At 69.2% G+C, this 56457-nt stretch carries 53 protein-coding genes (1 of these 53 running past the window's edge); 19 read left to right on the top strand and 34 right to left on the bottom strand.

Going from position 1 to position 56457, the window contains the following annotated elements; translation table 11 throughout:
• The first annotated feature begins 171 nt into the window (after positions 1 to 171).
• Genes BLU08_RS10610 through BLU08_RS10590 form a run of 5 tightly spaced genes read left to right on the top strand, consistent with a single transcriptional unit; the run spans position 172 to position 4648 of the window.
• Positions 172 to 1905, top strand: a complete 1734-nt coding sequence (locus BLU08_RS10610) for a M23 family metallopeptidase (protein ID WP_233995940.1) — start codon at positions 172 to 174, stop codon at positions 1903 to 1905.
• A gap of 51 nt (positions 1906 to 1956) precedes the next feature.
• Positions 1957 to 2952, top strand: a complete 996-nt coding sequence (hemB, locus tag BLU08_RS10605) for a porphobilinogen synthase (protein WP_090199322.1) — start codon at positions 1957 to 1959, stop codon at positions 2950 to 2952.
• Complete coding sequence (locus tag BLU08_RS10600) at positions 2945 to 3514, top strand: GNAT family N-acetyltransferase (protein WP_090199320.1); 570 nt, start codon at positions 2945 to 2947, stop codon at positions 3512 to 3514. Before hemB ends, BLU08_RS10600 begins: the two co-directional genes overlap by 8 nt.
• Positions 3507 to 4076, top strand: coding sequence for a GNAT family N-acetyltransferase (locus tag BLU08_RS10595; protein ID WP_233995939.1), 570 nt, complete (start codon positions 3507 to 3509; stop codon positions 4074 to 4076). Before BLU08_RS10600 ends, BLU08_RS10595 begins: the two co-directional genes overlap by 8 nt.
• Positions 4073 to 4648 (top strand): gamma carbonic anhydrase family protein, encoded by a 576-nt coding sequence (locus BLU08_RS10590; protein WP_090199318.1) that lies wholly within the window; start codon positions 4073 to 4075, stop codon positions 4646 to 4648. The genes BLU08_RS10595 and BLU08_RS10590 overlap by 4 nt, the downstream gene beginning before the upstream one ends.
• Positions 4649 to 4680: 32 nt before the next feature.
• On the opposite strand, the gene BLU08_RS10585 is transcribed toward BLU08_RS10590, so the two are convergent.
• The 6 genes from BLU08_RS10585 to BLU08_RS10555 form a co-directional block, all read right to left on the bottom strand.
• On the bottom strand, positions 4681 to 4980 hold the full coding sequence (locus BLU08_RS10585; RefSeq protein WP_090199316.1) for a hypothetical protein: 300 nt from the start codon (positions 4978 to 4980) through the stop codon (positions 4681 to 4683).
• A 4-nt stretch (positions 4981 to 4984) separates the two neighbouring features.
• Positions 4985 to 6595 (bottom strand): cisplatin damage response ATP-dependent DNA ligase, encoded by a 1611-nt coding sequence (locus BLU08_RS10580; RefSeq protein ID WP_090199314.1) that lies wholly within the window; start codon positions 6593 to 6595, stop codon positions 4985 to 4987.
• Between the two features lie 195 nt (positions 6596 to 6790).
• Complete coding sequence (locus tag BLU08_RS10570) at positions 6791 to 7822, bottom strand: ligase-associated DNA damage response exonuclease (RefSeq protein ID WP_090199311.1); 1032 nt, start codon at positions 7820 to 7822, stop codon at positions 6791 to 6793.
• A 37-nt stretch (positions 7823 to 7859) separates the two neighbouring features.
• A complete protein-coding gene (locus BLU08_RS10565; RefSeq protein WP_090199310.1) occupies positions 7860 to 9932 on the bottom strand; it encodes a S9 family peptidase in 2073 nt (690 codons plus the stop codon).
• Between the two features lie 91 nt (positions 9933 to 10023).
• A complete protein-coding gene (clpA, locus tag BLU08_RS10560) occupies positions 10024 to 12399 on the bottom strand; it encodes an ATP-dependent Clp protease ATP-binding subunit ClpA (protein ID WP_090199308.1) in 2376 nt (791 codons plus the stop codon).
• A 151-nt stretch (positions 12400 to 12550) separates the two neighbouring features.
• The gene (locus BLU08_RS10555) at positions 12551 to 12754 is read right to left on the bottom strand and encodes a DUF1192 domain-containing protein (protein ID WP_090201269.1); all 204 of its coding nucleotides are present in this window, start codon (positions 12752 to 12754) and stop codon (positions 12551 to 12553) included.
• Positions 12755 to 12872: 118 nt separating this feature from the next.
• Between BLU08_RS10555 and BLU08_RS10550 the strand changes: the two genes are divergently transcribed.
• The 5 genes from BLU08_RS10550 (at position 12873) to BLU08_RS10530 (ending at position 19009) form a co-directional block, all read left to right on the top strand.
• Entirely contained in the window at positions 12873 to 13898 is a 1026-nt protein-coding gene (locus tag BLU08_RS10550) for an NAD(P)H-quinone oxidoreductase (RefSeq protein WP_233995938.1), read from the top strand.
• A gap of 198 nt (positions 13899 to 14096) precedes the next feature.
• Positions 14097 to 15029 carry a UDP-2,3-diacylglucosamine diphosphatase gene (locus BLU08_RS10545; protein ID WP_090199306.1) on the top strand — a complete coding sequence of 311 codons (933 nt, stop codon included), beginning with the start codon at positions 14097 to 14099 and terminating at the stop codon, positions 15027 to 15029.
• 26 nt (positions 15030 to 15055) lie between these two features.
• Complete coding sequence (locus tag BLU08_RS10540) at positions 15056 to 16144, top strand: glycosyltransferase family 1 protein (protein WP_172801065.1); 1089 nt, start codon at positions 15056 to 15058, stop codon at positions 16142 to 16144.
• Between the two features lie 161 nt (positions 16145 to 16305).
• Positions 16306 to 17133, top strand: coding sequence for a DUF1013 domain-containing protein (locus BLU08_RS10535; RefSeq protein ID WP_233995937.1), 828 nt, complete (start codon positions 16306 to 16308; stop codon positions 17131 to 17133).
• 190 nt (positions 17134 to 17323) lie between these two features.
• On the top strand, positions 17324 to 19009 hold the full coding sequence (locus BLU08_RS10530) for an AMP-binding protein (RefSeq protein WP_369816781.1): 1686 nt from the start codon (positions 17324 to 17326) through the stop codon (positions 19007 to 19009).
• Between the two features lie 51 nt (positions 19010 to 19060).
• Here the strand turns inward: BLU08_RS10530 and BLU08_RS10525 are convergent, their stop codons facing one another.
• Positions 19061 to 19471, bottom strand: coding sequence for a polymer-forming cytoskeletal protein (locus tag BLU08_RS10525; RefSeq protein WP_090199303.1), 411 nt, complete (start codon positions 19469 to 19471; stop codon positions 19061 to 19063).
• Between the two features lie 4 nt (positions 19472 to 19475).
• Positions 19476 to 20591: a M23 family metallopeptidase gene (locus BLU08_RS10520; protein WP_090199301.1), complete on the bottom strand. Its 1116-nt coding sequence runs from the start codon at positions 20589 to 20591 to the stop codon at positions 19476 to 19478.
• A 365-nt stretch (positions 20592 to 20956) separates the two neighbouring features.
• Between BLU08_RS10520 and BLU08_RS10515 the strand changes: the two genes are divergently transcribed.
• From BLU08_RS10515 to BLU08_RS10480, 8 genes are all read left to right on the top strand, one after another.
• Complete coding sequence (locus BLU08_RS10515) at positions 20957 to 21724, top strand: nicotinate-nucleotide adenylyltransferase (RefSeq protein WP_233995936.1); 768 nt, start codon at positions 20957 to 20959, stop codon at positions 21722 to 21724.
• Between the two features lie 78 nt (positions 21725 to 21802).
• A complete protein-coding gene (rsfS, locus tag BLU08_RS10510; protein WP_090199298.1) occupies positions 21803 to 22222 on the top strand; it encodes a ribosome silencing factor in 420 nt (139 codons plus the stop codon).
• Between the two features lie 257 nt (positions 22223 to 22479).
• The gene (locus tag BLU08_RS10505) at positions 22480 to 22902 is read left to right on the top strand and encodes a 23S rRNA (pseudouridine(1915)-N(3))-methyltransferase RlmH (RefSeq protein WP_090201262.1); all 423 of its coding nucleotides are present in this window, start codon (positions 22480 to 22482) and stop codon (positions 22900 to 22902) included.
• 4 nt (positions 22903 to 22906) lie between these two features.
• Positions 22907 to 24163: a murein hydrolase activator EnvC gene (locus tag BLU08_RS10500; protein ID WP_090199296.1), complete on the top strand. Its 1257-nt coding sequence runs from the start codon at positions 22907 to 22909 to the stop codon at positions 24161 to 24163.
• Between the two features lie 157 nt (positions 24164 to 24320).
• Complete coding sequence (locus tag BLU08_RS10495; protein WP_090199294.1) at positions 24321 to 25658, top strand: S41 family peptidase; 1338 nt, start codon at positions 24321 to 24323, stop codon at positions 25656 to 25658.
• Between the two features lie 19 nt (positions 25659 to 25677).
• Positions 25678 to 26136, top strand: coding sequence for a disulfide bond formation protein B (locus BLU08_RS10490; protein ID WP_090199292.1), 459 nt, complete (start codon positions 25678 to 25680; stop codon positions 26134 to 26136).
• Complete coding sequence (locus BLU08_RS10485) at positions 26133 to 26654, top strand: demethoxyubiquinone hydroxylase family protein (RefSeq protein ID WP_090199290.1); 522 nt, start codon at positions 26133 to 26135, stop codon at positions 26652 to 26654. Before BLU08_RS10490 ends, BLU08_RS10485 begins: the two co-directional genes overlap by 4 nt.
• Positions 26655 to 26771: 117 nt before the next feature.
• Complete coding sequence (locus tag BLU08_RS10480) at positions 26772 to 27473, top strand: hypothetical protein (protein WP_233995935.1); 702 nt, start codon at positions 26772 to 26774, stop codon at positions 27471 to 27473.
• 11 nt (positions 27474 to 27484) lie between these two features.
• Here the strand turns inward: BLU08_RS10480 and BLU08_RS10475 are convergent, their stop codons facing one another.
• Positions 27485 to 28498, bottom strand: coding sequence for an NAD-dependent epimerase/dehydratase family protein (locus tag BLU08_RS10475; protein WP_199797294.1), 1014 nt, complete (start codon positions 28496 to 28498; stop codon positions 27485 to 27487).
• A 129-nt stretch (positions 28499 to 28627) separates the two neighbouring features.
• Between BLU08_RS10475 and BLU08_RS10470 the strand changes: the two genes are divergently transcribed.
• Complete coding sequence (locus BLU08_RS10470) at positions 28628 to 29086, top strand: hypothetical protein (RefSeq protein WP_090199286.1); 459 nt, start codon at positions 28628 to 28630, stop codon at positions 29084 to 29086.
• A 9-nt stretch (positions 29087 to 29095) separates the two neighbouring features.
• On the opposite strand, the gene BLU08_RS10465 is transcribed toward BLU08_RS10470, so the two are convergent.
• The 25 genes from BLU08_RS10465 to pseC form a co-directional block, all read right to left on the bottom strand.
• A complete protein-coding gene (locus BLU08_RS10465) occupies positions 29096 to 30448 on the bottom strand; it encodes a hypothetical protein (RefSeq protein WP_090199284.1) in 1353 nt (450 codons plus the stop codon).
• Positions 30448 to 32706 carry a polysaccharide biosynthesis tyrosine autokinase gene (locus BLU08_RS10460; protein ID WP_090199282.1) on the bottom strand — a complete coding sequence of 753 codons (2259 nt, stop codon included), beginning with the start codon at positions 32704 to 32706 and terminating at the stop codon, positions 30448 to 30450. Before BLU08_RS10460 ends, BLU08_RS10465 begins: the two co-directional genes overlap by 1 nt.
• A 23-nt stretch (positions 32707 to 32729) precedes the next feature.
• A complete protein-coding gene (locus BLU08_RS10455) occupies positions 32730 to 33458 on the bottom strand; it encodes a polysaccharide biosynthesis/export family protein (RefSeq protein ID WP_090199280.1) in 729 nt (242 codons plus the stop codon).
• Positions 33455 to 34930 (bottom strand): O-antigen ligase, encoded by a 1476-nt coding sequence (locus BLU08_RS10450; protein ID WP_090199278.1) that lies wholly within the window; start codon positions 34928 to 34930, stop codon positions 33455 to 33457. Before BLU08_RS10450 ends, BLU08_RS10455 begins: the two co-directional genes overlap by 4 nt.
• Positions 34927 to 36057, bottom strand: coding sequence for an NAD-dependent epimerase/dehydratase family protein (locus BLU08_RS10445; protein WP_090199276.1), 1131 nt, complete (start codon positions 36055 to 36057; stop codon positions 34927 to 34929). Before BLU08_RS10445 ends, BLU08_RS10450 begins: the two co-directional genes overlap by 4 nt.
• Complete coding sequence (locus BLU08_RS10440) at positions 36054 to 36983, bottom strand: hypothetical protein (protein ID WP_172801026.1); 930 nt, start codon at positions 36981 to 36983, stop codon at positions 36054 to 36056. The genes BLU08_RS10445 and BLU08_RS10440 overlap by 4 nt, the downstream gene beginning before the upstream one ends.
• Positions 36980 to 38056, bottom strand: a complete 1077-nt coding sequence (locus BLU08_RS10435) for a Gfo/Idh/MocA family protein (protein ID WP_090199274.1) — start codon at positions 38054 to 38056, stop codon at positions 36980 to 36982. Before BLU08_RS10435 ends, BLU08_RS10440 begins: the two co-directional genes overlap by 4 nt.
• A complete protein-coding gene (locus BLU08_RS10430; protein WP_090199272.1) occupies positions 38049 to 38891 on the bottom strand; it encodes a WecB/TagA/CpsF family glycosyltransferase in 843 nt (280 codons plus the stop codon). The genes BLU08_RS10435 and BLU08_RS10430 overlap by 8 nt, the downstream gene beginning before the upstream one ends.
• Positions 38884 to 39615: an FkbM family methyltransferase gene (locus tag BLU08_RS10425; protein WP_090199270.1), complete on the bottom strand. Its 732-nt coding sequence runs from the start codon at positions 39613 to 39615 to the stop codon at positions 38884 to 38886. Before BLU08_RS10425 ends, BLU08_RS10430 begins: the two co-directional genes overlap by 8 nt.
• Before the next feature lie 509 nt (positions 39616 to 40124).
• Positions 40125 to 40547, bottom strand: coding sequence for a DapH/DapD/GlmU-related protein (locus BLU08_RS10420; RefSeq protein ID WP_090199268.1), 423 nt, complete (start codon positions 40545 to 40547; stop codon positions 40125 to 40127).
• Positions 40544 to 41509 (bottom strand): hypothetical protein, encoded by a 966-nt coding sequence (locus tag BLU08_RS10415; protein WP_090199266.1) that lies wholly within the window; start codon positions 41507 to 41509, stop codon positions 40544 to 40546. Before BLU08_RS10415 ends, BLU08_RS10420 begins: the two co-directional genes overlap by 4 nt.
• 11 nt (positions 41510 to 41520) lie before the next feature.
• Positions 41521 to 42816 (bottom strand): hypothetical protein, encoded by a 1296-nt coding sequence (locus BLU08_RS10410; protein ID WP_090199264.1) that lies wholly within the window; start codon positions 42814 to 42816, stop codon positions 41521 to 41523.
• The gene (locus BLU08_RS10405; protein ID WP_090199263.1) at positions 42813 to 43406 is read right to left on the bottom strand and encodes a DapH/DapD/GlmU-related protein; all 594 of its coding nucleotides are present in this window, start codon (positions 43404 to 43406) and stop codon (positions 42813 to 42815) included. Before BLU08_RS10405 ends, BLU08_RS10410 begins: the two co-directional genes overlap by 4 nt.
• A gap of 63 nt (positions 43407 to 43469) precedes the next feature.
• Positions 43470 to 44729 carry a hypothetical protein gene (locus BLU08_RS10400; protein WP_090199262.1) on the bottom strand — a complete coding sequence of 420 codons (1260 nt, stop codon included), beginning with the start codon at positions 44727 to 44729 and terminating at the stop codon, positions 43470 to 43472.
• A 61-nt stretch (positions 44730 to 44790) separates the two neighbouring features.
• Positions 44791 to 45879: a zinc-binding alcohol dehydrogenase gene (locus BLU08_RS15335; RefSeq protein ID WP_090199261.1), complete on the bottom strand. Its 1089-nt coding sequence runs from the start codon at positions 45877 to 45879 to the stop codon at positions 44791 to 44793.
• A gap of 31 nt (positions 45880 to 45910) precedes the next feature.
• Positions 45911 to 46939: a hypothetical protein gene (locus BLU08_RS10390; protein ID WP_090199260.1), complete on the bottom strand. Its 1029-nt coding sequence runs from the start codon at positions 46937 to 46939 to the stop codon at positions 45911 to 45913.
• The gene (locus BLU08_RS10385; RefSeq protein ID WP_090199259.1) at positions 46914 to 48374 is read right to left on the bottom strand and encodes an MBOAT family protein; all 1461 of its coding nucleotides are present in this window, start codon (positions 48372 to 48374) and stop codon (positions 46914 to 46916) included. The genes BLU08_RS10390 and BLU08_RS10385 overlap by 26 nt, the downstream gene beginning before the upstream one ends.
• 60 nt (positions 48375 to 48434) lie before the next feature.
• On the bottom strand, positions 48435 to 49844 hold the full coding sequence (locus BLU08_RS10380) for a hypothetical protein (protein ID WP_090199258.1): 1410 nt from the start codon (positions 49842 to 49844) through the stop codon (positions 48435 to 48437).
• Positions 49841 to 50929 carry a Gfo/Idh/MocA family protein gene (locus BLU08_RS10375; RefSeq protein WP_090199257.1) on the bottom strand — a complete coding sequence of 363 codons (1089 nt, stop codon included), beginning with the start codon at positions 50927 to 50929 and terminating at the stop codon, positions 49841 to 49843. Before BLU08_RS10375 ends, BLU08_RS10380 begins: the two co-directional genes overlap by 4 nt.
• Positions 50926 to 51984: a pseudaminic acid synthase gene (gene pseI / locus BLU08_RS10370; RefSeq protein ID WP_090199256.1), complete on the bottom strand. Its 1059-nt coding sequence runs from the start codon at positions 51982 to 51984 to the stop codon at positions 50926 to 50928. The genes BLU08_RS10375 and pseI overlap by 4 nt, the downstream gene beginning before the upstream one ends.
• A gap of 11 nt (positions 51985 to 51995) precedes the next feature.
• The gene (locus BLU08_RS10365; RefSeq protein WP_090199254.1) at positions 51996 to 52679 is read right to left on the bottom strand and encodes a PIG-L deacetylase family protein; all 684 of its coding nucleotides are present in this window, start codon (positions 52677 to 52679) and stop codon (positions 51996 to 51998) included.
• Positions 52676 to 53371, bottom strand: coding sequence for a methionyl-tRNA formyltransferase (locus tag BLU08_RS10360; protein ID WP_090199252.1), 696 nt, complete (start codon positions 53369 to 53371; stop codon positions 52676 to 52678). The genes BLU08_RS10365 and BLU08_RS10360 overlap by 4 nt, the downstream gene beginning before the upstream one ends.
• Positions 53368 to 54888, bottom strand: a complete 1521-nt coding sequence (gene pseG / locus BLU08_RS10355; RefSeq protein WP_090199250.1) for a UDP-2,4-diacetamido-2,4,6-trideoxy-beta-L-altropyranose hydrolase — start codon at positions 54886 to 54888, stop codon at positions 53368 to 53370. The genes BLU08_RS10360 and pseG overlap by 4 nt, the downstream gene beginning before the upstream one ends.
• A 3-nt stretch (positions 54889 to 54891) precedes the next feature.
• Positions 54892 to 55596, bottom strand: a complete 705-nt coding sequence (gene pseF, locus BLU08_RS10350) for a pseudaminic acid cytidylyltransferase (RefSeq protein ID WP_090199248.1) — start codon at positions 55594 to 55596, stop codon at positions 54892 to 54894.
• A 13-nt stretch (positions 55597 to 55609) separates the two neighbouring features.
• A protein-coding gene (gene pseC / locus BLU08_RS10345; protein WP_090199246.1) for a UDP-4-amino-4,6-dideoxy-N-acetyl-beta-L-altrosamine transaminase crosses the window boundary here: on the bottom strand, positions 55610 to 56457 show its 3' portion. Its footprint extends 340 nt past the window's final position; 848 of the gene's 1188 nt are visible here — the last part of the coding sequence; its start codon lies beyond the right edge, outside the window; the stop codon is at positions 55610 to 55612.

Below are 56457 nucleotides of genomic sequence, written 5' to 3'. Positions count from 1 at the left end.
GGGTCGCATCCGTCCGTCGCAGGCCAGACTCGTCCGGTCGCTGGTTAAGCCGGCATTTACTTTGATCGGGCAGGGAATACGGGCAAAGGGGACGCGCCGGGAAGGGCGCAGGGCCGTGCGCTCCGTCGGTACCGCCGCCGGGCCGGGCCACCTCGAGACCGGACGAGATGCTTGAATTACGCACGCGACATTGATGGCGCAGCCTGGGGCCGGGAGGGCTGGCCCGCTGACGCCGACGCCGACGCCGCCGCCGACGCCGCCCGCTCGCGCGAAGGTGGCCGCGATCCGGCCGTTCCGGTGCTGCCCGATGCCGGGAACCTCGTCTCCTACCTTCGCCGCGGCAAGGCGGCCGCGCCCCCCAGCCCGCAGCAAAAGGTCCGGCGCCAGGTCGTCACCCGCGTGCGCGGCTTCGGCGATCGCTACGACGAATGGAAGCTGTCGGCCGGGCGGTGGTTCGACCGGCTCGACCTTGCCCCCGACCTCGCCGAGAATATCGGTAGCCGCCGCTGGTTCCGCGGGCTCGGCACGCTGATCGCGCTGGGCGCGGCGGCATTCGCCTTCTGGCCCGATTTCACCACGCTCGAAGCGCGCGCCGCCATGCCGCAGGATCCCGGGATCCGCGAGGAGATGCGCAGCCGGATGATCCTGCCGCTCGGCCTCGGCGGGGAAACCGGGCGGCGCATGGCGCCGGGCGGGCGGGTCATCCCGCTCAGGGACGCGCCGGAACGCCCGCGGATCGAACTGGTCGCGACGCTCGCCCCCGGCGACAGCTTCGGTTCCATGCTGCGCCGTGCGGGCCTTGCGGGCGGGGATGTCGCGCGGGTCACCGGGCTGATCGGCGAGGCCATGCCGCTGACCGAACTGAAACCCGGCACGCAGATCGACATCGTGCTCGGCCGCCGTCCCGCCCCGGGCGCGCCGCGCCCGCTCGATGCGCTGTCCTTCCGCGCGCGGTTCGACCTCGAGCTCGCGATCGAGCGCGCCGGCGAAGCGGGGACGGGGCCGCTCGCGCTCAGGCGCAACGTCATCCGGGTCGACGACACGCCGCTGCGGGTGCGCGGCCCGGTCGGGCAGAGCCTCTACCGCTCGATGCGCGCCGCCGGCGTCCCGGCCAGCGCGGTGCAGGAATACCTGCGCGCGCTCGACAACCAGATCGACCTCGACCGCGACGTGCGCGCCTCGGACGAATTCGACATCATCCTCGCCTATCGCCGCGCCGCCACGGGGGAACGGCAGGCGGGGCAATTGCTCTATGCCGGGATCGACCGCGGCGGGCAGCCGAAGACCCAGCTCATGCGCTGGGGCGAGGATGGCCAGTTCTACGAAGCCTCGGGCGTGGGCGAGCAGCGCCGCGGGCTGGTGCAACCGGTGCCCGGCCCGGTTTCCTCGCGGTACGGAATGCGGCGCCACCCGATCCTCGGTTATCGCCGGATGCACGCCGGGCTCGATTTCCGCGCCCGCCACGGCACGCCGATCGCCGCCGTGACCGACGGGCGGGTGACGTCGGCGGGCCGCGCGGGCGGGTGCGGGATCGCGGTGCGGATCGACCACGGCGAAGGGCTTTCGACGCGCTATTGCCACATGAGCCGGATGGCGGTGAGCCGCGGCCAGCGGGTCGAACGCGGGCAGATCATCGGCTATGTCGGCTCGACCGGGCTGTCGACCGGCCCGCACCTCCATTACGAGATGTATCGCGGCGGGCGTTCGATCAATCCCGAAAGCGTCGCCTTCGTCTCCCGCGCGCAGCTGTCCGGCACGGAGCTGATCGATTTCCGCCGCCGCCTGATCGAGTTGAAGCAGGTCGAGGTGGGCGCCGCGCTCGCCGATCTCGAGCCGCTGCCGAGCGAGATCGACGAGCCCGAGCGCGAGATCGAGAAGATCGACCTCGCCCGAAGCATGAACTGACGCCGCGCGCCCGATTGCGCGCAGGCGATCTTTGCGGCAACACGTCGCTCCATGAGAGGACATTACCCCAACACCCGCCTGCGCCGGACGCGCGCTTCCGCCTGGAGCCGGACGCTCCACCGTGAAACGCTGCTCACGCCCGCCGACCTCATCTGGCCGCTTTTCGTCACTTCGGGCGAGGGCGTGGAGGACCCGGTGGCGAGCCTGCCCGGCGTTTCGCGCTGGTCGGTCGATCTCATCGCCGAACGCGCGCGCGAAGCGGTCAGGCTCGGCATCCCGGTGGTCGCGCTGTTCCCCAACACGCCCCCGGACCGGCGCAGCGACGCGGGCGAGGAGGCGCACAACCCCGACAACCTGATGTGCCGCGCGATCCGGGCGATCAAGGATGCCTGCGGCGAGGAGATCGGCGTGCTGACCGATGTCGCGCTCGATCCCTATACCAGCCACGGGCAGGACGGCCTCCTCGACGAACGCGGCTACGTCACCAATGACGACACGGTCGCGGTGCTGGTCGACCAGGCGATCAACCAGGCCGAGGCCGGGGCCGACATCATCGCCCCTTCCGACATGATGGACGGGCGCGTCGGCGCGATCCGCCGCGCGCTCGAGATGGGCGGGCACCACAACGTCCAGATCATGAGCTACGCCGCCAAGTATGCGAGCGCCTTCTACGGCCCGTTCCGCGACGCGGTCGGATCGGGCGGGCTGCTGAAGGGCGACAAGAAAAGCTACCAGATGGACCCGGCCAATGGCGACGAGGCGCTGCGCGAGGTCGAATTCGACATTGCCGAGGGCGCGGACAGCGTGATGGTGAAGCCGGGGCTGGCCTATCTCGACATCATCTACCGCGTCAAACAGGCCTTCGGCGTGCCCGTCTTCGCCTACCAGGTGTCCGGCGAATACGCGATGATCGAGGCGGCCGAAAGCGTCGGGGCGGGCGATCGCGACGCGCTGCTGATGGAAAAGCTCATCGCCTTCAAGCGCGCCGGATGCAGCGGCATCCTGACCTATCACGCGCCCGTCGCCGCGCGCCTGCTGAATGGCTGACCAGCGGTCTGACTTCCGGCTGGAAACGCCTCGCCTCGCCTTGCGCGACTGGCGCGAGGCGGACTGGGAGCCGTTCTTCGCCGCCACCAACACGCCTGCGGTGATGCGCTGGCTGGGCGGGGTGATGGACGACGCCAAGATGGCCGCCACGCGCGAGCGGCTGGAGCGCTACCGGGCCGAGCACGGGCACACCTTCTGGGTGGTCGAGCGCCGCGAGGATGGCGCGATCCTCGGCTTTTGCGGGCTCAAGAGGTGCAACGCGCCGGGCGGGCCGGTCGGCGAATTCGAGATCGGCTGGCGGCTGCGCGAGGAGGCGTGGGGCCACGGCTATGCGCGCGAGGCGGCTGAGGCCTCGCTCGATGTGGCCTTCAACCGGTTTGCCGCGCCGCTGGTGATCGCGCTCACCGTCCGCAACAACCGGGCGAGCTGGGGGCTGATGGAGCGGCTCGGCATGGTCCGGCGCTCGGACCTGGATTTCGAGGAAGCCGGCTTCGACCCCGACGACCCGCACGTGATCGTCTACGCGATCGACCGCGCGGGCTGGGAAAGCCGCGATGGCTGACGCGATCGACGACACGGTAATCGAAACCGACCGGCTGATCCTGCGCCGCGTGCGGCCGGGCGATGCCGCGCTCCAGCACCGATTGCTCAGCGCGCCCGAAATGATGCGCCACCTGGGCGGGCCGAAGTCGCTCGAGGAAATCGAGATCAGGCATGGCCGGATCATGGAGAGCTACGCGAACCACGGTTTCGGCTTCATGATGCTGATCGAGCAGGCGAACGGGGAACTGGTCGGCCATGCGGGCATGAAGCGGGTCGACAACGCGCTCGCGCCCAATCCGGGCGATCACGAGATCGGCTGGGTGGTGCGGCAGGATCGCTGGCGCAGGGGATACGCACACGAAGCCATGCGCGGTGTGATCGGCTGGGCGTTCCAAACCCTCGGCGCGCCGCATCTCGTGGCGCTGACGAGCGACGCCAATGTCGCAAGCTGGAAGCTGATCGAAAAGCTTGGCATGAAGCGGCGGCGCGACCTCGATTTCGATGACCCGGCCTTTCGCCCGGAGGAAAATCCGACGATCCAGTATTCGCTGACCAGACAAGAATGGGAGCAGCAGCAATGACACTCCACGACCCGCGATTTCCGGGCGTCACCATCATCGCCATCCACGGCAAGGCCCCGAAGATCCACGAAACCGCCTTCATCGCGCCCGGCTGCGCGATCATCGGCGATGTCGAGATCGGGGCGGGCTCCTCGATCTGGTACAATTGCGTGCTGCGCGCGGATGTCTCCTCGATCCGCATCGGCGAGCGCACCAATGTCCAGGATGGCAGCGTGCTGCATTGCGACGGCCCCTCGCCGATGGACCCGGAAGGGTGCCCGCTGGTAATCGGCGATGATGTGCTGATCGGCCACATGGCGATGGTGCATGGCTGCACGATCCACGATCGCGGTTTCGTGGGCCTCGGCGCGATCGCGATGAACAAGGCGGTGATCGCCAGCGATGCGATGCTGGCCGCGGGCGCGATGCTGACCGAGCGCAAGGTGATGGGCCCGCGCGAGCTGTGGGCGGGCCGTCCGGCAAAGAAGCTCAAGGAATTGAACGACGCCGCCATCGCCGGCATGAAGCTGGGCGTCGCGCATTACGCCGAGAACGCAAAGCACCATGCAAAGGCGGTGCGCGAGACGCCTTGAGCCGTCGCACGGCGCTGCCCGCCGGGGCGGGTTCAGCGCAATGGCTCGATCTGCTCTTCGAAATCCGCATCGGGCGTGATGATCCGCCAGCTGCCCGGCGCGCGGCTGTCGATCACCACTACGCCGTTCTTGGGGCAGATATCGAGGCACGCGACCTCGATCACCCCGACCGCCGCCTTGCGCCCCTTGCCCGCGCCCAGCTCCCGCCTCAGCGCCGCCGCGAGGCGCTTGCGCTGCGGGCCGAAGCCGCGGCCCTTCTTCGCCTGCTTCTTCGAGCACTTCCTGCACACGAGCAGCGCGTGCGACCAGTTGGAGCGAACCTGCGTCTTCATCGTCTCAATCCTTCACCAGCGCCCGCAGCGTCTCGATGCGGTCGGCCTCGTGCACCGGCTTGTCCCAGCGGATGCGGTGGATGCGCGGGAAGCGCATGGCGAGGCCCGATTTGTGGCGTTTGGAGGTGTGGACGCTGTCGAAGGCGACTTCGAAGACGAGGCTGCGTTCGACCTCGCGCACCGGGCCGAAACGGTTGAGCGTGGTCTGGCGCACCAGCCGGTCAAGCTTTTTCAATTCGGCATCGGTGAAGCCCGAATAGGCCTTGCCCACCGGGAGCAGTTCCGCGCCCGCGTCCGGATCGCCGTCCCAGCAGCCGAAGGTGTAGTCCGAATAGAAGCTGGAGCGCTTGCCGCTGCCGCGCTGGGCATACATCAGCACGCAGTCGATCAGCAGCGGGTCGCGCTTCCACTTGTACCACAGGCCGACCTTGCGCCCGGCGATATAGGCGGCGTCGCGGCGCTTGAGCATCAGCCCCTCGATCGCATCGTCGCGCGCGCCTTCGCGGATTTGGGCGAGGTGGGCGAAATCGCGCGCCTCGACCACCGGCGAAAGATCGAACCGGCCCGGCGGGAGGTGCTCCATCAGCGCTTCGAGCCGCGCGCGCCGCTGCGTCCAGGGGAGGTCCCGCAAGTCCCGACCCTCGAGCAGCAGCGCGTCATAGAGCCGCACGAAAGCGGGCGCTTCGGCGAGCAGCTTCCTCGACACGGTCTTGCGCCCCAAGCGCTGCTGGAGCGCGTTGAAGCTCGCCGCGCCGCCTTCGGCGCCGCCCTGCGCCTCGCCCTGGACCAGCAATTCCCCGTCGAGCACGGCATCGAGAGGCAAGGCATCGAGCATTTCGGGGAAGCTCGCGGAGATATCGTCGCCGCTGCGCGAATAGAGCCGGGTGGAAGGCACGCCGTCCTTCGTCACCCGGACCAGCTGGACCCGGATCCCGTCCCATTTCCATTCCGCCGCGTAATCGGCAAGGTCCACCACCGCCTCCTCGAGCGGGTGGGCGAGCATGAAGGGGCGAAAGCGCGGGTGGTGGGCGACGTCGGGCGGATCGCCGCCCCCTGCCGCCCAGCGGAACAGGTCGGCATAGGGCGGTTCGAGCGCGTGCCAGTATTCCTCGACCTCTTCCACCGGAACGCCGAAGGCCTGCGCGAAGGCGGTCTTGGCGAGCCGGGCCGACACCCCGATCCGCATCCCGCCCGTCGCCAGCTTGATCAGCGCGAACCGGCCATTGGCATCGAGCCCGTCGAGCAGGCCGGGCAGCACCTTGGGTGCGCTGGCGCGGGTGAGGCTGGCGAGCACCGCCACCGTTTCGTCCAGCGTGGGCGGAGCGGATGCGGCAGCGCCTTGCGGATCGGGCCACATCAGGCTCGCGGTTTCCGCCGTGTCGCCGACGAAGTCCCGCGCGAGCGTCCACAGGACGGGATCGACCCGGTCCTTCATCAGGTTGCGAATGGTCGAGGACTTGACCCCCGGAAAGTCCAGCTCCCCCGTCAGCGCCGCCAGCGCCCAGCCGCGATCGGGATCGGGCGTCGCGCGCAGGTAGTCGGCGATCAGCGCGAGCTTGCGGTTTCGGCTGGTGGTGTAGACCAGCGTGTCGAGCAGGGTCGCGAACGCCTTCACGCGCGCGCCGTCCCGCTTTCACGGCGGCGCACCATCCGCCCGATAGCGCCGCGGTGGCGGTTCCTTCCGTTCGCCCCGCTCTTGAAGGAAGGCAGGAAGGCAAGGCCATTCATCCCCGCCCCAGTCATCCCCGCCCCAGTCATCCCCGTCCCAGTCATCCCCGTCCCAGTGATCCCCGCCCCAGTGATCCCCGCCCTAGTCATCCTCGTCCTCGCGCCCCACCAGGGCCAGCGCCCGTGCGCGGCGCTGGCCCAGTTCGCACCAGCGCAGCAGCGCCTCCTCGCGGCCATGGGTGATCCACGTCTCGACCGGATCGACCTCTTCGATGGTCGCGGTGAGTTCGTTCCAGTCGGCATGGTCGGAGATGACCAGCGGCAGTTCGACATTGCGCTGCCGGGCGCGCTGGCGCACCCGCATCCACCCGCTCGCCATGGCGGTGATCGCGTCCGGCAGGCGGCGTGACCAGCGGTCGTTGAGCGCGGACGGGGGCGCGACGACGATCGCGCCGCGGATGTCGTCCTTCGCATGATCGCCCACCAGCCGCAGTTCGCCGAGCGGCACGCCGTGCTCCTCGTAGAGCCGGCACATCTTTTCCATTGCGCCGTGAAGGTAGATCGGATCGTGGTGCCCCGCGGCGCGCAGTTCCGCGATCACCCGCTGCGCCTTGCCCAGCGCATAGGCCCCGACGAGGACGCAGCCCCCGGGATTGGCCCGCAGGGCGGCGAGCAGCTTGCCGATCTCCTCCCCGATCGGGGGATGGGTGAAGACCGGCAGGCCGAAGGTCGCCTCGGTCACGAAGATGTCGCAGGGCACGACCTCGAAGGGCGCGCAGGTCGGGTCGGGGCGGCGCTTGTAATCGCCCGTGATGACGACCCGCTCGCCCGCGTGTTCGAGGAGGATCTGCGCGCTGCCGAGGACGTGGCCGGCAGGCACGAAGGTCGCATCGACCCCGCCCTTCAGCCGGATCGTTTCGCCATAGGCGACGGGCGTGGCCCGGGACGGCATCTCGCCCGAGCCGTCCTCGATCCCCGTGCGATAGCGCAGCGCCATGATCGCGAGCGTTTCGGGCGTGGCGATGGTTTCGCCGTGCCCGCCGCGCGCGTGGTCGGCATGGCCGTGGGTGACGAGCGCGCGGTCGACGGCGCGCCCCGGATCGACCCAGCAATCCGCCGGCACGACATGGACGCCCCACGGTTCGGGCCGGATCCAGGAAAAGGGCGCGCTCACGCCCCTGTCAAAGCGCGGAAGGCCGCGCGCGTTCCCGTCACTCCCCGGCGTCCGCGCCCTCCCGATACTTGTCGAACCACGCGATCACGCTCGCCGTGCGCGCGGCCTGCTGGCTCGGCGTCTGCGAGAGGTTGTTGTGGCTCGAATCCGGCGTCACGACGAGCGCGGTGTCGACGCCGTTGAGCTTCAGCGCGGCGTAATACTGCTCGGCCTCGCTGCGCGGGGTGCGATAATCGTCCGCGCCGACCAGCACCAGCGTGGGCGTGGTGACGTTGCCGACGAGGCTCAGGGGCGAGCGCTGCCAGTATAGCTCCGGGTTCTCCCACGGCATCGCGCCGAGCCAGTAGCGCCCGAAATAGGGCACCGAATCGGCGGTCAGCGCGAAACTCGTCCAGTTGATCACCGGCTTGTGCGTCGCCGCGGCCCGGAACCGGTCGGTCTTGCCCACCAGCCAGCTCGTCAGCACGCCGCCGCCCGAACCGCCGGTGACGAAGAGCTGGTCGGGATCGGCAAACCCCTGCGCGATCGCCGCATCGACCGCCGCCATCAGCTCGTCGAAATTGGAGATCGGGTAATTGTCCTCGATCCGGTCGGCAAAGGCCTCGCCATAGCCGGTCGAGCCGCCCGGATTGGTGAACAGCACGGCATAGCCCGCCGCGCCGTAGAGCTGGTAATCGGCCGAGAATTCGGGGCCGTAGGCGGCATAGGGGCCGCCGTGCATCTCGAGGATCGTGGGCACGCGGCTGCCTTCCTCATAGCCCGGCGGCAGCATGATCCACGCCGGGATCCGCGTCCCGTCCGGCGCGGTCACGGCGATCTCGCGGGTTTCGCCGAGTTCCTTGCCCGCGAGCTTGACCGCGTTGAGGGCGGTCAGCGTCTTCGTGCCGCGGCGGGTGGTGACCCCGACATCGGGCGGGCTGGTGGAGCTCGCCGTGGTGAAGGCGATCGTGCCGTCCTCGCTCACCGACCATTCGCCGCCGGTATAGGGCAGGGCGTAATAGGTGCTGCCGAGACGCGGCTCCGTCAGGGTCATGCCGCCGTCGGCGAAAATGCGCGCGACCCGGTGCTCGCCCTCGCGTTCGAAGCTGGCGAAGAGCCCCGCCTCGGTCCATTCGAGCCCATCGGGGCTGGCGGGGAATTCCGCGCGCAGCAATTCCTTGCCCGAACCGTCCGCGTTCATCCGGTAGAGCTTTGCCTGGTCGTAGGCATTGCCGACATCGTCGTAGCCGAGATAGGCGATCATGCGCCCGTCGGGCGAGACCTGCGGGGCATAGTCCGGCCCGCTGCGGGTGGTGAGCCGGTCGATCGCGCCGCTCGCGATGTCGAGCGCGAAGATGTCGGTTTCGAGCGGCTGGAGCTCCCAGTCCTCGCGGCGGTTGGCGCTGAAATAGAGCTTCGAGCCGTCGGGCGCCCATTCGACGGTGCCGCCGGTGTCGTATTCGCCGAAGGTCAGCTGGCGCGCATCGCCCCCGGTCGCGGCGACGAGGAAAAGCTGCATCGTGCCCGGCTTGACATAGCCTCCGCCGTCGCGGCGATAGGTCGCGCGGTCGATCACCTGCAGCGGCTTGCCCCATTCGGCGCCCTCGGGCTTGGCCGGCGGCTGGCCGAGCGTGGTCGCCTGCCCGGCGATGCGCGCGGTGAAGGCGATGCGGGTGCCGTCCGGCGCCCAGGCGATGGCGGCAGGCGCTTCGGGCAGGGCGGTGATATTGGCGCTTTCGCCGGTCGCCATCCAGCGCACGTGGAGTTCCGGCCCGCCGCCGCTCTCGGTCGAGACATAGGCGAGCCGCGTCCCGTCGGGCGACCAGCGCGGGCTGCCATGCGATCCCGCCCCGCTGACGAGCGGCCGCTGCGCGCCCGTGCTCACGTCGATCAGCCAGATCGAGGAGAGCGCGCGGTCGGTCATGATGTCGTTGGTGCGCCGGACATAGGCGATCTGCGAACCGTCCGGGCTGATCTGCGGATCGGCCGCGACCGACAGGCCGAACAGGTCGGCCCCGGTGAATTTCGTCTCCGGCCCCGCCGCCGCATCCCTGTCGGCGGTGTCCTGCGCCGAAAGCGGCGCGCTAGCCAGGGCGAGGCAGGCGGCGGTAAGGAAAAAGCGTGCGATCATGATCGGTCCCCGTATCTGGTGCCTTGCAGCTACGGGGACCGATCAATCACAGATTTGTCAAGAATGTAAGTGGCCTGGAAGTCACACGGGCTCAGCCGTCGGCATCGCTGCCGGAGGCTTCGGGCCTGGGATCGACGCCCTTCTTCTCGGCCGGCTTCTTCCTGGCCGCCGTCTTGCGCCGCGTCGGCTTGGGCGCGGCGGGCGTCAGCTCGAAGCTCGGCTTGCCGTCCTTGATGCTGACATGGACCTCGCCGCCATCGGCGAGCTTGCCGAACAGGAGTTCCTCGGCGAGCGGCTGCTTGATCCGTTCCTGGATCAGGCGGCCCATCGGCCGTGCGCCGTAAAGCTTGTCGTAGCCCTTGTCGGCGAGCCACGCGCGCGCATCGCTGTCGAACTGGATGTGGACGTTCTGTTCGGCGAGCTGGAGTTCCAGTTCGAGGATGAACTTGTCCACCACCCGCGCGACGGTGCTCTTGCCGAGATAGGCGAAAGGCACGATCGCATCGAGCCGGTTGCGGAATTCCGGGGTGAACATCTTCTTCACCGCCTCGTCGCCCGCGTCCTCCTTGGACACGTCGCCGAAGCCGATCCCCTGCCGCGCCATGTCGGCCGCGCCCGCATTGGTCGTCATGATGAGCACGACGTTGCGGAAATCCACCGTCTTGCCGTGGTGATCGGTCAGGCGCCCGTTGTCCATCACCTGCAGCAGGATGTTGAACAGGTCCGGGTGCGCCTTCTCGATCTCGTCCAATAGCAGCACGCAATGCGGGTTCTGGTCGACCGCATCGGTGAGCAGGCCGCCCTGGTCATAGCCGACATAGCCCGGAGGCGCGCCGATCAGGCGGGAAACGCTGTGGCGCTCCATGTATTCCGACATGTCGAAGCGCTTCAGTTCGATCCCCATGATGCTGGCGAGCTGGCGCGCGACCTCGGTCTTGCCGACGCCGGTGGGGCCGGAGAACAGGAACGAGCCGATCGGCTTGTCCGGATCGCGCAGGCCGGCGCGGCTCAGCTTCATCGCGGTGGAAAGGCGCACGATCGCGTCGTCCTGGCCGAACACGACGTGCTTGAGATCGCGCTCGAGGTTTTCCAGCGCCTTCTTGTCGTCCGCGCTGACCGATTTCGGCGGGATGCGCGCCATGGTCGCGATGACCTGCTCGATCTCCTTGCCGGTGATCTTCTTCTTGCGGCGGCTCGGCGGGACGAGCATCTGCATCGCGCCGACCTCGTCGATCACGTCGATCGCCTTGTCCGGCAGCTTGCGGTCGTTGATGTAGCGCGCCGACAGTTCCACCGCGGTCTTGATCGCATCGGGCGTGTACTTGACGTTGTGGTGCTTCTCGAAGGCGCTGCGCAGGCCCTTGAGGATCTTGATCGTGTCCTCGATCGTCGGTTCGTTGACGTCGATCTTCTGGAACCGGCGCAGCAGGGCGCGGTCCTTTTCGAAGTGGTTGCGGAATTCCTTGTAGGTGGTCGAACCGATGCAGCGGATCGTCCCGCCCGACAGCGCGGGCTTCAGCAGGTTCGAGGCGTCCATCGCCCCGCCGCTGGTCGCACCCGCGCCGATGACGGTGTGGATCTCGTCGATGAAAAGGATCGCGTGCGGCATCCCCTCGAGCTCGGAGACGACCTGCTTCAGACGCTCCTCGAAATCGCCGCGATAGCGCGTGCCGGCGAGCAGCGCGCCCATGTCGAGCGAGTAGATCACCGCCTCGTTGAGCACTTCGGGCACGTCGCCTTCGACGATCTTGCGGGCAAGGCCTTCGGCGATGGCGGTCTTGCCGACGCCGGGATCGCCGACATAGAGCGGGTTGTTCTTCGACCGGCGGCAGAGGATCTGCACGGTGCGGTCGACCTCCGGCCCGCGGCCGATCAGCGGATCGACCTTGCCGGCCTCGGCCTTGGCGTTGAGGTTGACCGTGAACTGGTCGAGCGCGGTTTCCTTCTTGTTGCCGGTTTCCTTGGTCTGTTCGGCGGCGGTTTCATTGTCGTCCGACCCCTGCGGCGACTTGGATTCGATCTGGCGCCCGCCCTTGCCGATGCCGTGGCTGATGTAGCTCACCGCGTCGAGCCGGCTCATGTCCTGCTGCTGGAGGAAATAGACGGCGTAGGAATCGCGCTCGGAAAACAGCGCGACCAGCACGTTGGCGCCCGTGACCGTGTCCTTGCCCGAGGACTGGACGTGCAGGATCGCGCGCTGGATCACCCGCTGGAAACCGGCGGTCGGCTGCGGGTCCGAGCCCTCCTCGGTCTTGAGCGACTGGTATTCCTGGTCGAGATACTGCTTCACCACGTCGCCCAGTTCGGCAAGGTCGACGCCGCAGGCGGCCATGACCTGCGCCGCGTCCTCGTCGTCGATCAGCGCGAGCAGCAGGTGCTCGAGCGTCGCGTATTCGTGACGCCGTTCGGACGCATTGCCGAGCGCGTTGTGCAGGGTTCTCTCGAGGTTCTGGGCGAAACTGGGCATGGACGGTCTCTTCTGGGGAAGGTGGTTTGTCAGCGGGCGGCGCGGGGCTCCGAAAAAGGGAGCTGTCGGACGGGCTCTTGCGAGCCTCTTGTCGTATATGGGGCGGCTTTGCCGTTTTGCGAATCCGGCTCTTCGGAGGGCACGCAGGCGATCATGAAGCGGGCTTGCTGAACAGGGCATTGGCGGCCGCCATGTGATCGGCGACCTTGTCCCGGTGCGCCCGCACCCGCGCGATCTCGGCTTCGAGCAGCGCGATGCGCGCGCCCAGTTCCGCCTGCGAAAAAGGTGCAAGATCCTCCGCGGCGAGGCGACTCGCTGCATCTCCCACGGGGCGGGGGCGATCTTCGTCGGTCATTGCGCGGAGCATCGCAAGCAAGACGGCTTGCTGTCAATGGACACGAAAGCTATTCGCGTTGCCACTTTTACAACAGGGTCTTGGCGCAACAGGGTCTTGGCGCAACAGGGGCAAGCGGATGACCACACGGGTTTCGGCCGATATTCCGGCGAGCATGAAGGCGATCGGGTTCGAAGAGCCCGGCTCGCCCGACGTGCTCGCGATCGGGGAGGCCGCGACCCCGCGGCCCGGCCCGGCCGACGTGCTGATCCGGGTGGCCTATGCCGGGGTCAACCGGCCCGACTGCCTGCAGCGCGCGGGCGCCTATCCGCCGCCGCCCGGTGCCTCCCCGATCCTCGGACTGGAAGTCGCGGGCGAGGTCGTGGCGGTGGGCCGGGACGTGCCCGACACCATGCTCGGCCAGCCGGTCGCCGCGCTGACGCCGGGCGGAGGCTATGCCGAATACTGCGCCGCGCCGTGGAACCACTGCCTGCCCGTGCCCGAAGGCATGGCGCTCGGGACCGCCGCCGCCCTGCCGGAAACGCTCTTCACCGTCTGGCACAACCTGTTCGAGCGCGGCATGGCCCGCGACGGGGAGCGGGTGCTGGTCCACGGGGGAACCTCGGGGATCGGGACGATGGCGATCCTGCTCGGCAAGGCGTTCGGGATGGAAGTCATCGTCACCTGCGGCAGCGAGGACAAGTGCGAGGCAGCGCGCAAGGTGGGCGCCGACCTCGCGATCAATTACCGCGAGGAGGATTTCGTCGAGGCGGTGAAGGCCCATACCGGCGGGGCCGGGGTCGACATCGTGCTCGACATGGTTTCGGGCGATTACGTGCCGCGCAACCTCAAATGCCTTGCCGAGGACGGGCGGCACGTCACCATCGCGGTGCTCGGCGGTGCCAGGGCCGAACTCAACATGGCGGTGGTGATGATGCGCCGCTACACCCTTACGGGTTCGACCCTGCGCCCGCGCTCGGACGCGTTCAAGGCCGCGCTCGCCGACGAGATCGCGGCCAATGCCTGGCCGCTTTTCGCCAACGGGGAGATCGCGCCGGTGATGGACCTGACCTTCCCGCTGGCCGAGGCCGCGGCCGCCCATGCCCGGATGGAAGCTGGGGAACACATCGGCAAGATCGTGCTCGCCGTGGCGGGCGAAGACTAGCCGGGCGCACGCCGCCGCGATCGCCTTCCCGGCAAATCCCGTGCCGCCCTTTCCGCTGCCCGCGGCAATCTTCGCAAGTGCAACACGGGAGTCACAAGGCTGTGGATTTACGCAAAACCGTAATCGCGCTGTGAATCCCATGTAACAAACCCCTGCCAAGGACTTTCGGGGAGAAAGACGCAAGCCGGGGATTTTCCGATGACCGACTTCAAGCTGTCCGCCCCGTCCGGCGACCCGGCGGCGCTCGCCAACGTGGCGAGCTTTCCGATCCAGGAGCCCGCTACGCCCGAACCGGAAGGACGCGAGCGGCGCAAGTATCGCACGATCTGGATCAGCGACGTCCATCTCGGCACCAAGGGCTGCAATGCCGACCTCCTGATCGACTTCCTCGACAGTGTCGACAGCGAAACCCTGTATCTCGTCGGCGACATCATCGACGGCTGGCGGCTGAAGAAGAAGTTCTACTGGCCCTCCGCGCACAACGACATCGTCTGGCGCCTGCTCAAGCGGGCCAAGCGCGGCACGCGGATCATCTACATCCCCGGCAATCACGACGAAATGTTCCGCCAGTTCACCGGGCTCAATTTCGGCGGGATCGAGATCCGCCGCGCCGCCTTCCACGACACCGCCGACGGGCGGCGCCTGATGGTCCTGCACGGCGACGAATTCGACGCCGTCATGCTTTCGCACCGCTGGCTCGCCTTTGTCGGCGATTGGGCCTATACCACGGTCATGCGGCTCAACGTTTTCGTCAACACCGTCCGCAAGGCCATGGGCAAGCCCTACTGGTCGCTTTCCAAGGCGGCCAAGCACAAGGTCAAGAACGCGGTCGAATTCATCGGCAGGTACGAGGAAGTCGTCGCCCGCGCGGCGGGCGAGCGCGGCGTCGACGGCGTCGTGTGCGGCCACATCCACACCGCCGAATTCCGCGTCTTCCGGCACAATGGCCGCGACGTCGAATACTGGAACGACGGCGACTGGGTCGAAGGCTGCAACGCGCTGGTCGAACACGCGGACGGGCGGATGGAAATCCTCCACTGGCCCGAGGAAATGAAGCGCCGCGAAGCGGCCGCGGCGGATGCCGCCTCGCCGGTTGAGGAAATCGCCGACCCCGCGAGGGAAGCGGCGTGAACCAGCTCTCCCGCGTCTCCGCCGGCATCCGGCCGGGCGCGGGCAGGCCGCAGGGAGAGTTTCCGCGCTCGATCGCGATCGTGACCGATGCGTGGCACCCCCAGACCAACGGGGTGGTCCGCACGCTTTCGACCACCTGCGACGTGCTGCGCGGATGGGGGCACGAGGTCACGGTGATCTCGCCCGAGAAATACCCCTCCTTCCCCGCGCCGACCTATCCCGAAATCCGCCTCGCCATCACCGCGCCCGGCGCGGTCGGCCGCCACCTCGCCCGCATCGCGCCCGAAGCGGTGCACATCGCGACCGAAGGCCCGCTGGGTTTCGCCGCGCGGCGTTACTGCCTCAATCGCAAGGTGCCCTTCACCACCGCCTATCACACGCAGTTCCCCGATTACATCGCGCGCCGGACCGGCCTGCCGCCCGCCGCGTTCTGGCCCTATATCCGCTGGTTCCACCGCCCGGCGCAGCGGATCATGGTCGCGACCGGGACGATCCGCGCCCAGCTGCGCGAACAGGGCCTGACGCAGCTTACCCACTGGAGCCGCGGGGTCGATCTCGCCTGCTTTTCACCCGACGCCCCGCCGCCTGCGGAATATGCGGGGCTCGAAGGGCCGATCCTGCTCTATGTCGGCCGCGTCGCGGTGGAAAAGAACATCGAGGCCTTTCTCGCCTGCGACTATCCCGGGACCAAGGTCGTGGTCGGCGACGGCCCGGCGCGGGCCGCGCTCGAGGCGAGGTTTCCCGACACGGTCTTCCTCGGCAAGCGCAGCGGGCGCGAACTCGCGGGGTGCTATGCGGGGGCGGACGTGTTCGTCTTTCCGAGCCGCACCGACACCTTCGGCCTCGTCATGATCGAGGCGCTCGCCTGCGGCACGCCGGTCGCCGCCTATCCGGTGCCGGGGCCGCTCGACATCCTCACCGATGCGGTCGGCGCCATGGGAGAGGACCTCGCCCGCGCGATCGACGCGGCGCGCTATTGCGACCGCACGGCCTGCGCCGCGCACGGGGCGAGCTTCACCTGGGAAGCGGCGACGCGGCAATTCCTCTCGGGGCTCGTCGCGCTCGAGGAAGAGCACAGCGTCTCGCTCCAGACCGCGCCGGCGCTCGAATTCTGATCCGCTAGAACAGGCAGCCGCCGCTCGAAGGGCGCGATTGGGGGCGCGTCTTGCCCTCCGCGCCGCCTTTTCCTTGCCGTTTCGGCGGTCATCGCCTATTTCGCCTGCTGCAATGGCCGCTCCGCGAGGGGCGGCCCTTCTATTTTGAACGGAGATTTTCCATGCCCAACGCCAAGGTCAACAGGGATCAGCCCAAGCCGCTGATGCCGCACGCCACCGCGACCTGGCTGGTCGACCACACGGCGCTTTCCTTCGAGCAGATCGCCGAGTTCTGCGGCCTTCACATCCTCGAGGTGCAGGCCATGGCCGACGACCTCGCCGGGAGCAAGTACACCGGGCGCGATCCCGTCCACGCGGGCGAGCTCACGCTCGAGGAGATCGAGAAGGGGCAGGCGGATGCGTCCTATTCGCTGCGGATGCACAAGGCGCCGGTCGAGGTCACCCGCACCAAGGGCCCGCGTTACACGCCCGTGTCGAAACGCCAGGACAAGCCCGACGGCATCGCCTGGATCCTGCGCAACCACCCCGAAGTCTCGGACGCGCAGATCTCCAAGCTGATCGGGACCACGCGCAACACGATCGGGGCGATCCGCGACCGTTCGCACTGGAACATCCAGAACATCCAGCCCAAGGACCCGGTGACGCTCGGCCTGTGCTCGCAGCGCGAACTCGACGCGGTCGTCGCCAAGGCAGCCAAGCGCGCCGGCCTGTCCGAGGAGGCCGAGCCCGAAGCGACCGACGGGCGGAGCGACAAGGACAAGCTGATCGAGGAACTGCGCGCCGAACGCGAAGCCAATGCCAAGGCCGCTGCCGAAGCCGCGCAGGAGGCCGAGGCCGAAGCCTGGCTCGCCGCTCGCCGCTCGGCGGAGGAAGAGATGCTCGATCCCGAAAGCGGTTTTTCCACCCCCGCTCCGCGCGCGGATGAAGGCATCGCCGAACCGGACAACGCGCCCGAACGGATCGAGAAGGACCACGGCGACAACGCCTGATTCCTCGGGGCCTGGTCCCCCGGGGCCTGATCCCTGCGGGCCTGCGCCAGCCACCTCCCAAGGCCCGGCCGGAGCGCGCCCGCCGGGCTTTCCTTCGTGAACCCGGCCGGTTCCCGCGACCATCCGGAAAAGACGCAAGGGCGTCGCATTCGCAGCGATTGCCCGCTTGAACAGGGCAGAGGGATCGGCCATGGCTACTGACATGTATGTCAATAACGCCACCTACCATCATCCCACCCCGTGGGAGACGCGCTTCGAGGCGATGAGCCTGCCCGACATGCTCGCGCGGACCGCCGCGCGCGATCCCGCCGCGCCCTTCCTCCATTTCCTCGGCCGGACGTTCTCCTACGGCGAAATCCTCGCCGAGGCGACGCGCTTTGCCGCCGGTCTCGCGGCGATGGGGATCGGGCGGGGGGACCGCGTCGGGCTGTTCCTGCCCAACGTGCCGATCTACGCGTCGGCCTATTACGGCGCGATGATGGCGGGCGCGGTCGTGGTCAATTTCTCGCCGCTCTACACGGTCGCGGAGCTCGCCTGGCAGGTCGGCGATTCGGGCACGCGGGTGCTGGTGACGCTCGACGTGCCGGAGCTTTACGGCACCGCGCGCGACGTGCTCGAAGCGACCGGGCTCGAAACGCTGGTGGTCGGCTCGCTCGCCGAGATGCTGCCGCGGCTGAAAGGCATGGCCTTCCGCCTGTTGAAGCGCAGCCAGATCGCCGCGGTCGAACCGTCCGCCAGGGTGCGCCGCTGGAAGGACGTGACGCCCGATCGCGCCTTCGAGCCGGTCGCGCTCGACCCGCACGCGGACCTTGCGCTGCTGCAATACACCGGCGGGACCACCGGGCGGCCCAAGGGCGCCATGCTCGGCCACGACCAGCTTTCGGTGAACGCCCAGCAGGTGGCCGCGATCAATCCCTTCGGCGATGCCTCAAAGGAGGTCTTCATGGGCGCGCTCCCGTTCTTCCATGTCTTCGCCAACACCGCGCTGCTCAACCACGCGGTCGTAACCGGCGCCTCGATCGCGCTGGTCCCGCGGTTCGAGACGAAGCAGGTGCTCGAAACGATGGACGCCTGCCGCGCGACGGGCTTTCCCGGCGTGCCGACGATGTTCCAGGCCCTGCTCGACCATCCCGACCTGCCCGCGACCGACCTTTCCGCATTGAAGGTCTGCATTTCGGGCGGCGCGCCGATGCCCGCGGGCGTCCACACCCGCTTCGAGGAGGTGACCGGCGTGCGCCTCGTCGAGGGTTACGGCCTGACCGAAAGCGCGGGCGTCGTCTCGGTCAACCCTTACGAGGGCACGCGCAAGAAGGGCACGATCGGGCAATTGGTGGCGGGGACCGAGATCCTGCTGCTGGACAAGGAGGACCCGACGAAACTCGCGCCCGAAGGCGAGCCGGGCGAACTCGCGATCCACGGGCCGCAGGTGATGCGCGGGTACTGGAACCGGCCCGAAACCGAGGCGGAAACCTTCGTCACCCACGGGAACAAGCGGTACCTGCGGACCGGCGACGTCGCGGCGATGGACGAGGACGGGTTCCTCTCGATCGTCGACCGGATCAAGGACATGATCTCGGTCGGCGGCTTCAAGGTCTTCCCGAGCGTGGTCGAGGACGAGATCCTCAGGCACGAAGCGGTCAAGGAGGCGCTGGTGATCGGGGTGCCCGAGGATTACCTCGGCGAGATGCCGCGCGCCTATGTCACCCTCAAGGAAGGCGCGGCGGCGGGCGCGGCCGAACTCGGCGACTGGCTCAACGCCCGGGTCGGCAAGCACGAACGGGTCGATGCGGTAGTCATCCGCGCGGAGCTCCCGCGCACGATGATCGGCAAGCTCGACCGCAAGGCGCTGCGCGCGGAAGTCCTCGGCGATTCCTGAAGGACGGCGATACCTGAAGCAACCGCGCCGGCCGCGCGGTCCGGCAGCGGCTCAGCTGGTGAGCTGCAGGGTGATCTCGTCCTCGTCCTCGTCCACTGCCGGGTCGGACGCGGCGGCGACGGCGTGCTGCGCCTGGCGCTGCGAATTGGGGGAGAACCGCCCGTCGACCTCGGCCCCCTGTTCGATCGTGAGCGCGTCGTAATGCACGTCGCCCTCGATCCGGGCGTTCTTGAGAATCACCAGTTCGCGCGCCGTGATCGATCCGACCACCTTGCCCGCGAGCCGCGCGGTCTCGGCGATCACCGCGCCGTGGATCGCGCTGGTTTCACCCTGCACCAGCGAGGCGCAGCGGATGTCGCCTTCGATCGTGCCGTCGACGTGCAGGTCGGCGGAGGCGGCGATGTCTCCCTTGATCGTGACGTCCGAGCCGATCACGGAGAATGTCGAATTGCCCGAGGCCATCGGCTTACTCACCGCTTTCGGGGATGCGGCGGAGCGCGACTGTTCCGCGGGCTTCTTTGAGAACATCGGGGGCAGTCTCCAGGAAGGGGCGCGGATTGACCGCGCGATTGTTGAGGCGGACCTCGAAATGCAGGTGCGGACCGGTCGAACGGCCGGTGCTGCCGAGCCCGCCGAGCGTCGCGCCGGCCTCGACCTCCTCGCCGCGCTTCACGTCGAGCCGGGACATGTGGGCATAGCGGGTCATCAGCCCGGTCGCATGGGTGATCTCGACGAGGTTGCCATAGCCCGATTTCCACCCGGCGAAGGTCACGTGGCCTTTCGCGGCGGCGAAGATCGGCGAGCCGTGCTCGCCGCCGAAATCGATCCCCCAGTGCATCGCGCCGCGGCGGTTGAACGGGTCGCGGCGATAGCCGAAGCCCGAGGTGATCCGGGCGATGCTCGCCGGGACGACCTGCGGGATGCCGTCGAGCGCGCGTTCGAGCGCGGCCATGCGCGAAAGGCTGAGGCCGAGCCGTTCGAAGCGCGGATCGATCGGGCCATTGCCCGTGGTCAGCTGTTCGAGCGGACCGCCCATGCCCCTGTTCGCCGCGCCTTCGCTGCGTTCGGCATTGCGCGCCATCGCGGTCGGATCGAGATCGAGCTTGCGCAGCGCGGCTTCGGCCTTGCGCGCGCGGGCTTCAGCGAAGCGGGTGAGCTTTTCGACGACGGCGAGCTGGCGCGCCTCGATCTCGGCGAGGCCGCGCGCCTGCGGGAAGACCGCGCCGACCCGGTCAACGGTCTTGGCCGTTTCCTCGCTCGAATCGGTGACGGTCCCGCTGGTGTCCCGGATGTCGTCCGGCAGCATCTGCGCCATGGCGTCGAGGAACTGCTGGCGTTCGTCGAGCTCGTCGATCACCCGGTCGAGATCGCCGCCATAGGCTTCGAGCCGTTCCTCGGCGCTGGCGACCCTGGCCTTCTCGGTATGGAAGGAGGCAAGATCGGCTTCGGCCCGGTACTGGTTCCAGGCCATCGCCCCCATCGACCCGGCGAGGCCGATGCCCAAAGCGAGCGCCGCCCCCGCCACGCCGATCTGGAGGCGCGAGGAGATCTTGATGAAACGGACGTGGCCTTCGGAACGCATGAAGAATTCACGCTCCGGAAACCACTGACGCAGCTTCTCCGTCCACGCCGATGCGGTTCGATTGTTTGACAAGGCGGCCCCGAATCTTTTTGCAAGCCCGATTGCCCGCTACCAAGCCGGGGGAGAGGGGTCGAATCCTCGTTCCCGCCGAAGGGGCGAGCCGAACCATAAGCGGGACGAAACGTTGCGCAGGCTGACAAACTTTGTCGCAAACCCTGCGCGCGCTTGCGAGGATGGCGCGATAAGGTCGCGCGTGACATCCCCGCGCCTTTCCTCCGCCTCCCCCTGACAGCGGCCGTTCGCGGTGCTAGGCGCGGCGCGATGAACCATGCATTGATGCGCGCTCCCGCCGGTCCGGCCGCGGCGTGTCCGGTCCCCCGGCGATGATCCCTTCCGCGCAGACCCCGACCCCGTTCGCGCGCCGGCGCGGCTCGCTCCTGCCGAATCGCACGGGCGCTGCGACCCTCGGCGCGGCCGGCCCTAGCTTCGAATGCCGCACCGGGCTGCTCGGCGGGAGCTTCAACCCGGCCCATGGCGGCCACCGGCGGATCACCCGGTTCACCATGGACGCGCTCGGGCTGGCCGAGGCGTGGTGGCTCGTTTCCCCCGGCAACCCGCTCAAGCCGCGGCGCGACATGGCCTCGCTGACGGACCGCCTGCGCTCGGCCGCGGCGCAGAGCCGCCGGGCGCGGATCGTGCCGACCGCGATCGAGCGCGAGCTCGGCACCCGCTACACCGTCGACACCCTCCGCCGCCTCGTGCGGCGCTATCCGCGGCGGCGCTTCGTGTGGCTGATGGGGGCCGACAACCTCGCCCAGTTCCACCTCTGGAAAGGGTGGCGGATGATCGCCCGGACAATGCCGATTGCAGTGATTGCAAGGCCGGGCTATAATGCCGACGCCATGACGAGCCCCGCCATGGCCTGGCTCCGGCGCTATCGCGTGTCGGCTGCCAGCTTTCGCAAACGGGGGCAATGGAGCGCACCGGCACTGGTGTTTCTGCGTTTCGATCCGGATCCGCGTTCGGCCACGGCGATCCGCCGCGGACGGCAGGACTGGGCGTCCGATTTCCGCCAGACCCCGCTCCGCGACCGGCTGACATTCCGCCGGATCGGCCCATCGGAGGATGCATGAGACGCGGCGCGTCCGTTCATGCCCTCATGCCCGCCCCAGTGGCCCAATCCCCCGCCATCCGGAGAACCATGCTCATCCATGACCCAGGCACAATCCGTGTCGGCTGCGGCCGGCACCCGTCCGGCGGCCGCTGTCGTGGCCGCTGACCTGCACGAAACCGACCTGCACGCCCTCGTCCTCGCGCAGCTCGACGACGACCAGGCGCAGGACGTCGTCTCGATCCCGCTCGAAGGGAAGAGCTCGATCGCCGATCACATGGTGATCGCGAGCGGCCGCTCGACCCGGCAGGTCGCGGCGATGGCCCAGAAACTGGCCGAGAAGGTCAAGCAGAGCGGTTTCGGCCCGGTGCGGGTCGAAGGCCTGCCCGCGGCCGACTGGGTGCTGATCGATGCGGGCGACGTGATCGTCCACCTGTTCCGGCCCGAAGTCCGCAGCTTCTACAATCTCGAGCGCATGTGGTCGTTCGAAACCGGCGAGGCCGCCGGCGGACGGGCGTAGCTTTCGCTTCGCAGCCCCATGCGGGGCTGCGTCCTCGCCCGACGTGCTTCGCTGCGCCACGCACCCGGTGCGGGCGGGCGGTCGCCCTTGCGGCCGCTGCGCGAGCGGGGCTCCATGGCGAGGTAACGCAAGGCCACGGACCCCGCGGGTCCGCAGGGCCGACCGGCCGCCCGCAGGTGCCCGACCGGGCGAAGCGAGCGAGGGACAGCACCGAGGGGTTCGCCCGGACGGGCGAACACGCACCAGGGACACCGCCTATCCTCCTCCACGTCATCGCCCGCGGTAAGATCGCCCGCTCGCCCGAGGCGGAACTGGTCGCGCGCTACGAGAAGCGCATGACCTGGCCGACGAAGCTGACCGAACTGCCCGAGACCGGCGGGCGCATCCCCGAACCGGTCGAGCCGCACCGCACCGTCCTGCTCGACGAGAGGGGCGAGCCGCTCGCCTCCGAAGCCTTTGCCAGACGGCTGGAGAAGTGGCGCGACGAGGGCATTCGCGAAACCCGCTTCGTGCTCGGCGCCGCCGACGGGCATTCCCGGGAGGAACGCGCCGCGGCCGACCTGCTCTATGCCTTCGGCCCGGCGACCTGGCCGCACCTCCTCGCCCGCGCCATGCTGATGGAGCAGCTCTACCGCGCGACGAGCATCCTTGCCGGCCATCCCTATCATCGGGCAGGGTAGGGTCATGAACCATCGCGCGACATTGCTGGCCGCCGGCGGGGCGCTTGCGCTGCTGGCGCTGGCGCTGGCCCTGCCCGAGGCGCGCGCCCGGGGCGACCTGCTCGTGATGGAACCGGCCGAGGCGCGGGCCGAGCTCGACCGGGCGACCCGCGAAAGCCGCCTCGCCGAAGCGCGCGCCACGCGCTTTGCCGAAACCGCCGCGGCAGCGGGCGAAGCCGCCGAACGCACCGCGCGCGAGGCCGCCGCGCTCGCCGCCCGCATCCAGCAGGCCGAGGCGGAAATCTCCGCGGCCCGCGCGCGCTTCTCGCTCGCCCAGGCCGCGCGCGAGGCGCTCGCGGCGCGGCTGGCGCAGCGGCGCGAACCGCTCGTCCGGCTGACCGGGGCGCTGCAGACCAACGCGCGCCGCCCGCTCGCGCTCGCCGCGCTCCAGCCGGGCTCGCTCGAGGATCTCGTCCATGTCCGCGCCGTGCTGGAAACCGCCGTGCCTGAAATCCGCCGGCGCACCGCGAGCCTGCGCGCCGAGATCGAGCAGGGCGAGGCGCTCGAACGCCGCGCCGCCCGCGCGCTCGCCGCGCTCGAGCGATCCGAGCGCCAGTTGGAGCAGCGCCGCGCCGAACTCGCCGCGCTCGAAACGCGCCAGCGCCTCGCCGGGCGCGAGGCACGCCGCAATGCGCTTCGCGAGGAGGAGCGTGCCCTCGCCCTTGCCGAGGAGGCGCGCGACCTCGACGGGCTGGTCGACCGGCTGGGCGAGGCCGCCGCGCTGCGCCGCGAACTCGCCGCCCTGCCTGGCCCGGTGCCGCGCCCCGCGGCGATCGGGGAGCCGGGCGCGACGAGCCGGGTCGCGGAACCGCCCCCGCCCCCGCCGCCGCCGACGCCCGCCCCCGCCGCGACTGGCCCGCCGCGCGATTTCAGGCTGCCGGTGCAGGGCCGCACCCTCGCCGGGTTCGGCGAGCGCCGCGAGAGCGGTCTTGCCAGCACCGGCATCACGCTCCTGCCCGCCCCGGGCGCGCAGGTCGTGGCGCCCGCCACGGGGCGAGTCGCCTTCGCCGGCCCTTATCGCGGCTACGGGCGAATCGTCATCATCGAGCATGACGGCGGCTGGACAAGCCTCGTCACCGGGCTCGCCCGGGCCGAGGTTCCGGTCGGCGCGCGGGTGATCGGGGGCAGCCCGCTCGGCACCGCGCAGGCGCAGGGTGCGGCGGTGACGATCGAGCTGAGGCGCGACGGCGAACCGGTCAACCCGCTCGAATATCTTGGCTAATCGCCGCGGCTTCCTATCTCTGGCGAAAGCCGGCGCGTCACGTCGGCGCCGCCCGCCCGCCGGGGATCGGGCCGCCGGACGACCCCGCAGGGGCTCTCATCTGGCGTTCAGGCGCAGGGACGTATACAAAAGTGTTCGAAAGGAGCTTCCCGTCCTCATGAAAATTGCCGGATTGCTGCGCAGTGCCGCGCTCGTCACCGCCGTCGCCGTCGTCCCCGCGACGACCGCGAGCATGGCCCAGATCGATGGCCGCGCCGCCCCCGAATTCGCCAAGCTCTTCACCGTGATGCAGCGGGTCAAGGCGAACTATGTCGAGGACGTGACCGACGAGAAACTGGTGCGCGGCGCGATCGACGGGATGCTCACCGCGCTCGATCCGCATTCGGCCTATCTCGACGGAAGCGATCTCGAACGGCTGAACACCCTCATCGACGGCAATTATTCCGGCCTCGGCCTGTCGGTCGTGATGGAGGACGGCGCGGTCAAGGTGATCTCGCCGTTCAAGGGCAGCCCGGCCGAGAAGGCGGGGGTCAAGGCGGGCGACTTCATCACCCACCTCGACGGGGAGCTGATCTACGGCGGCGATCTCGACGATGCGGTCGCGCGGATGCGCGGCAAGGCGGGAACCGCGATCGAGCTGACGATCTTCCGCACCGGGCGCGAGGAGCCGTTCGAAGTCTCCGTCACCCGCGGCATGATCGAACTCGAGCCGGTCACGCACGAACTCGCCGCCGGCAATATCGGGATCATCACGGTCAACGAATTCTCGGCCGATGTAGGGGCCGACGTCTACACCGCCTGGGCCAATATCCGGGAAGAGGCGACCGGGCGGGTGTCCGGCCTCGTGCTCGACCTGCGCAAGAACCCGGGCGGCAGTCTCGACGAGGCGGTGGCCCTGTCCGACCTGTTCCTCGACGAGGGCCGGATCGTCTCGCAGCGCGGCCGCGCGCGGGGCGAAACGCTGCTCTACGATGCGGAAACCGTGTTCCGCGGCGACATGGCCGAAGGCGTGCCGCTGATCGTGCTGATCGACGCGGGTTCGGCTTCGGCCTCGGAAATCGTCGCCGGGGCGCTGCAGGACCATCGCCGCGCGCTCGTCATGGGCGAACGCAGCTTCGGCAAGGGTTCGGTCCAGTCGCTCCTGCCGCTGGGTCCGGATGCAGCGCTCAAGCTGACGACGGCTCGCTATTACACGCCGCGGGGCAATTCGGTGCAGGAAGGCGGGATCAAGCCCGACATCGCGGTGCCGCAGCTGTCCGATCCCGACCTCGTGCTGCGCCAGAAATACCTCACCCGCGAAAGCGACCTGCGCGGCCATCTCATCAACGAGATCGGCATCGAGGACGAGGAGCTGGAGAACGACACGATCAAGGACCCGCGTTTCCAGCTGACCGCCGAAGAGCTCGAAGAGCAGGGGATCGAGGATTTCCAGCTGCATTACGCTCTCGAAACCCTGCGCCGCACGACGAAGAGTTCGGTGGCGCTGCGCGACTGACGCGGTCGGGGTCGGCACCATGGCTGGATTTAACGCGGCGCGGCTGCTCGCCGTCGCCCTCCCCGCCGGGCTTCTGGGCGGGGCCTATGTCTCGGAATACGGGTTCGGGCTCTACCCGTGCGAAATGTGCTGGTGGCAGCGCTATCCGCATTTCGCCGCGCTTTGCGCCGGGCTCGTTTCCTTCGTCGCGGTCCCGCCGCGGGTGTGGACCGCGCTTGCCGGGCTTGCGATCCTCACCTCCGGCCTGATCGGCGGATTTCACGCCGGGGTCGAATACGGCTGGTGGGAGGGGATCACCGGCTGCGCCAGGGTTGCGGGGGGGCTCGACGTGCTCGATCCCGCCGCCGCGCCGCTGATCCGCTGCGACCAGGCACCGTGGAGCCTGCTCGGCATCTCGCTCGCAGGCTGGAATTTCCTCTTTTCATCCATCGGGGGCATCGCCATCTTGGTCCTGTCAGCGAAGAAGGAGCAGGCATGAACCGCGAGGAACTCCACCGGATGATCCGGGTCGACCAGGCCGGGGAATTCGGCGCGACCCGCATCTATGCGGGCCAGATCGCCGTGATGGGCGACCGCGGCCCGCACTCCGCCGAAATCCGCCACATGGCCGACCAGGAAGAGGGCCACCGCGCCCGCTTCGACGAGATGCTGGCGAAACGCCGCGTGCGGCCGACCGCGCTGCACCCCCTGTGGTCGGCGGCGGGCTATGCGCTCGGCGCGGGCACGGCGCTGCTCGGCCCGGAGGCGGCGATGGCCTGCACCGCCGCGGTCGAGGAGGAGATCGACCGGCACTACACCCAGCAGCTCGACCGGCTGACCGAAACCGGCGCCGATCCCGAACTCGCCGAAATGATCGAGGAATTCCGCGAGGACGAACGCCAGCACCGCGACGCCGCGCTCGCCAGCGGGGCGGAAAACGCGCCGGCCTATCCGCTCCTGTCGGGCGCGATCAAGCTGGGATGTCGGATCGCGATCAGGCTTTCGGAACGCATCTGAAGCCCCGTTCGCCGCACCGCCTTCAGAGCCGGTTCACCCGCCATTGCCTAGCGTGGGCGGCATGATAAGGCCTTTGGTCAGGACAATGCGCTCCCCGCGAGGACGAGAGGACAGATTATGACGCAGCTTCCCCGGATCGCCCGCCTGGCCGGGCTCGCAGGGCTCGCCGCCATCCTGCCGGCCGTGAGCGCCGCGCCCGCCGCCGCCCAGACCGAGGGCGGGGACCGGGTCAACATGGTCATCGCCTACAGCGAGGACGAATGTCCCGAGGCGGCCGACAACAACGAGATCGTGATCTGCGAAATCCTCGTCGAGGCGGATCGCTATCGCATCCCACGGAACCTGCGTTTCAGCGATTCGCCCGAGAACGTCTCGCCCGTGCGCGAGGTCGAGAAGCTCAAGTATGTCGGCGCCTTCGGGGCCATGTCCTGCGACCCGGCCGGCGCGGGCGGCTTCACCGGCTGCACCCAACGCTTCATCGAGGCCGCCTACAAGGACCGTTCCGAGGCCGAGAACGTGCGTTTCGGCCAGCTGATCGAGGAAGCGCGGCAGGAACGCCTTTCGACGATCGATGCCGATGCCGCCGCGGAGCAGGAACGGGTCGAGATGATCGAGCGCGAATACATGCAGCGGCTCGAGCGCGAACGCGACGCGGACCTGCCCGAAGGCGCCGAACCGGCGCTGCCCCCGCCGCCGGTCGACGAAGCCGACCGCCAGCCCCCGGTCGAACCGTCCAAGCCCGGCCACTTCGACGATGAAGACGAGGAGCAGGTGCCGCTCGACGCGATCCAGCCCGGCGAAACGCCGCCGGGCGACTGAACCCGGCGCGCTCAGACCCGGTAATAGTCGCGGTACCAGGCGACGAAGGCTTTGACGCCCTCGCGGATGCCGGTCTGCGGGGCGTATCCGGTCAGCTCCTTCAGCAGGGTCGCATCGGCCCAGGTCGCGGGCACGTCGCCCTTCTGCATCGGCATGAAGTTCCTGATCGCCGCGCGCCCGCATTCCGCCTCGATCGCCTCGACGAAATCCATCAGCCGGACCTTTTCCGAATTGCCGATATTGACCACCCGCCAAGGCGCGGCGGGCGAGAGGCTGTCGCAAGGGGCGATGTCGTCGGGGCTGGCGGGGCGTTCGGGCGGGGTGTCGATCAGCAGGCGGATCCCGCGCACCAGGTCGGCGACATAGGTGAAATCGCGGTACATCTCGCCCTCGTTGTAGATGTCGATCGGCGTGCCTTCGAGGATCCCGCGGGTGAACTTGAACAGCGCCATGTCGGGCCGCCCCCACGGCCCGTAGACCGTGAAGAAACGGAACATCGTCACCGGCAGGTTCCAGAGGTGGGCATAGGAATGCGCCATCGCCTCGTTCGCCTTCTTGGTCGCGGCGTAGAGCGTGAGCGGCGTGTCGGTCTGCTGCCGTTCGTGGAAGGGCATGTCGGTGTTCGCGCCGTAGACCGAACTGGTCGAAGCCATCAGCAGGTGATCCGTGCCGAGCTCGCGGGCGCATTCCATGACGTTGAAGGTGCCGACGAGATTGGCATCGACATAGGCGCGCGGGTTCTCGAGGCTGTAGCGCACGCCGGCCTGCCCGGCGAGATGGACGATGACCTGCGGCCTCTCCTCCATCGCCAGCGCGTGGAGGCGGTCGAAATCCTCCAGCATCCCGACTTCGGCCCGGAAGGCGTTGTGGCCGCGCAGCAACTCGTGCCGCCTTTCCTTCAGCCGCAAGTCGTAATAGTCGGTCAGCCCGTCATAGCCGACGACGCGGAATCCCTCGGACAGGAGAAGCGCGGCGAGATGGTAGCCGATGAACCCGGCCGAACCGGTGACGAGGACCGTTTGCACGCGCATTCTCCCTTGGCGGGCCGCCGCCCGCACCCGCTGCGCCATAATGGATGCAGCCCCGCTTCGCCACGGCCATTCGCGGCCCATCGCTTCTGGACAAATCGCCGGGGGTCTAGCAAGGCCCAAGCCATGCCGCGCCCATCCTTTCGTGCCGCCCGATCCGGCCTTCCCGCGCTCTGCGCCGCCCTCGCGCTCGCCGCCTGCGGCGGGGAGGGCGCGCCGACGCCGGGCGCCAAAGCGGACGGCCCGGCCGATCCGCCGGGGGCCGCGCTGCCGCTGTCGATCGGGAACGCCGCCCCGGAACAGGGGGATGACGCCTTCGCCGCGGCGGTCAACTGCGCCGCCGCGCTCGACCTCACGGCCGAACGGCTGGCGCAGATGTCGGCCGGCGGGGCCTCGCGCGAGATCGACCTGATCGGCCGGGCGAGCGATTTCTTCACCGCCGAAGCGGAGCGCGCGGGCGCGAACGAGGTCACCTCGCCCGCCGCCGCCATCGCCCGGCGCAAGCGCGACAAGGCGGGGGAGACGACCGAACAGGCGCAGCTCGCGATCGTCTGCCTGAGGCGGTTCGGCGAAGAACTGGGGTAGGCGCGCGCCTCAGTCCGCTTCGGATGGCAGCGGCGATGTCGGCGGCGGTGTCGGGGAACCCCCGTCGGCCAGCGGGGTCAGCCGCGCATCGGCGAAAACCAGCTTGAGATAGCCCGAAGCGACCCGGGTATCGGCGTCGATCCGCACGGTCTGGACCGGGCAGCCCGCCGGCACCGTGAAGTTCCCGGCGATGCGGAAATCCTCGGTCACTTCGTCCTCCGACTCGAACAGGGGCTCGTTCGCCGCGGCGGTGGCGCAGGCAATCGTCCAGCGCACCCGATCGCCCGAGGAGAAATCCTCGCCCCGCATGTCCGCTTCGAGCGCGTAGGTGCCCGGCGGCACGGCCAGCAGCTTGCGCGCGAAGGGGCCGGTGTAGCCCGCTTCGAGCTCGGCCTCGATCTCGACCCCGATCCCGTCGCGCGCGGCGAGGACATAGGGCTCGATCCCGGCGAGTTCGAACGCCTGCCAGCTGACCGGCGCCCGGTCGCTCGCCGTCGCGTTCTCGGTCAGCGCGAGCGAGATGAGCACTTCGGGATCGGCCCCGGGGATGCGCCGGTAATGCGCGACCGCCGCCTCGTATTCGTCGGCCGCGACCAGCTGGCGCAGCAATTCGGTGTCGCGCGTGGCAAAGGCGGGGCCTTCGGGAAAGCCGCCCGCCTCGCCCGCGAGCCGCGCGATCGCGACCGGATCGGCGCTGTTGGCGACGGCGTAGCGCAGGAAACCCTCGAGCCAGGGCGGCGGGTCCTGCATGTAGGGCAGGAAACGCGCGCGCACGAGCGGGCTTTCCATCGCGCCGGTCAGCACGGGAAAGAGGATCGCGCGGCTCGATTCGCGGATCCTGAGCGCCTTGTCGTAATGGCCGAGCGCGGCGGCGATGTCGTTGCGTTCGACCGCATCCTCGATCAGCCAGAGCTGCGCCCCGAGATCGCGCCGCTCCATCCGGTCGGACAGCGCCATCTGCCGGCGCACGCCGGGCAGGTCGGCGCTGGCCGCGCTCGACAATCCGTAGAGGCGAAAGGCCGGGCCGTTGATCGGCAGTTCGCGCACCGATTCGCGCACCACGGCAAGCACCCGCGCGGGTCCGGGCTCGCCCATCTCGCCCGCGTTGATCCGCAGCTGCGCGTCGCGCACCAGCGCCACGGGATCGTCCCCGTCGAGCGCCAGCGCCAGTTCGGGCGCGCGGGCATGGAAGACGTTGACCGCCGCGCTCGTCCCCGCGCCATAGGCGAGGAGCGCGGTTCCGACGAGCAGCGCAAGGCCCCGCCGCGTCGGTTGCGGCAGGCGGAGCGCGGGACGCGCGCGGGCAAAGCCGCCCGCGCCCTTGCCCCGCCCCGTTCGCCCGGCCTTGCTGCGCAATGCCATCAGGCGGTCTCTTCCTCGGCCCGGTGGCCATAGCCGTAGCCATAGCCGTAGCCGTAGCCGTAGCCGTAGCCTTCGATCCCCTGGCCGCTGAACTTGGTGAAGATCGCGCCGATCAGCGGCGCCTTGCTCGCGCGGAGGCGATCGAGCGAGGTGTTGATCCCGCGCGAGGCGACGCCGCGGGCCTCGATCACGAACACGACCCCGTCGACCGCCTGGGCGAGCAGGGGCGCGTCGGCGAGGCCGAGCAGCGGCGGCGCGTCTACCATGACATGGTCGAAGCGTTCGGCCAGCCGCTCGATCACGGCGCGCGGCGCGTCACCGCTCAGCAGTTCCGCCGCGCTCGGCGGGGTGCGTCCGGCGCTGAGCAGGAAGAGATTGGGGAAGGCCGTTTCCTGGATCAGCGCAAAGGGATCGGCCTGCCCGGCCAGCACGCTCGAGAAGCCGTCGGTGTTGTCGAGGCCGAGCAGCGCATGGGCCGAGGGCGAGCGCATGTCGGCATCGACCATCAGCACCCGCTTGCCCGTCCGCGCGAGGACCGAGGCAATCGCGAGGCCGGAGGTGCTCTTGCCCTCGGCAGGGCGGGTGCTGGTGACCATCAGCGTCCGGGGAATGCCCTTGCTCGTCGAGAAGGCGAGGTTCGAGCGGACCGTGAGATAGGCCTCGGAGATGGTCGACTTGGGATCCTGCACCTCCTCGATCACGTCGTCGCGGGTGTCGGTCGCCGGGATCACGCCGAGCAGCGGCAGGCCGGTCAGCGCCGGGACCTGGGACGGATCGCGGATGCCTTCCTCGAACTGTTCGAGCGCGAAGACCGCCGCGCCGGCCAGGGCCAGCCCGCCGAACAGCGCGACCAGCAGGTTCAGCGGCAGGTTGGGCGAGGACGGCGTCGCCGGCACCTGCGCGGCATCGACCAGCGAGATGTTGTTCGCCGCGACGCCGGCGACGCCGATCTCCTTGTAGCGTTGGAGCAGGCCGTCATAGAGTTCGCGATTGGTGTCCACCTCGTTCTGGAAGATCGTGTACTGGATCCGGTCGCGTTCCTGGCTGTTGAGGCGCTGCAGCAGATCATCGACCTTCTGCCGCAGGTCCTGTTCCCGTTCGAGCGCGGCGCGGTAATCGGCCTGGACGCCGGAGCGCACCCGCCCTTCCTCGCGCGCGATCGCCCCGTCGAGCTCGGCGATCTGCACCCTGAGCGCGCGGGCGGCGGGGTAATCGGGTTCGAACTGGACCATCAGCCGGGCGTATTCCGCCTCCTTCGCCGACTTTTCCTGCCTGAGCGCGCTGACCGTCCGGTTGTTGACGAGGTCGGCATTGGTCGCCTGGGCGGCGCGGGCGCGGGTTTCGAGCAGGACCCGTTCCTCGGTCGCCTTGAGCAGCGCCTCGTTCATGGCGCGAAGGTCGAGCTGCACCAGCGTCGGCGAGGCGACCGTGCGCCCGTCCTGTTCGACCCGGTCGATCACCACGATGCCCTTTTCATTGGCGTAGTTGACCAGCTGGGTCTGCGATTCCTCGACCCGCTGGCGCAGTTCGGCCAGCCGCCGTTCAAGGAAGGCGCGCGCGTCCGCGGTGTTCTCGAACCGGCGGTCCATGCTTTCGGCCATGAATTGTTCGGCCCATTCGTTCGCCACGTTCGCCGACAGCGCCGGGTTCGCGCTGGAATAGCCGATGTCGACCAGCGCCGAGCGCGGGATCGGCGAGATCGAGACATTGCCGAGCAGCAGCCCGACCGCGACCTTGCGCCGTTCTGCGAGCGTTTCCCGGCTGACCGGCCCGTCGCTCCGGCCGAGCCATTCGGTCTCGCCCGGGTCGAAGCCGTGGGCGGTGAAGAAATCGTCGTTCGCGGCGAGGCGCAGTTCGCGCGCCACCCGCTCGGCGACGCTGCGCGCGGCGAGCAGTTCGTACTGGGTGTCGTAGAATTCCTGGTCGAAGGTGCGGTCGTCCCGCTCCAGCCCTTCGACATTGGTGACGCGCTGCTGCTGGCGGCTGATCTCGATCCGCGAATTGGCGGTGTATTGCGGCGTCATCATCAGCGTCACGACCAGCCCGACCACCAGCGACAGGGCGACGATCGCGAGGATCACCCATTTGCGCCGCTCGAGGATGCCGAGATATTCGCGCATCAGCGGGGTTTCCTGCCCGCGCGCGGCATAGCCGGCATCCTGGCCGCTGCGGGCGTCGGGGCCGAAGATGAAATCGTCCTCCGCCTGGGTCGGCGGGATCCCTTGGCCGGGAGCGGCGGCAGGCGGATTGGCGTTCACGAGGTGCGACTCCGGATAGGGGATCAGCGGGTGAGGACGATGGTCAGCGGAGTGGCGAGGATCGTGGCGACCCCGACCACGTCGTCGAACAGGCGGCGCGCCTTGTCGTCGCCGACCACCACCGTGTCGTTGGGATAGATCCGCGGATCGGCATAGGCGCCGCGGCTGATGGCATCGAGATTGTAGAGCGTCGCCATCCGCTTGCCCGCGACCGTGCGGAAAACGATCACGTCGCTGGCATTGCCGTATTCGGCGATCCCGCGCGCGGTGGCGACCGCCTGCATCAGGCTCGCCTCGCCGATGACGGGGAAGACGCCGGGCTGCTTGACCTCGCCATAGACGGTGAAGGTGCGCGTCTCGGAGCTTTCGAGATTGGTCGTCACCTGCGGTTCGCGGACATAGCCCTTCAGCCGCGTCTCGATCAGGCGCGAGATTTCCGAGGTCGTCATTCCCGAAACCTCGACCGTGCCGACCAGCGGGAAACCGATCGTCCCGTTGGCATCGACCCGGACCAGCCGATCGCTGAGTTCGGCGATGCCGAAGACGTCGATCTTGAGCTTGTCGAACGGGCCGACGCCGCCGAACTCGGCCGCGGCGTAGATGTCCTCGGGCGTCGGCGGGGGCAGCGCGCCCTCGATCACCTCGAGCCCTTCGGCCCCGCCGAGCCGCCCCGGGCCCGAGGCGCAGCCCGACAGCACCGTGCCGCCGAGCGCGAGCGCCGCCAGCGCGAAGTTGACCCCTTTGCTTGTCATGCCGAACGCGTCCCTCTTCCGGTGCTTCCCCATCCGCCCGACCTGCCGGCGGGCTTGTCCCCGAACCCCGGAGCCTCGCCCCCGCGGGGCGCGGCCGCCAGCGCCATCCAGACCGCGGACAGGGCCGCGATGCTGGCGAGCGCCGGAGTCCTCAAGGGGTAATCGACGCCGCTCCACAGGCCAAGGCCCAAAAGGACGACCGCCCCGGCGAGGCCGAGCTGGACCTCGTACCTACCCGTGCGGGCCTGGCGCAGCAGCGATGCCGTGCGCAGTGCATAGGCCGCGACCCCGGCGAGCATCAGCGCGATCGCCGGCAAGCCGCCCTCCAGCGCCCATTCGAGCCAGTCATTATGGGCATGGTTCCAGTAATTTGTGCCGAGCATCGCACCCGGTTCGTGGATCTTGAAGACTTCGACGAAGGAGCCGATGCCCGAACCCAGCGGCAGGTATTGCGGCAGGAAGCGCAGGATCGTCTCCCACACGAGGAAGCGGTATTCCTCGACCGGTCCCGACCCGGTCCCCGCCAGCCGTTCGAACCCGGTCGAACGCGCCAGCAGCACGGCGAAGGCGGCCAGCATCGCCGCGGCGAAGGCCCCGATCGCGTAACCCACCCATTTCGTCGCGGCCGCGCTGCGGCGCCTGTCGGCGGGGCGCTGCGGCCGGGCGCGCCAGACGGGGATCGCGGCCACCATCGCCAGCACCGCAAGGCCCGTGCCCGCGCGCGATCCGGTGGCGAGCGTGATCATGACGAACAGCGCGGCAAGCCCGCCGCAGGCGACCTGCACGGCGCCCGCGCGGCCCCCGCGTGCGCGCGAGGCGACGAGGGCAAGCAGCGGCAGGCTCGCCACCAGCATCGCGGCGAGGTGGTTGCGGTTGGAAAACAGCCCTGTCACCGTGCCGCGATTGGTCACGGCATGCCAGTAGGACCACGGCGCATATCCCGAAACCGACTGGATGATCGCCCACAGCGCGCTCAACACCGCCGCGCCGAGCACGAGCAGCACGATCCGGCGATGGTCCTCCCGCGGGACCTGCACCGCCAGCACCATGACGGCGGCGGGGACGATCATCGCGTAGAACGCGTTCCAGCCGCGATAGGGCACCAGCGTGAGCGGGCGCCAGGGCTGTTCGATGCCGGCCGCCTCGGCCGCGGCGATCGCCAGCTCGCGCCCGGGCAGGGCGGTCCAGACGAAGGGCGGCAAGGGCACGAGATGCAGCCCGATCAGCGCGAGGATCGCCGCCATGAAGCCGAGCGGCAGGCGGAACGCGAGCCAGTGCTCGCGGCTCAGCGTGGCGAGCCCGATCCCGAGGCACACCGCCGCCAGCGGGCGCAGCACGATCAGCGAGACGATGTCGTCGCGCGCCCCGCCTCCGGCCGCGAAGACCGCGATCAGCAGGACGCCCAGCGCAAGCAGCGGCACGGCCTGGCGCAGGCGCACCGGCGGCGCGGCGAGACCGGCGTGGTGCTTCACTTGAGCAGGCCCTTTTCGCGCATTTCGGCAAGGCTCGCGTCATAGGCGCTGGCCTGCGGCCCGCTCGCCCTGGCCCAGGCCACGAGTTCGGCGATCCCGCGCTCGAACGACCAGGCCGGTTCGAACCCGAGCGTTTCGCGGATGCGGGTGAGGTCGGCGTGGTTGTGCCGGATGTCGCCCGCGCGGAAATTCCCGCTGATCTCGATCGGCACGTCCGCATCGAACAGGCGGCACAGCGTTTCGGCCACCTCGAGCACGCTGACCGGCGCGCCGGTCCCGACATTGAAGACGCGATTCGCCGCCGCCGGGCGGGTGAGGGCGAGGACAGTCGCCTCGACCACGTCGTCGACATAGACGAAATCGCGGCTTTCGCGCCCGTCCTCGAAGATGTTGATCGCCCGGCCCTGCATGATCAGGTTCGCGAAGATCGACAGGATGCCGGTATAGGGGTTGGCGAGCGACTGGCCCGGCCCGAAGACGTTCTGGTAGCGCAGCGCCACGCCCTCGATCCCGAGCGAGGGGCAGACCGTCATCACCAGCTGCTCCTGCACCTGCTTGGTGATCCCGTAGACGGAGGAGGGGTGCAGTTTCGAATCCTCGTCGGTCGCGACGCATTCGAGCTCGCCCTCGATCCCCGGGTGCTTCACCGCGAAATCGCCCGCGGCCATGTCCGCCTCCGAACGGTGCGGCGGGTAGACGTATTCGCCCGTGGGCGCGCGATAGCGCCCCTCGCCGTAGATCGAGCGCGACGAGGCGACCACCACCCGGCGCACCGCGTGGTCCGAATTCGCGAGGAGGTCGAGCAGCAGGGAGGTGCCGCCGATATTGACCCTCGAATAGCGCTCGATTTCGTACATCGACTGGCCCGTGCCGGTCTCGGCGGCGAGATGGACCACCGCTTCCTGTCCCGCGAGCGCGGCCGCGAGCGCCGCGCGGTCGGTGACGTCGCCGCGGATCAGCCGGGTCGCGCTGTCCAGCCGTTCGTACAGCGGGGAAGCCTCGGGCCGGTCGCCGTGGACCTGGGGCAGGAAATTGTCGAGCACGCTCACCGCGTGCCCCTCCTCCGCGAGCCGCAGCGCGAGGCGCGAACCGATGAAGCCCGCCCCGCCCGTAATCAGCACCTTCATTCCGCCGCCTCGCGCGCTGCGCCGCGGCCGATCAGGGAAACGCTCTGGCGGATATTGGCGGGCGAGGAGGCACCGAAGACGACCGACTGGATGTTCAGCCGGTTGATGTAGTCATAGGCCTCGACCGGGGGGACCGCGCCCGACGCGAGCGTCGACATCGCCATGATCGGGTATTTCGACCCGTCGTTCTGCGCCAGCACTGCTTCGTATTCGGCAACGCCCGGGCTCATCAGGTAGCCGATCTTGTTGATCGAGGCGCAGATCACCACGTTTTCGATGCCCCATTCGATCAGCTTCGCGCGCAGGAACGGGAGGTTCTGCGTGATCAGGCCGGGCCACGCGCCGTAGCGGGTGCGGATATAGTCGCAATAGGCGACGAAGGGATCGGGCACGTCGTAGCCGAGCATCAGGTCGACGATGATGTTCTGCAGGAACACGACGCGCGTTTCGAGGCCTTCGTAGATCTGCATCTCCTCGTCGACGAGGAGCTTCATCAGCTTGACCGCGTCGAGCGTCGCGACCGCCATGCCGCCGCGCATCATCTTGCCGAAGGCCGATTTCGTGCCCTTGGCGAAGAGGATTTCCTGTACCGCCCCGACCAGCCCCTTGTCGTTGACCATCGCGGCGTATTTGTGCGGGTAGGGGATCGAGGGATACCACCGCAAGTGCCCGTATCTCGCGCGATCCGCGCGAAAGGCATCGCAGATGCTGCGGGCGCGGTCATTGCTGTTGAGCATGATCGCGCCGATCCCGGCCTCGATCGCGTGGTCGTAGACCGCCATGACGTCGGCAAGGTCGGCGAAGCGTTCGGCCCGTTCCTGGGCCTTGTCCTGGCTCATGTGGTTGATGCCGAAGAACTGGTTGTCGCCGAAGACGATGCGGTCGATCGGGCGCTCGATCGGGCGGACCGGGGGCTTGCCGTTCATGCCGCGGCCCCCCGCTTCGCCGCCGCCGATGCGCTGCGCTGCGCCGCGTGGTCGAGGAAGATCTGTTCGATCACCCGCAGCGTTTCCGCCGCATCGGCGAAGCCGCACCGCACCGGCCTGCCTTCGCGGATGGCGGCGACGAAATCGCGCAATTGCGCGGTGTATTCGATCCCGCGGACGTAGAAATCGACGCTGGAGAAGACATCGGTGATGTAGAGCTGGTTCCAGCCCGCCTTGAGCCCGTGCGCCTCGCTCGGTTCGGGCAGGTATATCTTCATGCCGTGCTGGTCGACCTGGATCTTGCCGCGCTTGCCGAATATCTCGAACTTGTTCGTGGGCTTGCGATAGCTCGGATCGGACCAGTTGACGTAGAGCGTCCCCGTGAGCCCGGCATGGGGTCCGGCATCGTAGAACAGGCCGGTCGAGACGATGTCCTCCACCTGCCGCGAATGGACCTGCGACAGGCTCGTGCCGCCGACCCGGTCGGGCGGGCCGAAGAAATAGGCGATGAGATCGATCGCATGGCTCGCCATCTCGAAGATCGCGCCGCCGCCATTGGCATGGCTCGCCCGCCAGCCGGCATCCGCGACTTCGCGGATGATGGTGGGGGAAAACATTTCCGAACGGAAGCGCAGCGGGGTGCCGATCAGGCCTTCCGCGACGAAGGCCCGCGCCTTCGTGAACATGTCGTTCCAGCGGTTGACGTAGCCGACCTGGTTGATGATCCCCGCCTTGTCGAAGGCCCGTGCGAAGCGTGCCCCCTCGGCGGCGTCGAGGACGAAGGGCTTTTCGACGAAGGAGGGCATCCGCCGTTCGAGCAGCGCCTCGAGGATTTCGGGGTTGAAGGCGGGCGGGGTGCAGACCAGCACGCCGTCGAGCTCCTCGCCTTTCAGAACGCCGCGGAAATCCTTGTAGGTCGACACGCCCGTATACTTGCCGAGCATGGTCGTGATCAGGCGCGAGGGGTCCGCGACCGCGGCGATCGCCACGCCCGGCTGGGCATTGGCGATCGAATAATGGGTGATGCCCATCCGCCCGGCGCCGATGATTGCGAGCTTTAGTGTATCAGTCATTGCCGGGATATCTCCTGATGCCTACCGCCGCGAGCATCAAGTGCCAGAAGAACAAAGCTATCTTGGGATAGCGCCTGAGCAGTTCGGGCCGGTCGATCGTGCGGATCAGCCAGGCCATGTAGATCTTCCACCAGAACGGGTGGATTTCGGGCCGGTTGCCGGCATACCAGTCGAACACGCCGCCGACCGAGGCGACGATCGCGGCGTCGAGCCGGTCGCGGTGGGCATGAGCCCATTTTTCCTGCTTGGGCGCGGTCATGCCGAGAAAGACCACGTCGGGGCGGAAGGCGTTGATCGCCGCGATCATCGCCTCGTTGTCGTCCTCGCTGAACTCGGGCTTGAACGGCGGCGAATAGCTCGCGACCGCGACTTCGGGGTAGTCGCAGGCCATGCGCGCGGTGATCTTTTCGAGCGTCGCGGGGCTCGCGCCGAGGAAGAACACCCGGCCCTTCGTCTCCTGCAGCCGCGCGAGGAAATGGTAGAAGATGTCCGGGCCCTGGTTGGGTTTCGTCGTACGGCGCTTCAGCACCAGCGAGGCAAGCCCGAAATAGACCCCGTCGAGACAGAGCCAGTCCGCTTCCTGCATCGCCCTGCGGTGGAGCGGGTCGCGGATCGCGTTGCCGTAGCTGATCGGGCTGATCGTCTGGATCGTCGAACAGGGCCGCGAAAGCGGGATGAGCGACAGGTCCTCGTTGTAGACGGCATAGCCCATCGCCTCGACGCACTGGTCGGGGCGCGCGCGGGCCGGAACGGCGCGGGCAGGCCGGGCGGGGGCGGCGCCAGGACTGGGGGCGCCGGGATGGGGGGCGCCGGGACGGGGATCGGCCTCAGCCATGACGGAAGGCATTGCTGGCGAAGACGGGGTCGTCTTCGCGGGCGAACATCAGGTCGACCTGCCACAGCGTCCCGTCGGCCGGCCGGTTGAGCACATCGACGAGATGGGTCACGCGAAAGCCGCGTTCGGCCATCAGGGCGATCATCTCGTGGAAGAGAAGCGTTTCGGGCGTGTGGCGGAAATTATAGGCTTCCATCACCAGAAACCGCGTATCGGCGAGCGTCATGCTGGCGCCGCGCAGGATCGGCGCTTCGAAGCCGTGCGTGTCGAACTTGAGGAAATAGGGCGCGCGAAGGCGTTTTTCCGCGACGATGGCGTCGAGGGAGCGGACCGGGACGGTCCGCATCGCGCCTTCGCAGCCGTCGACGCTCGACCCGTCGAGGTCCTCGGTCACGCTGAGCCGGGCGGAGCCGCCGTCCTCTTCCCCGGCGACCGCGAGGACATAGTCGAAGCGAGGGTTCTCCGCCCGCAGGCGGTCGAGCGCGGGGCGGCGTTCCTCGAGCGGGTCGACCCCGATCACGCGCGCCCCGGGAAACAGGTCCAGCGCCATCCGGCTCCAGTTGCCCTGCGCCGCGCCGAGATCGAGGATGCCCGCGATCCCGTGATCGCGCGCCGCCAGCCAGCCGAGCGCGTATTCCATGTCGACCCCGGCGCGGTAGAGCTGCGCGCCGGTCGGCGCGATCAACCGGTTGACCGCCTGGAGGATCTGCTTTCTCGCGCTCATGATCGTCCCTTGCGTCCTTCGTTCCGGATCGAAGCCGTCAGGCGGTCCGGCCGGGTCGGCGCGGCGCGCGGTCGGCGCAGGGCCAGCCCGTCCGATAGACAAGAGCCGTTTGCGTGATCACTTTCCCGCTCTCCCGATGCGTGTCGCGGAATGCCGCCGCCCTTGCTCCGGCCGGGTCGGGGTTCCGCGCACCGTCCGCTTTTTCGTTCTTTTCCCGAATGCTGGCAACCGTGCCGGGCCGCTTAGCCGAGCGCCAGCGGCAGTGCCACCCGAAAATCCTGCCCGCCGCGGTCCGCCCCGCAGCGTGTCGTGCACGGGCCACCGCCTGTCGGCCGGCGCGGTTTCGATCGAAGGGCGGATGCTGCATGCGGGTTCACCTGTCGGCGGGATTGATCGTGCGGTGGGTCTACAGGCCTCGTGCCGCGACGCGGAAGCCGAGTTGCAACCCATTTGGAGGCACTTGCCCAACGCCGCGTGCGGCTTCTCCCTTCGCCGGCGACCGGATCGCGTCAGAGCCGGATGCCTTCCATCTCGATGTTCTCGCGCACGATTCGCGCCGGATTGCCCGCCACGATCGAGCGCGAGGGCACGTCCTTCGTCACCACCGCGCCCGATCCGATCACGCACTGGTCGCCGATCCTGACGCCGCCCATCACGACCGCGCCGATCCCGATCACGCACCATTCGCCGATGTAGGTGTGCACCTTTTCCCCGTCGTAGCGCCCCAGGCTCCGGCGCGGGATCAGCTTGTGGCTGAGGATCGTCACCCGGCTGGTCAGGATGGTGTGCGCGCCGACATGGATGCCCTGCGGGTGGTAGCGGTCGAGATTGAGCCCGCGTTCGAGCTCGCACGAGGGATGGATGTCGTAGCCCGAGAGGTGGAAGCGATACCAGCGCAGGCGCTGCACCGCTTCGGCGAGGCGCTGCCTCATGACAGCACCTTCTGCCCGGCGATCAGCGTGCGCGCCCAGGCATCGACGTGGAACGCCCCGACGTCGAGATCGGAGGTCACTGGGCGCGCGAGGAATTCGGGCAGGGCGGAGAAATCGTGGCCGTCGACGAGCAGGAAGCGATCCTCGCGGTAGAAGGGTTCATCGAGAATGCGCGGGTTTTCGGTCACGATCTTGCACCCGGCGCACATGTTCTCGATCAGGCGCATGGTGTAGCCCGACTGGCGGTGGTTGGCGAAATCGAAGGTCGCGCGCGAGGTTTCGATCAGATCGACGATCCCGTCAAAGCCGATCGGACTGCCGGTGAGGCCCGGCAGGCTCCTGCCGCGGCGCAGGAGCATGGTGCGGATCACCGGGCTGCACAGGAGGTGGAACCTGGTCTTCAGTCCCGCGTCCTCGCAGAAGGCGTGGAGCCGGGCGAGCGCGTCGAACCGTTCCATCGAACCGATCGACCCGACGAAATAGATGTCGTGTTCGCGCGGGCGGGCAGGGTCGATCGCGAAGAAGCGCGGGATCGCGAACAGCGGCAGGTAGGTGATGCCGAGCGCCTTCGCATCGTCCGGATCGAAGGTCGCGACGCTGTCGAAATGGCGCATCCACGGCGTGAAGTCGTGCGTCGTCAGCGAATCCCAGTTGTAGAGCACGAAATGCGCGTCGCGGTGGAGCGCGCGCAGCCGCGCGACTGCCTCGTGCCGCCATTCGTGGACCTGGATGAACAGGACCACGTCATAGTGCCGGCCCGCGCTCTCCTCGATCACGCGGTCGTGATAGGCGTCGAGGCGGCGGCGATAGGCGCCGGGCGCGAATTTCTTGAGCGATTTCGAGGCGAAGCCGCGATCCTCCATCGGGCGGAAGTCGATGTCATGGCCGAGGCGTTCGAACGCGGCGCAGATGTTCGCCGAGTAGTGGTAGTAATCGATCCCGAGGAAGAGGATGCGCGCCATGCCGCTCGCCCCTACGCGGGCCGGAGCGAGGCAGCGCCGCGATCCCGGCCGGGGATCAGCGCGCGCACCCGCCTGGGCGCGATGAGGAGCCCGCTGAAGGTGATCATCAGCACGAACGGCGACAGCGAAAGCGATTCCGACACCAGCGACAGCACGATCAGCGCGCCGAACAGCCATCGCGGGCTGAACAGGCGCTGCCGCAGCGTCCCGTAGAAGAACACGAGCGCGAGCGGGATGCCGACGCTGAAGAGCAGCACGACCAGCCCGTTGGTGTTGTTGCGTTCGGTGATGTTCTCGCGGCTGAGGTCCGCCTCGCGGTAGCCGACCCGCCCGGCGACATCGAAATATTTCTCGTAATCGAAGCCGATGCCGGTCAGCGGCTTTTCCATCGTCACGCGCAGCCCCGTCCTCAGGTCGTATTCGCGCGCCTCGGCCGACCCGCTCATCACGCCGTAGAATTTCTCTGTCACGTTGTAGGTCATGTAGCCGGCGAGCGGCAGCAGCATGATCGGCACGAACACGAAGACCCCCAGCTTCTGCGAGCGATTGGCGGTCTTGAGCCAGCGCAGGTAGGCCGCCGCGAACTGCAACACGAGAATCACCGCCCCCGTGGTCGATTGCGTCGCCACCACCGCAAGCGCGGCGAGGCCGATGTCGGACAGACGCTGGCGCCGCACGAACAGGCAAATGAAGAGGAAGGTGTTGAGATAGATCTGGAACACGCCTGGCTCGAAGAAGAAACCGTCGGGCCGTTTGAACAGCAGGCCGAAGTCCAGGAATTCGTGGTAGGTGAAGACGTAGAACAGCGTGTGATAGAGCGTGTCGTTGACCTCGAAGGTGGTGAAGTAGCGCGAGAACAGGATCACCACGACCGGTGTCAGGATCGCCTGGAACGCCATCAGCTTGAGGATCCAGTAGAGATCGTCCGCCAGGGTGCTGCGGCGTTCGTCGACATAGACCACCAGCAGCGCAAGCCCCGCCGCGAAGTTCGCATAGCGCGTGACCATCGGCAAGGGCTGGAAGGATTCGCCCCCGATCAGCACCACCGCCGCGACCGCGAGCAGCAGCAGCCAGATCCCGGCGAATTCGGCGCGGAACATCTCGAGCGGGTTCTTGACCGCGAAACAGGCGACCAGCACGAGCAGCAGCAGCGGCTCGCGCGGGAAGATCATCAGCCCGCCCGAAATCAGCATCGCCGCCAGCAGGGCGACCTGCCGCAGCCGCTTGCGGAGCAGGGGATTGGCGATCAAGCCCGCACGGGCCGGGGCAGGCCCCGGAACGGACAGGGTGCGGGTGGGGATGTTCACGCGAATTCTCCCGTTTCGTCCGTGGGATACCATCCGCCGCGCTCCTCGCAATAGCGCTTGACCACGCGCGCCGGCGATCCGGCGGCGATGCAGCGATCGGGAATGTCGCGCGTGACCACGCTGTTCGCCGCGATCACGCAGTTGCGCCCCACGCTCGCCCCCAGGATGCAGACGTTCTCCCCCAGCCAGCTGCCGTCGCCGATCGTGACTTCGGCGAGTTGCACCAGCCCCTGATCGCGCACGGGCACGGCCGGGTCGTCGAAGGCGTGGCGGTTGTCGGCGACGAAGATGCGGTCGGCGGTCAGCACGCCTTGCCCGAATTCGACCCGCCTGGTGGCGACGATGTGGGCGTGGTGGCCGATCATGGTGCGCGCGCCCACTTTCAGCACCGGCGGCGCGTCGTGTTCGGCCAGCGCGACGAGATAGGCCCCGCATTGCACCACCGCTTCGTCGCCGAAATGGCAATGGCGCGCCCCCCAGATCCGCAGCGGGCGCACGATCCGCACCCCCCGGCCGAACGAGCCGAAGAACGGCGCGAGCAGGCGGTAGAACAGGATCGAGAGAGCGTCGCGGATGCGGAAATGCAGCATGTCACACCGTGGCCGGGGAAGGCGTCGCGGTTACACCGCGGCGGAACGGGCGACAAGCCGAGGTCACGCCGGATCGGCGGCATCGGCCCGCCTTCCCACCCACCGGAACGCGGGAAACCGGCGCGAGAGCACCGCCCAGCCGATCACCAGCACGATGCCGGTCAGCCCGTAGGTCGCCCCGCGCAGGCCGGCCACCGCGGCCAGCCCGAGCTGCGCGTCCAGCGCCCACGCACCCCCCAGCACCGCGACCGTCACCACGCTGCCGAGCGCATGAGCGCCGATCATCCAGCCATAGCGGATCGTGACGTTGAAGATCAGCGCGAAAGGCGTCGCCAGCGTGAACGCGACGAGCCCGGGCGCGAGCAGGTTGACGAAGACGAGGTCCGCCTCCCGCCCCGGCAGCACGAGCGCGGTGAGCGGTTCCGCCAGCACGGCCAGGGCAAGCGCCGTCGCCGCGCAATAGGCCGCGAGCCAGGCGAACAGCATCCGCGTCTCGCGCACGACCGGCGCGCCCTCCCGTTCGGCGAAGGCGCGCACGATCGCGGGCAGGTGGACCTGCTGGACGAGGTTGGGGACCATCTGGAACAGGTTCACGAACAGTAGCGCGAGGTAGAGCCGGCCGAGCGCTTCGAGCCCGAGCTCGGCCGTGACATAGGTCCGGTCGGCAAAGGTGTTGAACTGCACCGCCAGCCCGGTGAGGAACAGCGGAAAACCCGCCTTCGCGACCACCGCGGCGAGCCGGCGCGGCACCCCGAGCGAACGCGGCAGGAGGACCGCTCCGGTGAACGGGGCGACGAGCGCGAAGACGAGCGGCTGGGCGACGATCGAACCGACCGCGACCAGCGTCGGGGCGAGCGGCAGCAGGACGAGCAGGCCGAGCGCCGCCGCGGCCGAGACCGCGTTGACGAGGTTCGCCGCGCCGAGCCGCCCGCCCGCGACCATTTCGTTCATCATCCACGTCCGCAGGAGGGTCGCAATTCCGCCAAGCCCGGCGAGCAGCGCGATCGGGGCGTGGCCCGGTTCCTCCGCGACCAGCGCGACCGCCAGCGCCGCCGCCAGCATGGCCGCGCCGAGCCCGATGAAACAGGTGTAGGCAAGATCGACGATCCGCTGCCGGGCGCGGCCCCTGACGTGGCACAGCAGGCGGTATCCGCCGTTGAGGAGGCCGAAATGGAGCATCCCGGCGAGCAGGATCGCCCCCTGCACCAGCGCGACGAGGCCGAGTTCGGCATTCTCCAGCACCCGCAGGAACAGCACCCCGCGCGCCAGCAGGGCAAGGTTCACGGCCAGCCCGATCGCGACGAAGGCGCCGCGCGAGGTCATCCCCCGCGGCCGGCGCACAGCACGGCGCCCGCCGCACCGGCCGGACTTGCGGCAGCCCCGCTCATGCGGTCCAGTCCAGCAGGTAGGTGATCGCCCCGTCCCGGCGCGCTTCGAGGTCGCGATAGGCCCGTTCGATCTCGCCCGCGGGACGGATCCCCGACACGATCGCGCGCGCATCGGGGTGGCCGCGCCCGATCGCGCGGGCGATATGGGCGAGGTTGTCCCGCAGGTTGAACCGGGTGAACCCGCGCGCATCGTTTTCCAGCGGGGACATGCCGACCGCCTCGATCCGCAGCTGCTTGTCGTAGAAATGCTCCGCCCCGAGCGGGTTGAAATCGCCCGGCGGCCGGGTCCTTCCCGGAAAGCCGAGGCAGGCGATCACCGCGTTGCGCCCGGCGATCTCCAGCGCGAGACGGAAATCGTCCCAGCCATTCGTGGTGAGGATTACGACATCCGCCCCGGACCCGTCGCCCATGGCGGCGCGCAGGGCGTCCGCCCGCGCGCGCGCATGGGCGGCCCGTGCGCCGTAATCCCGTTCGGCGATGCGGCGCGGTTCGGCCTGGTCGGAGACCGCGAACACTTCGGCCCCCGCCTGCGTCGCCATCGCGGTCGAGGTCAGGCCCAGCACGCCCAGCCCGATGACGCAGACCCGGCTGCCCGCCCGCACGCCGCCGCGCAGCACCGCGTTGTAGCCGAGATGGAAGAGATAGGCGGTCGCGACCTGCTGCGCGGCCATGGCATCGGCAAGCTTAACATAGGCGGCGGCGGCCGGGCAGGCGAAGTGCGAGCGGTGGGATTGCAGCGTCAGCACCCGGTCGCCCGGCTCCAGCCCTTCGACCCCGGCACCGCATTCGAGCACGCGCGCCACGTTGCAGTAACCCTGCAGGCGCGGATAGGCCGGGCCGGGCCGGAGCGGCGGGTCGCCGCGCCATGCGGCAAGCTCGGTCCCCGGCGAGATCGCCGTCACGAGCGTCCGGCACAGGATTTCGCCCGGCTCCGGCCCGGCGAGCCTTTCCTCGCGCCATTCGAGCGCGCCCGGCGCCGTCAGCCAGACCGTTCGTGCCGTCACCATGCCCCTGCCCCTGCCCATGCCCATGCCCCTGCCCATGCCCATGCCCATGCCCATGCCCATGCCCCTGCCCATGCCCATGCCACGCCTTCCCGCATCGCCTTTCGCCCTGTCACCTCGACCCGCCCGGCGCAAGCGCGGCCCGTCCGGCCTCCTCCCCGCGGGCGAGGAAGCGGCGGATATGGCCGGCGACATTGCCGGTGTGGAGGGCGCGGCCCGCTGCACCCAGATGCCCTGCTCCATCGAAGAACAGGTCGGGGGCAAGGCAGAACGCACCCGTTTCGGCGGCGATATCCTTCATCACCGGCCCGCCCGACGTCAGCGCGCCGAGCGCGCGGTGAAAGGCGAGCACCTGTTCTTGTGACCGTTCACACGCAGTCGCGGGGATGGCCGCGGGGACATAGGCCAACGCAAAGCCGCGCCCGGCAAGCTCGTCCTCGACATAGGCGGAAAAACGCTCGATCTCGCCCTTGTCGAGCGGGGGGAAACGGTAGTCCGACAGGTCCGGCGCGGGCCGGTCGAGCGCGAGATGCGCGGTCACGTCCCCGCGCGCATTGAAGGCCGAGCGGCGATAGACCGGATCGGTCACGCGGCTTCCCGAGGCATGGTGGCGCAGCTCCTGCCAGGTGCGATCGAGGATGTTGGGCAGGCAGCGCGGGCGGGCGGCCAGTCCCGCGAGGTCCTTTCTCAGGTAGATGACGTCGCACCAGGTCTGCGAATGGCGTTCGTCCTCGACCAGCAGCTCGGGCTCGACCAGCAGCACGATCAGATCGCGTTCGGGGTCCAGCCGGGGGAGGTAGAGGTCGATCAGGTTGCGGACCCCGATGCTGGCCTGGATCCCGCCGTTGTAGACCGGGCGGCCGAGCTCCTGCGCGAGGTGTTCGGCCGAGACGGAGAAGGCGGTGCCCGAGCCGCCGACGAGGACGATCCGCCCTTCCTCGCCCCGGCTCGCTTCGAGCATGGCGAGGTGGTCCTCGACCGCGGCGAGGTAACGCTGCTCGCTCACGGGGGAGAAGGGCACGGCCTGCCACGCCGCGATGCCGAGCGCGAAGAACCCGGCGATCGCGCCCGCCAGCGCGATCAGGCCGCGCCGTGCGCGGTGCCCCGCGGGCGGTTCAGAACTGGAAGTAGATGAAGGCATTGGGCTCCGGCCTTGTCGCCGCGTTGACGAGCACGAGGATCAGGGCGCCCGCAAATAGCACCGTTTCGGCGATTTCCCTCCCCCGGCCGCGCGCCATCGCGCGCCCGAGCCATTCGAGCCGCAGCCCCTGTTCGAGCCGGGTCTGCCCGCGCCACAGCAAATCCACCGCGAAGGACAGGGCGACGAAGACCAGCCCGAAGCGCTGCGTTTCGGGCAGGCCGAACTCGGCGACGGCCCGCGAATACATGGCAAGGGCGTGGCCGATGTCGGGGCTGCGGAAGAAGGGCGCGAGGAGGAAGAAGGTCCCGAAGGCATAGGCCCACCCGGCGAGCTTCACCGCGCGCGTATCGGGGAGCGAGGTGAAGCGCCGCCATTGCCGCTCCGCCGCGAGCAGGACGCCGTGGATCGTGCCCCACGCGATGAAGGTCCAGTTCGCCCCGTGCCACAGCCCGCTGACGAAGAAGGTCGCGATCGTGGCGAAGGCGATCCGCGCCTCGCTGCGGGGCGCGCCCTTCGCCTGCGGGCGCATTTCGGCATAGACATAGTCGCGGAAGAACATGGTGAGCGTGATGTTCCACCCGCGCCACAGCGCGCTGATCGAACTGGCGAGGAAGGGCGTTGCGAAATTGGTCGACAGGCGAAACCCCATGATCGCCGCCAGCCCGATCGCGATCGAGGAATAGCCCGCGAAATCGGCATAGATCTGGATCGCGAAATAGAGCATCCCGAGCAGCAGCGCCCCCCCGTCGAGCGTGCCGGCATCGGCCCAGATGGCATCGACATAGGGCGCGAGGTTGTCGGCGATCACCACCTTGAGGAACAGCCCCGCGATGACCAGCCGCACGCCGGTATAGGCCGCTTCCCAGCCCCACGGGGCGAGCCGCGCGAACTGGGGGATGAGCGCGCGCGCCCGCTCGATCGGACCGGCGACGAGCTGCGGGAAGAAGGCGACGTAGACCGCGTAGCGCAGCAGGTCGCGTTCGGCCGGCGCGCGGCGTTTGTAGACGTCGATCGAATAGCTCAGCGTCTGCAGCGTGTAGAAGGAGATGCCGACCGGCAGCACGATGTCGAGCGTGCCCCAGTCTGCGTTGACCTGCGCGGCGGTGAGCGCGGCGCGCAGTTCCTCCGAGAAGAAGCCGAAATACTTGAAGAAGCCGAGGATCGAGAGGTTGGCGAGGATCGACAGGTGCAGCCAGCGCCGCCGCGCGGGGCCATCCCCGGCACGCTCCATGCCGAGCGCCGCGAGATAGTCGATCAGCGTGCTGAGCGCGATGAGGCCGAGAAAGCGCCAGTCCCACCAGCCGTAGAAGACATAGCTCGCAGCCAGCAGGATGGCGTTCTGCCCCGCGACCGAGCGCAGCACGAGCCGGTTCGCGGCGAGCAGCGCGAGCACCGCCGGGAAGAACAGCCAGAATGTGCCGGTCGAGAAAAGCATCCCCCCGCCTTGCGGTGACCCCTGAAAGGTCCGCGCTTTGGCGCAAGCGAGCCGCCCTGGCTAGTGTGCGGGAACCGGCTGCCGGGCGTCGATCCCCGCTTCCTTCGCGATCGCGTCGCACAGGTCCTGAAGATTGCCGCGCGTATCGCGGTCCGGGTGGGGCAGGGGGCGGCCACGATGGGATATGGCCGCCATTCCGCCGATCAGCCTGCGCGCGTCGGCGATCCCGACCTGCGGGAGGTGCGAAAGCGGGCGGTGCATCAGCGCGCGCAGCTGCGGCCAGGTTTCGACGCGCACGATGCCCGGCACGCTGTCCCAGAAGATGTCCCCCATGACGCAGACGCGCTTGCCCAGCAGGGCGCCCTCCCAGCCGACCGTGCTGGTGAGCGTCACGATCCGTTCGCACCGTGCCAGCACCTCGCGCCCGGAAATCTCCGCCGGCAGGAAGACGAGGTTCGAATACTGCCCGCGAAGCCTGCGGAACTTGGGCCGCAGCAGCGCTCCCTTGTCGGCCGGGTGTTCCTTGACGACGAGGGCCTGGCGGGTGGTCAGGCATTTGAGCACGTTCTCGATCGTCGCGACCTGGTTGGACACGAATTCGCTGTTGTAGTTCAGGGTCGCTTCCGGTTCGACGTGCAGCGGGTACATCACGGCTTCGGCAGCCGGATCGAGATCGGCGAGCGTGTCGTAGCGTGCGAAGAGGCCCGCGGCGAAGACCTGCAGGCGCTTGGAGAATTCCTCGGAATAGCTTTCGTAGCGGAACGCGCCGCTGCGGGTGATGTCGCGCGAGCGCCAGTCGCGCCAGCGCCACAGCGCCGCCTTGCCGATTGCCGCCGCGATCGCCCTGGGATGGTGCCGCCCGCGCAGGCGGCGGACGTAATCGGGGCGGTAATCGGGCGCCTGCACCTGCTCGAAGTAACGGTCCGCCATTTCCCGCGCGCGCGCATCCGGTTCCGGCAGATCGAGGTGCCGGCCCGAAAGCGAGAGCGGATCGGGGAGGAAGTAGAAATGCCCGTCGATCGGGGAGACCATCGGCGCGAGATAGGCGACGCCGCGTGCCCTCGCTTCGAGGCAGAGCACTTCGGCGATCTCGATCGCGACGAGTTCGTTGACCGCCGCGACCGGCGCGTATCGATCGAACAATTCGCGCCAGAACGCGATTTCCTTGCCCAGGATGACCAGCCGGTCGCGATGCGGATAGCGGCCGAGGAAGCGATCCGCGACGAAGGAGGTCGCAAGGTAGTCTTCGGGCACGGCTGCCGGTTCCAGCCGATCGAAGTCTTCCTCGAAACAGGCCGCGACCGTGGTGCCTCCCGCGCGCAGCTGCGCCGCTTCCGCGCGCGTGAGGGTCGCGAAGACCGCTTCGTAGCGCGGATCGGTGAGCTGCGGGTAAAGGCTCGCCTGGTAGCCCCGGGCGAAGAACAGCACGCGCGGCCGCGCGCCTGCCGCGTGGCGGGCAGGGCCGGTCATGCGACGAGCTCCCCGGTGCGCCCTTCGATGACGAGGTCGGGATCGATTTCCGAAAGGGTGACGGGGCGGCCTCCCTCGAGATGCGACTGGGCCATCGCGAAAAGGACGCGCTGACCGGTCGCCACATCGCGCTTCAGCTCGGCATTGGCGGCGCGGGCCGCCTCGTTCCCGGCGAGGCAGGCGACGAGCATCCGGATGGCGAAGGCCGATCCGCCCGCTTCGCCGGGCGGCGGGATCGCCTCTTCGCTCTCGCGCAGCCGAAAGCCGTCGCCCTCGGCCCGCGCGACGCGCAGGGCGGCGCCGTTGCCCAGCACCTCGACCTTGCCCCGCTCGCAGCCGAGGCGCCAGTCATTGCCGGGCATCCGGCCGATCCGTCCGACCAGCCCGCCCTCGAACTCGATCACGGCATCGACGACGACCGGGTCGTTGAGGATGCGCGCGCCCTTTCGTTCGACCCCGTCGAACCGGGCACCGACCGAGCGCACCGCGCGGCCCTGCGCGGCGAACAGCAGCAGGTCGACCGAGTGCGGATGGGCCCAGAAAAGCTGGCCTCGCCCCAGTTCCACCTGCGTTTCGAGCATCGTGCCGAGCGTGCCGCCCGCCGCGTGATCGCGCGCGGCGCGGTAGATCGGAAAGTGCCTCCTGAGGGCGCCCAGCGTGACGAAGACATCGCCGCGGTCGAACAGGGTCTGCAGCCGCTCCAGTTCGGCCATGGAATTGCAGACCGGCTTTTCGATGTGGAAGGCGCGCGTCCCCCGCCCGGCAAGATCGATCATGCACCCGGCCCGGCCCGGCGTGCGGGTCGCGATGGCGGCGAGGAGCGGGACCCGGCCTTCCGGCAGATCGCGGTGATCGGTGAAGCAGTCGGCCACGCCGTAGCGATCCGCCGCGCGCCGCAGCGCCTCCGGCGAGCGGTCGCACAGCGCGGCGAGCGTCACGCCGGGCGTCGCGCGAATGGCTTCGGCATGGGAAAGCGGAAACCAGGCCGCCGGCGCGTGGTCGCGCATCCTGTCGGACGGGAAGGCCCCCATGCGCCCGCAGCCGATGACCGCGGCGGGAACCGGCGCGGACGGCGCCTCGCTCACGCGATCATGTCCCAGCTCACCGGGGTGCCCTTGGCAAGGGCGCGGTTCACCCGCTTGCCCATCAGCACGTCGAGATGCCTCGGCTCGAGCCCGAAGCCGGGCCGGACCGAACGCAGGTTCTCCGGCGTGAAGACGTCGCCTTGCGCCATGTCTTCGGCCACGTAGAGCGAGCGGCGGAACTGGCGCGAGCCTTCCTCGGCATCGGTCCCGCCATAGGTCACCTGCCCGAGCGCGAGCCAGGCGCGCTCGGTCTCCTCGCGCAGGGCGGCGAGTTCGCGCGGTTCGAGGCTGAAGGCGCTGTCGACCCCGCCATCCGCGCGCGCCAGCGTGAAATGCTTCTCGACCAGCACCGCGCCCAGCGCCACCGCGCCGACCGCGACGCCCGTGCCCATGGTGTGGTCCGACAGGCCGACCGCGCAGCCGAAGGTTTCCGCCATGTTCGGGATCGTGCGGATATTCGTGTTCTCGGGAGTGGCGGGATAGGTGCTGGTGCATTTCAGGATGCAGACCTGCTCGTTGCCGGCCGCGCGGCACGTGTCGAGCGCGGCCCCGATCTCGGTCACGCTCGCCATGCCGGTCGAGAGGATCATCGGCTTGCCCGTTTCGGCTACCCGTCGGACCAGCGGCAGGTCGGTCATCTCGAAGCTGGCGATCTTGTAGGCGGGAACCTCCAGCCCTTCGAGGAAATCGACCGCGCTCGCATCGAAGGGCGTGGAGAAACAGTGGATGCCGAGCTTCGCGGCGTGGTCCATGATCGGTGCGTGCCAGTCCCACGGGGTGTGCGCCTCGACATAGAGTTCGTGCAGCCGCCGCCCGTTCCAGAGCGAATTCGGGTCGTCGATCAGGAAATCGGGCGTGTCGCAGTCCAGCGTCATCGTGTCGGCGGTGTAGGTCTGCAGCTTCACCGCATCCGCACCGCTTTCGGCCGCGGCGCTGACGATATCGAGCGCGCGGTCGAGCGAGCGGTTATGGTTCCCGCTCATCTCGGCGATGATGTAGGGGCGGTGCCCGGGCCCGATCGGGCGACCGGCGATGGCGAAGTGGGTCCGGGTCATGTCCTGTCCTTTCACGCGCAGATCCGCCCGACCATGAAGGCCTCGGCCGCTTCGACTCCGATGCTCGCCCCGCGCAGGCGGGCGAGATGGTCGAGCGCGCGCACCGACCGGGGGTGCGGCCAGTCGCGCATTTCGGGGGCATAGGCGCGCAGCGCCGCGAGTTTCGCGTCGAGCCGGGCGGAAATGTCGACGAAGTAATCGGGCGCGAAGGGCGCGAGCGAGGCGGGCGGGCGCCACTCGCTGCTCGACATGATTTCGAAGAAGAGCAGTTCGCGGATGCGATTGCCCGGCTGCGGCCGGGTGGCGGCGATCACGGCATCGTGGACGATGCGGTGGTCGATGTTCACGTCGCTCATGGCGTGGGTCAGCACCCGGGTCGGGGCGCGTTCGGCGATGTGCCGCTCGATCACCTTGACCACGTCGAGCAGGTCGACGCCGTCCATGCGGTTGTCGGGGAAGGCCTCGAGACTGACCGAGGCGGCGCCGACGATCTCCCCCGCGGCCCGGGCGCAGCGCGCGAGTTCGGACAATTCCTCCCCCCGGCCCGCGGCATCGCGCGCCGCGTCGCGGCTGGTCGCGCCTTCGGCAAGGATCAGGTGATGCACCGTCTCGCCAGCGGCGGACAGCTTGGCGGTGAAACCCCCGCAGCCGAGAATCTCGTCATCGGGATGGGCCGCTATGACCAGGGTCGTCATGATTCGGGCGTCCTTCGCTTGATGCGCGCTTCGGCGAGGACCTCTCCGTTCCCGGCCCGCCGCGCGTTCGTGAAGGTGATCGTGTAGCGCCGCGTCTCGACGAAGGCATGGGGATAGCCTTCGGCATCGAGCATCCGAATGTGGTCGTAGGCGTCCTGCGCCTCGTCGAGCGCGCTCATCGCCGGAGTGCGGCGGGCGAAGACGGTCGGCTCGCCCGTCTGGGCCACGGGTTCGAGCGCGTTGTCGACGATCGCCCGGATCATCGGCAGCATCAGCCCGCTCGCGCGGCGCAGGATCTCCTCCGCCGTTCCCGCGAGCGAAAGCGGGCGCTTGAGATAGACCGGCCCGGTGTCGAGCCCCGCCTCGCACCTGAGCGCGGTCAGCATGGTTTCGCCGTGTCCGCGCGCGATCAGGTTCTGCAGCGGGCTGCCGCCGCGGCCATAGGGCAGGTCGGTCATGTGGAAGATGACGGTGGGGAAGGCACCGAACACGCTTTCGGGAATGATGTGCGACCAGTGCGGGGCAAAGACCCATTGCGCCCCGAATTCCGCCAGCGCCGCGGCGGTCAGTTCGCCCTTTTCGCGCACCCGGAGCACCTCGTAGCCCGCAACCGCGCGCAGCGCCGCTTCGAGCGGGTCGTTGCGCGGATGATGCGTGGCGAGGACGATCCGGACGGGTTCCGGCGCGCTCATGCCGTGGCCCTCCCGGCGGCGGGTCGGCGGCGTTTCTCGAACCGGGTGGGACCGAGCCTGCGGTAGCCGGCGCGTTCGAACAGCGCCTGCGAGGGGGCGTTGTCCGCCAGCACCTCCGCGGTGACGCAGTCGGGATCGGCCGCCGTTTCCCCCGCGGCAAGGAGGTGCGGGCCGAGCCCGAGCCCGGCGAAGGCCGGATCGAGATGGAGCGAGACTTCAGAGCCGTCCTTGTCGAGGTCGTCGAACCGGATCGCGCCCACCGGCCGTCCCCCGATCTCCCCGACATAGAGCCGGCGCGCGGCGTCGGCCAGAACCCGGTCGAGCCATGCGACATGGTCGGGCCAGGCGATGGCGCCCTGTTCGCGCATCCGCCGCCGGTTGGCGGGCGCGTTGCGCCAGCCGAACAGGAGGCACGCATCCTCGGCCCGCGCCTCCCGGACCGCAAGCGTGGGGGCGAGCAGGGCGAGCGCGACCCGCTCCGCCCCGCGTCCGTCGACCAGGCGGCGCGAGGCTTCGGCCAGCGCGGCGCGGCGCGGCGAGTCGGCGATCAGCCCGGCGAGCTTTTCCGCGAGCGCCGCGGGCGCCGGGTCGGGCGCGAATTCGGCGATCCCCGCCTCGGCCAGCAGGGGCGCGACGGCGAGCTGGTTGGGAGCGATCACGACGAGCAGGGTCGGCACCCCGATGCAGCACCTCTCCCAGCTTGCCCCGCCGCCCGCGCCGATCTGGAGATCGTGCCGCGCGAAGAACGCGGCGAGGTCCGGGAGGTCAACCGCAAGCGTCGTGCGGGGCCGGGCGGCGACCCTTTCGCGCAGGCCCGCGAGGCCGGGATTGGCCGAGGTCGCGACGACCTCGACCTCCCCCGCGAACCCGGCGAGATCGAGCGCGTCGAGCACGCGCGCGGAAAACCCGTCCGGATCGGTCCCGCCCATGAACACGCCGATCGATCGCACCTCGGGCCCGAACTCGTAGCGCGGGGCGGCGGCATAGGCAGGGCCGAGCAGGGCGAAGCGCGGACCGCCGAGCAGCCGTGCGGAGGCGGGGAGCACGGCGGCGTATTTGGCGCGGTGACCGGCCGCGAAGGTGTGGTCGACCAGCACCTCGCAGGCAAGCGCGCGGTCGGCGAGGTCGTCGATCGCCGCGATCCGGCAGCCGAGCTGCGCCGCGACCGCCTCGTGCCAGCGCGCATCGAGCGCGTAGCTGTCGACCACGGTCAGCGCGGGCGTGAAATCCGCCAGCGCCGCGACCGTCTCCTCGACGTCGCGCTGCTGCGGCACTTCGCCCCAGGCGGCATGGGGGATCGCTGGGTCGGGGGCGAAGACGGGTCCCGGCGGGCCGAGCAGGGCCGTCCGCGCGAAGCCCGCCGCGCCGATCATGCCGACGCTGTCGAGGCCGAGCGCGCGGGTCACGAAGCGCACCTCGGCCCCGCAATCCGCCAGCGCGCGGGCGAGCGCGAGGCAGCGGCGCAGGTGGCCGGTCCCGATGCGCTGCGAGGCATCGACGCGGATGGCGACACGCATCCCTCAACCCTCCTGCTGCAGGGCGCGGTGGAGCGCTTCGGCGCGGGTCCAGTCCTCCGGCGTGTCGATATCGACGACGCGCCATTCGGGCAGCACGATCGCGCGCCCGTTGAGGTGGATATTCGCGCCCGACAGCCAGGTTTCCGCGGCGCCCCAGTAGAATTGTCCCGCATCGAAATAGGCCGGTTCGAGGTCCTGCGTGCGCGTTTCGACATGGGCCGGATCGAAAGGGGTCAAGGCCCCGTCCGAGCCGCGCCGGAGCGCGCGCTGGATCGGCGAGGGGAAGCTGGTCACGGGGAAGGTATAGCCTTCGTCCCCGTGCCCGACCAGCAGCGCCAGCGCATCGGCGATGTCCCGGGTGCGGATGAAGGGCACGCCGGGATAGATGCAGCACACGCGATCGACCGGGTGGCCGAGTTCGCGCAGGGTGCGGATGGCGTGCTGGATCACCGGCACGGTCGGGGTGATGTCGTCGGCAAGCTCGCCCGGACGGCGAAACGGCACCTCGGCCCCGTGCCCGGCGGCGATCGCGGCGATCGCGTCGTCGTCGGTCGAGACGATCACCCGCCCGATCGCATCGCAGGCGAGCGCCGCCTCGATCGCATGGGCGATCATCGGCTTGCCCGCGAAGGGCCGGACGTTCTTGCGCGGGATGCGCTTCGACCCGCCCCGCGCGGGAATGATCGCGATGGTCGCTGCGACGTCCATGCCCCGCTCCGCCTCAGGCCACGAGATCGAGCAGCACGCGTGCCACCCGGTCCTGCTGCGCCTCGGTCAGGGCGGGGAAGAGCGGGAGCGACAGCGCCCGTTCGTAATAGGCGACGGCTTTCGGGAAATCCTCGCTGCGAAAGCCGCGCTGCCGGTAGAAGGGCTGGGTGTGGATGGGGATGTAGTGAACGTTCACGCCGATCCCCGCGGCGCGCAGCGCGGCAAAGACTTCCGCCCGCCCCGCGCGCGCCTCGTCGGCCAGTTCGACCGCGTAGAGATGCCAGGCAGAAACCCGGTCCGCTCGCCGCACCGGAAGCCGCAGCGGCCCCTCGCCGAGCAGCGCATCGTAGCGGTCCGCCAGCGCCTCGCGCCGCGCGCGCCATTCGTCCATCCGGCCGAGCTGGGAGAGCCCGAGCGCGGCTTGCAGGTCCGTCAGGCGATAGTTCCAGCCCAGCTCGGTCATTTCGTAATACCATGCGCCGAGGCCGTTTTCGGGCGTGGGCGCGCGCTTCATCGCGGTCTCGTCGCGGGTCACCCCGTGCGAGCGCAGCAGGCGCAGCCTTTCAGCCAGCGCGGCGTCCTGCGTCACGATCATCCCGCCTTCGCCGGTGGTGACGATCTTGACCGCGTGGAAACTGAACACGGTCGCATCGGCATGGCGCGAACCGACGGGTTCGTCGCGATAGGCTGCGCCGGTCGCATGGCTCGCATCCTCGAGGATCGCAAAGCCATAGCGGTCCGCCAGCGCCCGCATCTCGGCCAGGTCGCACGGGAGGCCCGCGAAATCGACCGGGATCAGGAGGTCCGGCAGCGTGCCGCGTTTCTCCGCCGTCTCGAGCTTCGCGGCGAGAGCATCGACGC

The organism is Erythrobacter sp. HL-111 (assembly GCF_900105095.1).
Taxonomy (GTDB): domain Bacteria; phylum Pseudomonadota; class Alphaproteobacteria; order Sphingomonadales; family Sphingomonadaceae; genus Erythrobacter.
Note: the sequence above shows the minus strand (reverse complement) of the source record. Positions and strands in the feature narration are given on the sequence as shown.

Excerpts from the sequence above, each read along its gene's own strand:
- hemB (WP_090199322.1), top strand. The coding sequence starts at position 1,957 with ATGAGAGGACATTACCCCAACACCCGCCTGCGCCGGACGCGCGCTTCC.
- BLU08_RS10600 (WP_090199320.1), top strand. The coding sequence starts at position 2,945 with ATGGCTGACCAGCGGTCTGACTTCCGGCTGGAAACGCCTCGCCTCGCC.
- BLU08_RS10595 (WP_233995939.1), top strand. The coding sequence starts at position 3,507 with ATGGCTGACGCGATCGACGACACGGTAATCGAAACCGACCGGCTGATC.
- BLU08_RS10590 (WP_090199318.1), top strand. The coding sequence starts at position 4,073 with ATGACACTCCACGACCCGCGATTTCCGGGCGTCACCATCATCGCCATC.
- BLU08_RS10585 (WP_090199316.1), bottom strand. The coding sequence starts at position 4,980 with ATGAAGACGCAGGTTCGCTCCAACTGGTCGCACGCGCTGCTCGTGTGC.
- BLU08_RS10565 (WP_090199310.1), bottom strand. The coding sequence starts at position 9,932 with ATGATCGCACGCTTTTTCCTTACCGCCGCCTGCCTCGCCCTGGCTAGC.
- clpA (WP_090199308.1), bottom strand. The coding sequence starts at position 12,399 with ATGCCCAGTTTCGCCCAGAACCTCGAGAGAACCCTGCACAACGCGCTC.
- BLU08_RS10555 (WP_090201269.1), bottom strand. The coding sequence starts at position 12,754 with ATGACCGACGAAGATCGCCCCCGCCCCGTGGGAGATGCAGCGAGTCGC.
- BLU08_RS10550 (WP_233995938.1), top strand. The coding sequence starts at position 12,873 with ATGACCACACGGGTTTCGGCCGATATTCCGGCGAGCATGAAGGCGATC.
- BLU08_RS10545 (WP_090199306.1), top strand. The coding sequence starts at position 14,097 with ATGACCGACTTCAAGCTGTCCGCCCCGTCCGGCGACCCGGCGGCGCTC.
- BLU08_RS10535 (WP_233995937.1), top strand. The coding sequence starts at position 16,306 with ATGCCCAACGCCAAGGTCAACAGGGATCAGCCCAAGCCGCTGATGCCG.
- BLU08_RS10530 (WP_369816781.1), top strand. The coding sequence starts at position 17,324 with ATGGCTACTGACATGTATGTCAATAACGCCACCTACCATCATCCCACC.
- BLU08_RS10525 (WP_090199303.1), bottom strand. The coding sequence starts at position 19,471 with ATGGCCTCGGGCAATTCGACATTCTCCGTGATCGGCTCGGACGTCACG.
- BLU08_RS10520 (WP_090199301.1), bottom strand. The coding sequence starts at position 20,591 with ATGCGTTCCGAAGGCCACGTCCGTTTCATCAAGATCTCCTCGCGCCTC.
- rsfS (WP_090199298.1), top strand. The coding sequence starts at position 21,803 with ATGACCCAGGCACAATCCGTGTCGGCTGCGGCCGGCACCCGTCCGGCG.
- BLU08_RS10500 (WP_090199296.1), top strand. The coding sequence starts at position 22,907 with ATGAACCATCGCGCGACATTGCTGGCCGCCGGCGGGGCGCTTGCGCTG.
- BLU08_RS10495 (WP_090199294.1), top strand. The coding sequence starts at position 24,321 with ATGAAAATTGCCGGATTGCTGCGCAGTGCCGCGCTCGTCACCGCCGTC.
- BLU08_RS10490 (WP_090199292.1), top strand. The coding sequence starts at position 25,678 with ATGGCTGGATTTAACGCGGCGCGGCTGCTCGCCGTCGCCCTCCCCGCC.
- BLU08_RS10485 (WP_090199290.1), top strand. The coding sequence starts at position 26,133 with ATGAACCGCGAGGAACTCCACCGGATGATCCGGGTCGACCAGGCCGGG.
- BLU08_RS10480 (WP_233995935.1), top strand. The coding sequence starts at position 26,772 with ATGACGCAGCTTCCCCGGATCGCCCGCCTGGCCGGGCTCGCAGGGCTC.
- BLU08_RS10470 (WP_090199286.1), top strand. The coding sequence starts at position 28,628 with ATGCCGCGCCCATCCTTTCGTGCCGCCCGATCCGGCCTTCCCGCGCTC.
- BLU08_RS10465 (WP_090199284.1), bottom strand. The coding sequence starts at position 30,448 with ATGGCATTGCGCAGCAAGGCCGGGCGAACGGGGCGGGGCAAGGGCGCG.
- BLU08_RS10455 (WP_090199280.1), bottom strand. The coding sequence starts at position 33,458 with ATGACAAGCAAAGGGGTCAACTTCGCGCTGGCGGCGCTCGCGCTCGGC.
- BLU08_RS10445 (WP_090199276.1), bottom strand. The coding sequence starts at position 36,057 with ATGAAGGTGCTGATTACGGGCGGGGCGGGCTTCATCGGTTCGCGCCTC.
- BLU08_RS10440 (WP_172801026.1), bottom strand. The coding sequence starts at position 36,983 with ATGAACGGCAAGCCCCCGGTCCGCCCGATCGAGCGCCCGATCGACCGC.
- BLU08_RS10435 (WP_090199274.1), bottom strand. The coding sequence starts at position 38,056 with ATGACTGATACACTAAAGCTCGCAATCATCGGCGCCGGGCGGATGGGC.
- BLU08_RS10430 (WP_090199272.1), bottom strand. The coding sequence starts at position 38,891 with ATGGCTGAGGCCGATCCCCGTCCCGGCGCCCCCCATCCCGGCGCCCCC.
- BLU08_RS10425 (WP_090199270.1), bottom strand. The coding sequence starts at position 39,615 with ATGAGCGCGAGAAAGCAGATCCTCCAGGCGGTCAACCGGTTGATCGCG.
- BLU08_RS10420 (WP_090199268.1), bottom strand. The coding sequence starts at position 40,547 with ATGAGGCAGCGCCTCGCCGAAGCGGTGCAGCGCCTGCGCTGGTATCGC.
- BLU08_RS10415 (WP_090199266.1), bottom strand. The coding sequence starts at position 41,509 with ATGGCGCGCATCCTCTTCCTCGGGATCGATTACTACCACTACTCGGCG.
- BLU08_RS10405 (WP_090199263.1), bottom strand. The coding sequence starts at position 43,406 with ATGCTGCATTTCCGCATCCGCGACGCTCTCTCGATCCTGTTCTACCGC.
- BLU08_RS10400 (WP_090199262.1), bottom strand. The coding sequence starts at position 44,729 with ATGACCTCGCGCGGCGCCTTCGTCGCGATCGGGCTGGCCGTGAACCTT.
- BLU08_RS15335 (WP_090199261.1), bottom strand. The coding sequence starts at position 45,879 with ATGGGCATGGGCAGGGGCATGGGCATGGGCATGGGCATGGGCATGGGC.
- BLU08_RS10390 (WP_090199260.1), bottom strand. The coding sequence starts at position 46,939 with ATGCCTTCATCTACTTCCAGTTCTGAACCGCCCGCGGGGCACCGCGCA.
- BLU08_RS10385 (WP_090199259.1), bottom strand. The coding sequence starts at position 48,374 with ATGCTTTTCTCGACCGGCACATTCTGGCTGTTCTTCCCGGCGGTGCTC.
- BLU08_RS10380 (WP_090199258.1), bottom strand. The coding sequence starts at position 49,844 with ATGACCGGCCCTGCCCGCCACGCGGCAGGCGCGCGGCCGCGCGTGCTG.
- pseI (WP_090199256.1), bottom strand. The coding sequence starts at position 51,984 with ATGACCCGGACCCACTTCGCCATCGCCGGTCGCCCGATCGGGCCCGGG.
- BLU08_RS10365 (WP_090199254.1), bottom strand. The coding sequence starts at position 52,679 with ATGACGACCCTGGTCATAGCGGCCCATCCCGATGACGAGATTCTCGGC.
- BLU08_RS10360 (WP_090199252.1), bottom strand. The coding sequence starts at position 53,371 with ATGAGCGCGCCGGAACCCGTCCGGATCGTCCTCGCCACGCATCATCCG.
- pseG (WP_090199250.1), bottom strand. The coding sequence starts at position 54,888 with ATGCGTGTCGCCATCCGCGTCGATGCCTCGCAGCGCATCGGGACCGGC.
- pseF (WP_090199248.1), bottom strand. The coding sequence starts at position 55,596 with ATGGACGTCGCAGCGACCATCGCGATCATTCCCGCGCGGGGCGGGTCG.